Origin of the sequence: Desulfomonile tiedjei DSM 6799, from assembly GCF_000266945.1 — a bacterium.
In the GTDB taxonomy this organism is placed as follows: Bacteria; Desulfobacterota; Desulfomonilia; order Desulfomonilales; family Desulfomonilaceae; genus Desulfomonile; species Desulfomonile tiedjei.
Genome location: NC_018025.1, coordinates 1441787 through 1499457 on the forward strand (window position 1 = coordinate 1441787; position 57671 = coordinate 1499457).

54 protein-coding genes (2 of these 54 running past the window's edge) are annotated in these 57671 nt (G+C 50.1%); 20 read left to right on the forward strand and 34 right to left on the reverse strand.

Translation table 11 applies throughout. The features are described from left to right. The 6 genes from DESTI_RS06050 to DESTI_RS06075 form a co-directional block, all read right to left on the reverse strand. Window positions 1-53: the 5' portion of an ABC transporter substrate-binding protein gene (locus DESTI_RS06050; RefSeq protein WP_041286006.1), read on the reverse strand. 1318 nt of this gene lie to the left of the window's left edge; the window shows 53 of its 1371 coding nt (coding positions 1-53); the start codon lies at window positions 51-53; its stop codon lies off the left edge, out of view. Window positions 54-381: 328 nt separating this feature from the next. Further along, complete coding sequence (locus tag DESTI_RS06055) at window positions 382-705, reverse strand: hypothetical protein (protein ID WP_014809074.1); 324 nt, start codon at window positions 703-705, stop codon at window positions 382-384. 193 nt (window positions 706-898) lie between these two features. Then, entirely contained in the window at window positions 899-2179 is a 1281-nt protein-coding gene (locus DESTI_RS06060; RefSeq protein ID WP_014809075.1) for an ATP-dependent 6-phosphofructokinase, read from the reverse strand. Window positions 2180-2269: 90 nt separating this feature from the next. Next, the gene (locus DESTI_RS06065; protein WP_014809076.1) at window positions 2270-3343 is read right to left on the reverse strand and encodes a DUF933 domain-containing protein; all 1074 of its coding nucleotides are present in this window, start codon (window positions 3341-3343) and stop codon (window positions 2270-2272) included. A 269-nt stretch (window positions 3344-3612) separates the two neighbouring features. Continuing rightward, on the reverse strand, window positions 3613-4428 hold the full coding sequence (locus DESTI_RS06070; protein WP_014809077.1) for an anti-sigma factor family protein: 816 nt from the start codon (window positions 4426-4428) through the stop codon (window positions 3613-3615). After that, window positions 4425-5084 carry a sigma-70 family RNA polymerase sigma factor gene (locus DESTI_RS06075; protein WP_157212103.1) on the reverse strand — a complete coding sequence of 220 codons (660 nt, stop codon included), beginning with the start codon at window positions 5082-5084 and terminating at the stop codon, window positions 4425-4427. The genes DESTI_RS06070 and DESTI_RS06075 overlap by 4 nt, the downstream gene beginning before the upstream one ends. Before the next feature lie 787 nt (window positions 5085-5871). Between DESTI_RS06075 and DESTI_RS06080 the strand changes: the two genes are divergently transcribed. Beyond that, on the forward strand, window positions 5872-7050 hold the full coding sequence (locus DESTI_RS06080) for an LL-diaminopimelate aminotransferase (RefSeq protein WP_014809079.1): 1179 nt from the start codon (window positions 5872-5874) through the stop codon (window positions 7048-7050). 49 nt (window positions 7051-7099) lie between these two features. Continuing rightward, window positions 7100-8209 (forward strand): glutamine-hydrolyzing carbamoyl-phosphate synthase small subunit, encoded by a 1110-nt coding sequence (gene carA, locus DESTI_RS06085; RefSeq protein ID WP_014809080.1) that lies wholly within the window; start codon window positions 7100-7102, stop codon window positions 8207-8209. Window positions 8210-8660: 451 nt separating this feature from the next. Here carA and DESTI_RS06090 read toward each other — a convergent pair whose 3' ends face one another. From DESTI_RS06090 to queD, 3 genes are all read right to left on the reverse strand, one after another. Further along, on the reverse strand, window positions 8661-9848 hold the full coding sequence (locus tag DESTI_RS06090) for a D-alanyl-D-alanine carboxypeptidase family protein (protein WP_014809082.1): 1188 nt from the start codon (window positions 9846-9848) through the stop codon (window positions 8661-8663). A 423-nt stretch (window positions 9849-10271) separates the two neighbouring features. Then, entirely contained in the window at window positions 10272-11195 is a 924-nt protein-coding gene (folE2, locus tag DESTI_RS06095; RefSeq protein ID WP_014809083.1) for a GTP cyclohydrolase FolE2, read from the reverse strand. A gap of 9 nt (window positions 11196-11204) precedes the next feature. Continuing rightward, the gene (gene queD, locus DESTI_RS06100) at window positions 11205-11576 is read right to left on the reverse strand and encodes a 6-carboxytetrahydropterin synthase QueD (protein WP_014809084.1); all 372 of its coding nucleotides are present in this window, start codon (window positions 11574-11576) and stop codon (window positions 11205-11207) included. 184 nt (window positions 11577-11760) lie between these two features. On the opposite strand from queD, the gene DESTI_RS28500 reads away from it, so the two are divergent. Continuing rightward, window positions 11761-12771, forward strand: a complete 1011-nt coding sequence (locus DESTI_RS28500; RefSeq protein WP_014809085.1) for a S1C family serine protease — start codon at window positions 11761-11763, stop codon at window positions 12769-12771. A 103-nt stretch (window positions 12772-12874) separates the two neighbouring features. Further along, window positions 12875-14311, forward strand: coding sequence for an aminopeptidase (locus DESTI_RS06110; protein WP_014809086.1), 1437 nt, complete (start codon window positions 12875-12877; stop codon window positions 14309-14311). A gap of 404 nt (window positions 14312-14715) precedes the next feature. Here DESTI_RS06110 and DESTI_RS06115 read toward each other — a convergent pair whose 3' ends face one another. Beyond that, on the reverse strand, window positions 14716-15618 hold the full coding sequence (locus tag DESTI_RS06115) for a LysR family transcriptional regulator (protein WP_014809087.1): 903 nt from the start codon (window positions 15616-15618) through the stop codon (window positions 14716-14718). A 156-nt stretch (window positions 15619-15774) separates the two neighbouring features. Between DESTI_RS06115 and DESTI_RS28505 the strand changes: the two genes are divergently transcribed. After that, window positions 15775-16644, forward strand: a complete 870-nt coding sequence (locus DESTI_RS28505; RefSeq protein ID WP_014809088.1) for a MaoC/PaaZ C-terminal domain-containing protein — start codon at window positions 15775-15777, stop codon at window positions 16642-16644. A 189-nt stretch (window positions 16645-16833) separates the two neighbouring features. Further along, complete coding sequence (locus tag DESTI_RS06125) at window positions 16834-17748, forward strand: AEC family transporter (RefSeq protein WP_336884486.1); 915 nt, start codon at window positions 16834-16836, stop codon at window positions 17746-17748. Between the two features lie 33 nt (window positions 17749-17781). Here the strand turns inward: DESTI_RS06125 and DESTI_RS06130 are convergent, their stop codons facing one another. Next, a complete protein-coding gene (locus tag DESTI_RS06130) occupies window positions 17782-18195 on the reverse strand; it encodes an iron-sulfur cluster assembly scaffold protein (protein WP_014809090.1) in 414 nt (137 codons plus the stop codon). A 154-nt stretch (window positions 18196-18349) separates the two neighbouring features. Here DESTI_RS06130 and DESTI_RS06135 point away from each other — a divergent pair, with 154 nt between their 5' ends. After that, entirely contained in the window at window positions 18350-19327 is a 978-nt protein-coding gene (locus tag DESTI_RS06135) for an SDR family oxidoreductase (protein ID WP_014809091.1), read from the forward strand. 726 nt (window positions 19328-20053) lie between these two features. On the opposite strand, the gene DESTI_RS06145 is transcribed toward DESTI_RS06135, so the two are convergent. The 8 genes from DESTI_RS06145 to DESTI_RS06175 all read right to left on the reverse strand — a co-directional run bounded on the left by DESTI_RS06145 (window position 20054) and on the right by DESTI_RS06175 (window position 25839). Continuing rightward, window positions 20054-20482: an FKBP-type peptidyl-prolyl cis-trans isomerase gene (locus tag DESTI_RS06145; RefSeq protein WP_014809093.1), complete on the reverse strand. Its 429-nt coding sequence runs from the start codon at window positions 20480-20482 to the stop codon at window positions 20054-20056. Window positions 20483-20897: 415 nt separating this feature from the next. Continuing rightward, entirely contained in the window at window positions 20898-21311 is a 414-nt protein-coding gene (locus tag DESTI_RS06150; protein WP_014809094.1) for a hypothetical protein, read from the reverse strand. A gap of 107 nt (window positions 21312-21418) precedes the next feature. Then, window positions 21419-22924 carry a zinc ribbon domain-containing protein gene (locus tag DESTI_RS06155; protein WP_041286010.1) on the reverse strand — a complete coding sequence of 502 codons (1506 nt, stop codon included), beginning with the start codon at window positions 22922-22924 and terminating at the stop codon, window positions 21419-21421. 60 nt (window positions 22925-22984) lie between these two features. Next, a complete protein-coding gene (locus DESTI_RS30630; protein ID WP_157212104.1) occupies window positions 22985-23158 on the reverse strand; it encodes a hypothetical protein in 174 nt (57 codons plus the stop codon). A 173-nt stretch (window positions 23159-23331) separates the two neighbouring features. Then, window positions 23332-23526: a hypothetical protein gene (locus DESTI_RS06160; protein WP_014809096.1), complete on the reverse strand. Its 195-nt coding sequence runs from the start codon at window positions 23524-23526 to the stop codon at window positions 23332-23334. Window positions 23527-23659: 133 nt separating this feature from the next. Next, complete coding sequence (locus DESTI_RS06165; RefSeq protein ID WP_014809097.1) at window positions 23660-23977, reverse strand: putative quinol monooxygenase; 318 nt, start codon at window positions 23975-23977, stop codon at window positions 23660-23662. 385 nt (window positions 23978-24362) lie between these two features. Then, window positions 24363-24923 carry a hypothetical protein gene (locus DESTI_RS06170; RefSeq protein WP_014809098.1) on the reverse strand — a complete coding sequence of 187 codons (561 nt, stop codon included), beginning with the start codon at window positions 24921-24923 and terminating at the stop codon, window positions 24363-24365. 694 nt (window positions 24924-25617) lie between these two features. Continuing rightward, a complete protein-coding gene (locus DESTI_RS06175; protein ID WP_014809099.1) occupies window positions 25618-25839 on the reverse strand; it encodes a hypothetical protein in 222 nt (73 codons plus the stop codon). A 224-nt stretch (window positions 25840-26063) separates the two neighbouring features. Here DESTI_RS06175 and DESTI_RS06180 point away from each other — a divergent pair, with 224 nt between their 5' ends. Both DESTI_RS06180 and DESTI_RS06185 read left to right on the forward strand, forming a co-directional pair. After that, window positions 26064-26306, forward strand: coding sequence for a hypothetical protein (locus DESTI_RS06180; RefSeq protein ID WP_014809100.1), 243 nt, complete (start codon window positions 26064-26066; stop codon window positions 26304-26306). Window positions 26307-26358: 52 nt separating this feature from the next. Then, a complete protein-coding gene (locus tag DESTI_RS06185) occupies window positions 26359-26652 on the forward strand; it encodes a nucleotidyltransferase family protein (protein ID WP_014809101.1) in 294 nt (97 codons plus the stop codon). 30 nt (window positions 26653-26682) lie between these two features. On the opposite strand, the gene DESTI_RS06190 is transcribed toward DESTI_RS06185, so the two are convergent. The 4 genes from DESTI_RS06190 to DESTI_RS06205 all read right to left on the reverse strand — a co-directional run bounded on the left by DESTI_RS06190 (window position 26683) and on the right by DESTI_RS06205 (window position 32735). Next, complete coding sequence (locus tag DESTI_RS06190) at window positions 26683-27912, reverse strand: hypothetical protein (RefSeq protein ID WP_014809102.1); 1230 nt, start codon at window positions 27910-27912, stop codon at window positions 26683-26685. A gap of 249 nt (window positions 27913-28161) precedes the next feature. Beyond that, window positions 28162-30204 carry a tetratricopeptide repeat protein gene (locus DESTI_RS06195; RefSeq protein WP_014809103.1) on the reverse strand — a complete coding sequence of 681 codons (2043 nt, stop codon included), beginning with the start codon at window positions 30202-30204 and terminating at the stop codon, window positions 28162-28164. A gap of 408 nt (window positions 30205-30612) precedes the next feature. After that, window positions 30613-31326 carry a hypothetical protein gene (locus DESTI_RS06200; protein WP_014809104.1) on the reverse strand — a complete coding sequence of 238 codons (714 nt, stop codon included), beginning with the start codon at window positions 31324-31326 and terminating at the stop codon, window positions 30613-30615. Between the two features lie 56 nt (window positions 31327-31382). Next, window positions 31383-32735, reverse strand: coding sequence for a vitamin K epoxide reductase family protein (locus DESTI_RS06205; protein WP_014809105.1), 1353 nt, complete (start codon window positions 32733-32735; stop codon window positions 31383-31385). Window positions 32736-33039: 304 nt separating this feature from the next. Here DESTI_RS06205 and DESTI_RS31055 point away from each other — a divergent pair, with 304 nt between their 5' ends. Then, window positions 33040-33204 carry a hypothetical protein gene (locus DESTI_RS31055; RefSeq protein ID WP_014809106.1) on the forward strand — a complete coding sequence of 55 codons (165 nt, stop codon included), beginning with the start codon at window positions 33040-33042 and terminating at the stop codon, window positions 33202-33204. Between the two features lie 25 nt (window positions 33205-33229). Here DESTI_RS31055 and DESTI_RS06215 read toward each other — a convergent pair whose 3' ends face one another. The 5 genes from DESTI_RS06215 to DESTI_RS06235 all read right to left on the reverse strand — a co-directional run bounded on the left by DESTI_RS06215 (window position 33230) and on the right by DESTI_RS06235 (window position 40013). Beyond that, on the reverse strand, window positions 33230-34462 hold the full coding sequence (locus DESTI_RS06215) for an ABC transporter permease (RefSeq protein WP_041286012.1): 1233 nt from the start codon (window positions 34460-34462) through the stop codon (window positions 33230-33232). A 19-nt stretch (window positions 34463-34481) separates the two neighbouring features. Next, complete coding sequence (locus tag DESTI_RS06220; RefSeq protein WP_014809108.1) at window positions 34482-35099, reverse strand: class I SAM-dependent methyltransferase; 618 nt, start codon at window positions 35097-35099, stop codon at window positions 34482-34484. 415 nt (window positions 35100-35514) lie between these two features. Then, a complete protein-coding gene (locus DESTI_RS06225) occupies window positions 35515-36048 on the reverse strand; it encodes a ferritin family protein (RefSeq protein WP_014809109.1) in 534 nt (177 codons plus the stop codon). A gap of 80 nt (window positions 36049-36128) precedes the next feature. Beyond that, window positions 36129-36647: a ferritin gene (locus DESTI_RS06230; protein ID WP_014809110.1), complete on the reverse strand. Its 519-nt coding sequence runs from the start codon at window positions 36645-36647 to the stop codon at window positions 36129-36131. Window positions 36648-36776: 129 nt separating this feature from the next. Continuing rightward, window positions 36777-40013 carry an efflux RND transporter permease subunit gene (locus DESTI_RS06235; protein ID WP_014809111.1) on the reverse strand — a complete coding sequence of 1079 codons (3237 nt, stop codon included), beginning with the start codon at window positions 40011-40013 and terminating at the stop codon, window positions 36777-36779. A gap of 406 nt (window positions 40014-40419) precedes the next feature. Here DESTI_RS06235 and DESTI_RS06240 point away from each other — a divergent pair, with 406 nt between their 5' ends. The 10 genes from DESTI_RS06240 (at window position 40420) to dnaB (ending at window position 48158) form a co-directional block, all read left to right on the forward strand. Next, window positions 40420-41859 (forward strand): IS1182 family transposase, encoded by a 1440-nt coding sequence (locus DESTI_RS06240; RefSeq protein ID WP_014808019.1) that lies wholly within the window; start codon window positions 40420-40422, stop codon window positions 41857-41859. A gap of 579 nt (window positions 41860-42438) precedes the next feature. Next, window positions 42439-42675, forward strand: a complete 237-nt coding sequence (locus DESTI_RS06245; RefSeq protein WP_014809112.1) for an AtpZ/AtpI family protein — start codon at window positions 42439-42441, stop codon at window positions 42673-42675. Beyond that, window positions 42672-43055, forward strand: a complete 384-nt coding sequence (locus DESTI_RS06250; protein WP_014809113.1) for an ATP synthase subunit I — start codon at window positions 42672-42674, stop codon at window positions 43053-43055. Before DESTI_RS06245 ends, DESTI_RS06250 begins: the two co-directional genes overlap by 4 nt. Window positions 43056-43118: 63 nt before the next feature. Continuing rightward, window positions 43119-43778 (forward strand): F0F1 ATP synthase subunit A, encoded by a 660-nt coding sequence (gene atpB, locus DESTI_RS06255; protein ID WP_041286837.1) that lies wholly within the window; start codon window positions 43119-43121, stop codon window positions 43776-43778. 26 nt (window positions 43779-43804) lie between these two features. Then, window positions 43805-44131, forward strand: a complete 327-nt coding sequence (atpE, locus tag DESTI_RS06260; protein WP_014809115.1) for an ATP synthase F0 subunit C — start codon at window positions 43805-43807, stop codon at window positions 44129-44131. A gap of 174 nt (window positions 44132-44305) precedes the next feature. Further along, window positions 44306-44827, forward strand: a complete 522-nt coding sequence (locus tag DESTI_RS06265) for an Asp23/Gls24 family envelope stress response protein (protein ID WP_014809116.1) — start codon at window positions 44306-44308, stop codon at window positions 44825-44827. A gap of 739 nt (window positions 44828-45566) precedes the next feature. Beyond that, entirely contained in the window at window positions 45567-46061 is a 495-nt protein-coding gene (gene rpsF / locus DESTI_RS28510) for a 30S ribosomal protein S6 (RefSeq protein ID WP_014809118.1), read from the forward strand. Beyond that, complete coding sequence (gene rpsR / locus DESTI_RS06275) at window positions 46054-46296, forward strand: 30S ribosomal protein S18 (protein WP_014809119.1); 243 nt, start codon at window positions 46054-46056, stop codon at window positions 46294-46296. Before rpsF ends, rpsR begins: the two co-directional genes overlap by 8 nt. Before the next feature lie 19 nt (window positions 46297-46315). Beyond that, on the forward strand, window positions 46316-46789 hold the full coding sequence (gene rplI, locus DESTI_RS06280; RefSeq protein WP_014809120.1) for a 50S ribosomal protein L9: 474 nt from the start codon (window positions 46316-46318) through the stop codon (window positions 46787-46789). Continuing rightward, a complete protein-coding gene (dnaB, locus tag DESTI_RS06285; RefSeq protein WP_014809121.1) occupies window positions 46773-48158 on the forward strand; it encodes a replicative DNA helicase in 1386 nt (461 codons plus the stop codon). Before rplI ends, dnaB begins: the two co-directional genes overlap by 17 nt. 487 nt (window positions 48159-48645) lie before the next feature. On the opposite strand, the gene DESTI_RS06290 is transcribed toward dnaB, so the two are convergent. The 6 genes from DESTI_RS06290 to DESTI_RS06315 form a co-directional block, all read right to left on the reverse strand. Beyond that, window positions 48646-50535, reverse strand: a complete 1890-nt coding sequence (locus tag DESTI_RS06290; protein WP_014809122.1) for a triose-phosphate isomerase — start codon at window positions 50533-50535, stop codon at window positions 48646-48648. Window positions 50536-50553: 18 nt separating this feature from the next. After that, a complete protein-coding gene (gene aspS / locus DESTI_RS06295) occupies window positions 50554-52347 on the reverse strand; it encodes an aspartate--tRNA ligase (RefSeq protein WP_014809123.1) in 1794 nt (597 codons plus the stop codon). Next, on the reverse strand, window positions 52344-53597 hold the full coding sequence (gene hisS / locus DESTI_RS06300) for a histidine--tRNA ligase (protein WP_014809124.1): 1254 nt from the start codon (window positions 53595-53597) through the stop codon (window positions 52344-52346). The genes aspS and hisS overlap by 4 nt, the downstream gene beginning before the upstream one ends. Before the next feature lie 429 nt (window positions 53598-54026). Then, the gene (locus DESTI_RS06305; RefSeq protein WP_014809125.1) at window positions 54027-55397 is read right to left on the reverse strand and encodes a phosphohexomutase domain-containing protein; all 1371 of its coding nucleotides are present in this window, start codon (window positions 55395-55397) and stop codon (window positions 54027-54029) included. A gap of 308 nt (window positions 55398-55705) precedes the next feature. Then, window positions 55706-57283: an FAD-dependent oxidoreductase gene (locus DESTI_RS06310; RefSeq protein WP_014809126.1), complete on the reverse strand. Its 1578-nt coding sequence runs from the start codon at window positions 57281-57283 to the stop codon at window positions 55706-55708. A gap of 177 nt (window positions 57284-57460) precedes the next feature. Beyond that, window positions 57461-57671, reverse strand: partial view of a mannose-1-phosphate guanylyltransferase gene (locus tag DESTI_RS06315; protein ID WP_014809127.1) — the end only. The gene runs 863 nt beyond the window's last position; 211 of the gene's 1074 nt are visible here — the last part of the coding sequence; its start codon lies off the right edge, out of view; it ends in the stop codon at window positions 57461-57463.

Here is a 57671-nt window from a genome sequence, read left to right on the forward strand (position 1 = left end):
AACGAAAAAACCGAACCGTTATTGTACGAAATCCGATTGAGATTCACCGGCATCGGTCGCGTACCATCATACGTGCAATCGTTCAACATTTGTCAGCGGCTTGTGGGGCTCGCCGAATTACAAAAGAAATGCGACCAATGCCGCGGCATCCTACATGAAAGCCGAATGCGTGTAAAGAAAAGCAATTATGCTGACTGCCATGGCACGGACTGAACTCATCGGCTCCAAGTCGTCTCGAGCGTAAAAGAGAATTTCCCGACATTGCGTGGGCTTCCGCAAAACTGAATGCTGCACGGCAAATGAGAGACCGGTCATCGTACAAATCAAAAGCCCCTCATATCTAAGGGGCTTGATTGCATTCCACGGACCGAGGGGAGAATGTCACGGCATGGGGCGACCGTAAGATGCGGGATAGCCATGGCTCACTTTGGTTTTGTACGGTTTCTTCATAGGGGGCGCACAAACCGGGGGGGGACACTCGAGCCGGACTGAAACCACCTTACAGCTAGGCGGTACAAACGAGTCCTGAGAGCACTTCACTACCGCCATTTCGCTGGCATGACCAGGTGTGGGACCGAATCCCTGATATAACGCTCCCCTGAAGTTCTTGGCAGTCGCCACGAAAACTCCGCCGGCCTGGCAAGTTGCCGCAAACATGAACATCACTGCCAATCCGGCTATTACAACGATGAACTTCCTATTCATTTCATACCTCCGTGTGTAGAAAACATTAAACTAAAATTTGCGTTCAGTCCAACAAATTTGACTTACTGACCTCAAAAAAGTTCCTTCTAATCACGTTTATTTGACTTTGTCAGTCAAAAAAGTCGATATTTTAGCACTGAATACTTGATAGCTCGCTCTCATGTTAAGTCAGTCAACAATCATGCTGTGATTATTATGGTTTAAAGGATGGTTGACCTGTAGCCTCCAAGACACTGCTCCAGAGTTTCCCATCCAGCTCCACCTGTTTACGTCCTGTTATCACAAGATCCACAGGAATGTAAACATACTCGTCGCGCCAGTTACCTACTACCATGTTGGTTTTACCGGCCATTCCTGCGTGCACCGCGTTTTGAGCCAGAAACGTGCAGAAGATGGCGTCATCCGAAGTGGCTTCTACGGAACGAATCGTATAGCTCGGATCGATGTATTTAAGGTTCAGTTCGATGCCTTTTCCTTTGAAATATTCGTCTATCGCTTCTTTTAGGAAAATTCCGATATCGCCCAGGCGCGGATTTCCTGATTCATCCGTGCCTTCACCGTGAGCATACTGCTGTCCTGCACCTTCGGCTACGACTATAACGGCATGCTTGCGGTCGAGAATTCGTTTTTCCAGGACAGCCAGGAATCCGTGGGGCCCCTCCAGGTCGAAATCGGATTCCGGGATGAGAACAAAATTCGCGTCCCGCTTGGCCAAAGCGGCGTATGAGGCAATGAACCCCGCGCGCCGTCCCATGAGTTTTACCAGTCCGATACCATTTGGAGAACCGGTAGCTTCAACGTGTGCGGCGGTAATCACTTCAGCAGCTACTGTCACAGCAGTGTTGAAACCGAAGGAGCGAGACATGTAACTGATATCGTTATCTATCGTCTTGGGGATTCCTATGACGGATATCTTTGCATTGCGATTTCTTATCCCTTCGCAGATTTTGGAGACAGCCCGCATGGTGCCGTCTCCGCCAATGGCGAAGAGAATGCCGACATTCATCCGTTCCAGTGCATCCACCATGTCTTCGACGCTTTGAGGTCCTCGAGACGATCCGAGCACTGTTCCACCGAGTTCCGCAATGTCTCCCACAGACTTCGGGGTAAGCTCCAGTATGGGATGTCCGTACTGAGGAACAAGCCCCTGGAAACCATATCGTATTCCCAGGACATTTCGTACGCCGTACGAGTAATACAGTGTCAGGACGATAGCCCGGATAACGTTATTCAGGCCGGGACACAAGCCACCGGCCGTTACTACTGCGCATTTGAGCTTGCTCGGGTCGAAATACATAAAGTCTCTGGGACCGGCCTTCATGAAAGAGACTGGCGTTTGGCCTTCTCGAATTTGCTGCTCCACGTTTCTTGCAGAGGAATCGTAGAGAATGCATTCATCATCCGTTACATGCTGAACATGCTTTAATGGTGAGGGGATCCGAGCAACTCCCAGGCTTTCTATTGCGGTATCCATACGTTACTCTATATAAAACTGAGATGTTTCACTCTTCATAGCTTAAATTGTCAAAAAAATCAATGAGAAACCGTTTGCACGAATGCGACGTCAAACATTGAACCGGAAGAGAATGATATCGCCATCTTTTATAAGATAATCCCGGCCCTCCAAACGCACTTTCCCGACCTTGTGAGCGGCAGCGAGAGAACCTGCAGCTTTGAAATCGTCGTATGACACGACTTCGGCGCGAATGAATCCCCGTTCCATGTCCGAATGAACTGTTCCGGCAGCTTTCACCGCAGACATGCCATTCTGAAGCTGCCATGCTCTCACTTCCGGTTCGCCCGCAGTGAAGAACACTATATAATTGAGCAGCTCGAATGATTTCTTTATGATGCGCTCCTTTGCACCTTCTTCCAGTTCGAGTTCATCCAGGAATTCCCGTGCATCTTCCTCACTGAGTCTGGCAATTTCGGCTTCAGCATCGGCATTCAGTGAATCGATCGTTATGTTGGGCTGATCCGCCGTAATCTCACGTAGTTCGGTCCGAAGTCGATCGATTTCCGCCTTTGTCTTGTTCTCGCCCGAATTGATCAACAAGAGCTGCGGTTTTGCCGAAAGAAACGCGAATCCTTTCAGTTTGTCCGATTCGACGGCCGGAGGAAAGATTCTCAGTGGTTTGCCCTGCTCTAAAATCTCATAGGCCTCTTTCAGAAGAGAAAGTTCTTCCGCGAGATCCTTCCTGCCTTTTTGCGCGTCTTTCGACACTCTTTCCAGACGTTTTTCCACGATGGCAAAATCCGAAAGGATCATCTCGTCTTCAACAGCTTTGTAATCGCTTATGGGATTTGCTGCGCCGGACATTGCCGAGTCATAAAAACGGATGCAGTGGACAAGCGCCTCAGCAGTGCGCGTATGAGCAAGTATCTTGTCGCTGATGGAATGCTGTGCCTTGCCCTCGCTTCCGACACCCGGAATATCCATGTATTCCACATGAACAGGTGTGATCTTTTTCGGCTTGTAGTGATCGGCAAGCCAATCCAATCGAGGGTCCGAGACTTTTACCACACCCAATGCAGGTTCAAGATGACCCTTGCGATCCGTAATCTCTATCCCACCGGTGAGAGCCCTGAAAACTGTTGTCTTTCCACTCCCGGGGAGCCCTATTATCCCAAGTTTCAATGGAGAATCCCTCCTGATCGACTGGTCCGTTCACCATGGAATGGTGAATGAACGGGGATCATGCCAGATCGTTTGCCGCATGTGCAAGCGGCTCATGATTTTTTTTATGCAGAAACGGAAGGGGATGCAATGTGACGATATATGAGATTCATCCGAGCGCTTGTTCATTTCGTGCAAGGGGCAGGCAGATTCAGGAGCTCACACGATCGGGCAAATAAGAACGCGACGGAAGACTTTTCCATCGCGTGGTTGATCGGAACGTTCGCAGACTATCGTCTATGTACGAATCGGATGTAGAGGAGTACGTTGTTTCCGTCCTTTTGGGTAGGAGAGTAGCGTTTTTCCTCAGATCCTACTCCTACTGCCAATGCTCCGTGGTCTACAAGTTCTTTAGTGAGCCGACTGTACGATTCCGAAGGGATAAGAACTGCCAGGACGACATCCCCTGCATTATGAAATCCTTTTTCGTCCCCTACTATCTTGCCCTGGATGTTTGGGAGAATTTTTTTCTTGAGGGATTCTATGGCAGTGTCGATGCTGTTACTTTCGAGGGTGAGATTGTCTGCGCCTATGCTCTCTGCGATGGTTGGGGGGAAGTTTTTGAGGAGGGGGGCTGGCGAAGTGCTGATTGGCGTCGTCTTTGAAGTTGAAACGCGTGACGCCAACCCTCCGACCTTCTCTCCCGAATGGTAGGATATTGCTTCCGGCTTCGCTGTGGGCATAAACGACAGAGAACTCTTGTAAACGACAAGCCCGATGCACGCAACGAGCGCAAGTGCCACAACGCCCGCGGGCAAGGGCATGTAAGGCACCGATGTGAAGATGTTCCGAAAAAACTCTATAAAGCTGAAAGAGTGGTTGGGTTCAGAGGAGATCCTGGCATTCAGTTTAGCTAAAAAGTCCGGCGGTGGGGCTACAGTTTCCAAGCTGCCAAGGGCCTGAACGGTTAACGCGTACCATTTGTATTCTTCACGACATCCAGGGCAATTGTACAAATGGTCTTGGACCATAATTTTAGTCTTGCCATCTACTTCATCGCCGTGAAGTTCTCCAAACAGGTCAACGATTCGTTCGCATTGCTTCATGACAGGGCCTTCTTCAATTTCTCTTTTACGACCATTCTGGCTCGGTGCAGACGTGACTTGGTCGTTCCTTCCGGAAGATTAAGGATTTGCGCAATTTCATCATATGAAAACCCTTCGATATCGCGCAAAATCACGATTTCTTTGTGGTCCGGATCCAAATCCGAAATTGCGTCCTGGACAATTTTCTGAATCTGTTTACTGGCTAACATCGCCTCCGGATTGGTTGAATAATCTGGTACGGCCTTTTGAGCCGATTCGCGCTCGTCATCGGGTTCCTGCTGGCTTCTGCTCGCAAAGTACCCCCTGCGTTTCAAGTATTTGAATCGATTTTTGCCTCGATTTGTAGCAATCTGAAAAAGCCATGTCGAAAATTTTGCATCTCCTCTAAACTTTTTCAGATTCTGATACGCGGCCGTAAATATCTCTTGCGCCAGATCGTTGGCTTCCTCAGGGTCTCCAACGAATCTGTAGGCGAGGTTATAGATCTTCTTGTAGTACTTTTCCACAAGAATGTCGAAGGACTCTCTGCTTCCTTTGACAGACTGAAGAACGAGGTCCTTATCATCGTCGTTCTCGTGGCCTAATACCGACAGTATGATCAAACCTACGCTATTCAGACAAAGCCATTGCAGAATTGTTTCAGGAAAGGCAACCACGATTTGAAATTTTTCCTGTTCAAGAATATCTGAGAAAAATAAGGGCAAAGTGCTTCTAAAGTCAAGGAGTATACAAATGCCGGACAGTTGAAATACTCAGCATTCAATTCCCTGTTGTCCCATCGACATTGTTCGTATCTCTTCCCCCAGGTACCGAGACAAAATAACCGGATAATTACAATCAGTGCCAAAAACTTCTGCCGTTTATCCTGCGTGTGAATTACAGGATATTGGTGGGGATCGGTGTCCCTGCCGATCCATTTTATCGATATCATTGATCATATTGAAGACGTGCCGGCACGGAGACACGGCACCTCCCAATACCCTGTCCTCAATCGGACATTAGTTTCGGCAATTCTATAATACCGAAGAATCAATGATATCGGCCTATTGTTAGTTTTTCTTCCCGAATACAAGAGAGATAGATCTCATTCTTTTCCCCCATTGCACCTGCTCTCTCAATTTGCCAAGTCGGAGTCTCACATCGTAAATATTCTGACACTGAAGCATCTAAGTTGTTAGCGCGAGAAGCATGTAAAATGTTTTTTCTTCGATCTCGAACCAGACTGCGAAGCTCCGAAATACACTTTATGAAGCAGGATTCTTTGCCTCTACGAGAAGCGCTACGCGCTTGATCTTCTTGAATTTGATTGCTTTCCGGTGTAAATGATAACGGTTGTCTTGCACCTGCTGGAACGATCCTGCGCGACCGTCTTATCCCCGGAGTTCAAGGCGTAGTGCGTTGTACGCGTGCTCAGGACAGCATTCCATTTCCCGGAGGGTTTACATGACGTTCTCAAGGCGAGTAATCGATACTCCTCCTTATTTATTTCATCTCATTGACGAAAAGCGCAAAGCTGCCGCGCAGAGAGGCGTGGACGTCATTTCGCTCGCGATTGGAGATCCCGATCGTCCTACACCGGACTTTATCCTGGACCTCATGCAAGAGGAAATTCACGATCCGAGAAATCATGTGTATCCCAGCTACAAAGGCGAACCGGATTTTTGCGAATCCGTTGCAGCATGGTTCGAAAAACGCTTTTCCGTGCAACTCGATCCCAAGACAGACATAATGGCCATAATTGGCTCCAAAGATGCCGTTTCACATCTACCGTTCGCGTTTCTGGATCCAGGAGATTCGGGACTCGTTACCGATCCCGGTTATCCGGTTTATAATGCCGCAATAGGATATGCCGGGGGTCGTGTCGTACGCGTGCCGCTCAGAGAAGAATGCGGTTTTTTGCCTGATCTTTCCGCGATCGATCCCGTTGAAGCGGACCGGGCAAAGATCATGTTTGTGAACTACCCGAATAATCCGACGTCAGCAGTTGCGGACGAAAGCTTCTTTCAAGAGCTGGTGGAGTTTGCAGCAAAGCACGATCTGGTCATTTTATCGGACAATGCTTATTCTGAGGTATATTTTGAGGAAGCGGACCGACCGATCAGCATAATGAAGATTCCCGGCGCAAAGAACCGCGCCATCGAGATCCATTCATTTTCTAAAACCTTCAACATGACAGGTTGGAGAATTGGATTCGTTGTAGGTGGGAAAGAGCTCATAAACGCATTCCTCACGCTGAAATCGAATTTCGATTCCGGCGTGTTCATGGCTATCCAGAGAGTGGCTGCGCGTGCACTCGGACACCCGCAGGTCGAGCCCTTCTTTCGTGAGCGAACAGCTCTTTTCAAAAGCCGCCGAGATCGCATAGCTGCGGCATTGACCGAACTCGGGTACCGTTTCCAGTTACCGCGTGCAAGTTACTATTTCTGGGTGAGAATTCCGGAATCGTACGCGTCGTCGGTTGAATTTTGCGCGGACCTGCTGGAAAAGAAAGGGCTCGTGGTAACTCCCGGAGTAGGATACGGTCCCGCGGGCGAAGCGTTTTTCAGGATTTCCATGACCGCACCGGACCAACGCATTGATGAAGGACTGAAAAGGCTGCGGGAATTTCACCGATCCCGATGATAATGTCGATATACTTGAGAAGCCTCTCGAACTATTGAAAGGATACGGAATGAGAGCAACACTCGTGCTTGCCGACGGAACTGTCTTTCGGGGCAAATCCATGGGAGCTACAGGAGAAATAGTAGGTGAAGTAGTCTTTAACACCGCGATCACCGGTTATCAGGAGATACTGACCGATCCATCGTACCGCGGTCAGATTGTGACCATGACGTATCCTCATATCGGAAACACAGGGGTGAATTTCGAGGACAATGAAGCGGTCGAGCCTTACCTTGCCGGATTTGTGATCAAAGAGTATTGCCCGCATCCCAGCAACTGGCGCAAGAACCAGGATCTGGAGGAGTTTCTCAAGAAACACGGTATCATAGGGATTCATGGAATAGACACGCGCAAGCTCACCCGAAACATTCGTGAAACGGGCGCAAAAAAAGGCATCATTTCGACGGAAGACCACGACGAGCATCACCTCTTGAAGAGAGTGCGGGATTATCCGGACATCGAAGGGTTGGATCTCGTCAGAGAAGTCAGTTGCAAGGAGCCGTATGATTGGGACGAAGGAACCTGGCAATGGAACGCTGTTCCCGAAAAGCGTGAGGGAACTTTTCGCGTGGCTGCTTACGATTCAGGCATAAAACAGAACATTCTTCGCCTTCTGGTGGACGCGGGCGCAAAGGTTCGGGTTTTTCCGGCATTCGCATCGAGTGATGAAGTGCTTGCATACAATCCCGATGGAATATTCCTTTCCAACGGCCCTGGAGACCCGGAAGCGGTGCCGTACCTCATCGAGAATGTAAGGAATCTTATCGGAAAGAAACCGATTTTCGGGATTTGTCTCGGACACCAGATTCTCGGATTGGCGCTTCACGGAAGAACGTACAAACTGACATTCGGGCACCACGGAGCCAACCATCCGGTACGCAGAATCGAAACCGGACATGTGGAAATAACATCGCAGAATCACAACTTCGCGGTGGATCCGGAATCCGTCCGGAGCGAATGCGAGATTACCCACACAAATTTGAACGATGGAACCGTGGAAGGCATGGTGCACAAAAAATACCCCTTGTTTTCAATCCAATACCATCCCGAGGCATCGCCCGGCCCCCACGATTCACGGTACCTGTTCGAAAAATTCCGCGCGCTGATCGAAAATTCTTAATTCCGGCTCTTGCGAGAAATTTGTCTGGATGCTCATTTCCAAATCGACAGTGAGCATCCGACTTGACTCCCATAGGCGTTATGAGAATTGCCAAAATCAATTTCCGATTGAGGATTAGGAATATTGGTGGGTACCGGCCTCCGTGCCGGCACGTCTTTAATATGATCAATGATATCAATATAATGACCCGACAGAGAGAAAGTGTCTTAAAATCAAAACTTTATCCTGGATCGTGGCACGAATTCCTTATCGTCCTGCTGGCCTGACTATAGGGACGGGCCTAGTTGTCCGCCCAAATAAGGGTAGGCACTAGGCCTACCCCTACAAAGATGGCGAATCGTGGCACGATTTGTATGTTTTGGATAATTTTGAGACGACCTCGGTTCGCTTCGCTCACCGGCATCCTACACGCCGATTGTGCCGTTTGAACCGTTTCTCAGTAGATTGAAAATTACAGCGGCTTGTTCGCCCAGCGGTATACTTTTTCGGCAGCCTTGAAATGATGGGGCGTGTTGAGGACAACGACCATGTGCTCTTTGTCCTTATCCTTAAAGAGAACAACTATGCATCTTCCTGCCTGATTTGTGTACCCGGTTTTCGCACCGATGACCGGAAGATTACGACTCAAAAGCTTGTCGTTTGACACGAGAGGATAATCACGCGGGGTGGAATTGCGTGTCCGCATTGTATAGCTCTTGGTGCTGGATATTCTGGAAATGAGCTTGTTCTTGAAAGCTTCCCGTGCTATCAAGGCCACTTCTTCCGCGGAGGCCGTATTCGCTTTTCGAGCTTCCAGGTACATTCCTTCTTTCCTGCCCAGAGTAACTTTCATGTCCAAACCGCTGGGAGTAAAGAAGGTCATGGTAGATGCTCCCAAAGCAGCGGCTTTCCTGTTCATGGCAGCGATAAATCCGTCTCTGCCGCTCTTCGGATAAGCGCGAGCGAGAACTTCCGCACAATCGTTTCCCGATTCTATGAGCATCCCGTGAAGCAGGTCGTTGACAGTCAGCAGATCCCCGGGTTTCAACCCCACGACGTGCCGTTCTACGAGTGCAATGTCCTGAGGGACTTCCAGAATTTTTTCCAGCTCCATTTCCTCAAGGACTATCATGGCAGTGACGAGCTTGGTGATACTCGCGATGGGAAGAGGTTCCGAGGTGTTCTCAGCAAACAGAATCTTGTTCGAGGAACAATCGAGGCAGTAGAGCGCCTTTGCTTTTACGGCAGGTCGAAAACCGACGGCAGATGATTTAACCGGGACAGGGCTCAATTTCGGAACGGGAATCCTTGTCCCATGGGCATCACCCTGAGGGACTGCAGTATTGTGCCGTGCCTTAAGTCCCGGAGTAATTCCCCTTTCACGTAGTGCCGGTGTGAGAGGAACGGCCGAAGCACGGTGAATCGATGGCTGACTGTGACGTATACTGTGGGGTGCAACGTTCTTTGACATGTTGGACCGATTAGGAGTTACTGCAGAAGCTCCCCTTTCGATCCGCATCTGAGGAGTCGTGATCTGTCCCGAATGCATGTTCTTGAGCATGGCGTTCACAGCCGCGCCGGAAGTGACTGGTTCCAGAGCCCATGCCACACCTGCATAATAGGAGAACAGCCCAAGAAAACAAAGAATTCTCAGAAACAAAAGCCCTCCTGAAGAGAAACTCGACCTTGCAGCGATCACAACCGAATGAACATTGAGATTTTCGGGAATTGTTCCCATATCCTCGAAGACATACAATCGAGCGTTACAGAAAATTATAAATAAAACTGATAATTGTCAAGAGAATACGTATGATACCTTTTCGCAGTTGTGCACATCAGATAGCTAAGGCTGGAGTGTCCTGAGCGCAGTCATTAGACGGCTTTGCGTCGTCCGCGGCGAATGATAGCTCCAACCATCCAGATAATGAACAGAAAGGCTAATCGCTACGAGCGGTTGGCGCGGGTTTTTTTGCGCGGTATGCGAGACTTCACTCCGATGAAAGACCGAAATCATCCACATGGAGAGGATTGCATGTGATCTTTCACGGTTATCTGCCTTGTATTTAGGGATATTCGGATCGTTCTATAAAGCACCATTGTATCTGATGGACGATCCGCCGGTGAAGCAATCCGGCTCGGGAGAGAAATCCTTTTCTATGGAAGCATAAGCGCTGTGATTATGGATGGACTCAAAATTTTCCGCCTCGATCTTATACCAGGGGAAATTGTTCTTCTCTCGCAAACGGGAAAGTGCCAGTCTGACAACATCTTCGACGAACATCGGATTTTCGTAAGCCTTTTCCGTTACGAATTTCTCATCGGGTCGTTTCAGGAGCGAATAGATTTCGGAACTCACCGAAGATTCAACAACTTCAATGATTTCCTCTATCCAGAAAAGTTTTCGAAAGCGTAATTGAACTCTGACGATTCCTCTTTGATTGTGGGCGCCGTACTCGGAAATTTCTTTGGAACAAGGACATACAGTCGTGACGGGGACTTCGACCCCCACAATCAGGTCGAATCGGTCGGCCAGGGCGCCTCTCATGAAGCAGGTGTACGACATGAGTCCCGGAGTGCCCGTAATCGGTGCATTCTTTTCTATAAAATAGGGAAACTCCACGTTCATATGGGCGCTTTTGGCGTTCAACTTCGATTTTATCTTCTCCAGGATTTCGCGAAACTTCTCCATAGAGATTTCGCCTCGAAACTCATTGAGCACTTCGATAAAGCGGCTCATATGGGCGCCTTTGAAATCGTGGGGAAGGTTCACGAACAGATCGAACAGCCCGACCGTATGCTGCAATCCCTTCTGGCGATCCTTCACGGAAATGGGATATCTCAGGCCTTTCACACCCACTTTATCAATGGGAATCTTTCGTTCGTCGGGCAGACTTTGGATATCGGGTAGGGTTGCATAATTCGCGAATACTCTCCCGGAATCCACAGCTCCATCGCCATTTGCGGGGAGAGTGCCCGGAACGTGCTGTTCTCTTTTGTGATCTGCCATTTTGTGTACCTAATCTTTGAGGTAAGTAGCTTTCGAAGTGTCGGATTCCCAAACGGAAACACTGTGGAGCATTGCTCCCTGGTCCCCCAGGTTTTGAGACACTTCACGAAAAATATGCGCAGCGATATTTTCGGCCGAGGGTTCTATTTCGTCAAATGGTTTGATATCATTGAGATACCTGTGGTCCAATGTGTCAAGTACTTGGTTTGCGGCTTTTTTCAGGTCTCCAAAGTCAATTACCATTCCGCCCTTTCCTGGGGATGACGAGCGGGCGGCTATCTGTATTTTGTAATTGTGTCCGTGTAGCTGCTCACACTTGCCGTTGTAGTCTCTGAGACGGTGTGCGGCTGAAAAATTTACGGTAATTTCCACTTCGTACATGAACATCTCCGGCGAGCACAGGGAATTAATAAATCACATGAGCAAATGTGAAAAACATCTGGATAGATCGAGATAAAGGATAGAAAAAGCGTTGACACAATCGTATTTCCAGGATTATACCGAATCCACTTCCCGGATAGCCGGATTTCGGCTGCCTTCCGGAAACCGTTTAAAGGAGTTTTGTATGACGGTTTTCCGATTCGGATTCATCGTTATCATAGCATGTCTGTTCGTTTTTTGCTTGTCATCTTTCCGGCTTGCCACCGCTGACGAGCCGATCGTTCGAAAAGCCGCCACACCTTCCGGCGCGGGACTCAATCATGGCAACATCCAATCCAACGAGCTCGGCCCCGCGAAGAGAGCTCGCATCGGACTAAACCCAGTTCCGTTCAGACCCGAATTACCGGAACAGAAGCAAGAGCAGGAGCCGGCTCTCCCGCGGATCGCGTCGTTTCCGGACCTCAGAGAGTTGGTGAAGAAGGTCAACCGCTCTGTGGTATCTATCCGTATGCTGGATTCCGGCTCGTCTTTTTCACTGGGACCCCTGGGATTTACCGGCGATCCGTCCAGCAAAGCTTTGGGGTACGGTTCGGGATTCATCATCTCCAGCAACGGTCATATTATTACGAATGAACACGTTTTACGCAATGGTACGCAGACCGAAGTCGAATTACTGGGAGGCAAAAAATTCGTTGCCAAAACATTATTCAAAGATGCGAAAAATGATATCGCTCTCTTGAAAATCGATGCAACGAACCTCCAACCGGTGTCCCTCGGCAATTCGGATGCCGTGGAACTCGGAGAATGGGTAGTGGGAATCGGCAATCCATATGGTATCGGTCAATCGCTTATGATCGGGATTGTCAGTGCTCAGAAAAGGATGGTTCCGGGTTCGGGATATCCGCCTTTGATCCAAATCGATGCAGCCATGAATTTGGGAAACTCGGGTGGGCCCCTGTTCAATATGGAAGGACAGGTTATCGGAATCAACACGATTCTCCTTTGGAAGAGCCAGGGCATCGGTTTTGCCACGCCCATCAATGTCGCCAAGGAATTCCTGGAAAAGCGGAGCTATCCTCCCGTGAAAGCGGCAGCCGCAGCTCATGGACCCATGGGACCGGCCGCGGATGAGCCTCGATCTATGTCAGAACAGTTTAATCCTCTGGATCCCCCCTGGAAGTTCGGAAAGCAGTAGACTAGAATAGCTTTCCGCGAACACTTCGGAAAAGAAGCGGGGGACAGGGATTCCCTGCGTACAGACGTAAGAGAGAATAATTCAGTTGTAAGTGAGGACTCGAATGCCCAGAAAGAAGATTGAGAAGAAAAGCGTCGCCAACGCCAAAGAATTGAAAGAAAAGCTCTACAAAGAGCCCGTCCGCGTCTGGGATAAATTATCGGATGACGAGAAAAAGCAAGCCCTTCAATATGGTGACGAGTTTCGCTCTTTCTTGAATGATGCAAGAACCGAACGAGAAGCAATCAAGCAGTTCGCCGAAAAAGCAGGTGCACAGAAATTCAAAGAGTTGAATCAAGGAGCAAAAGGGGCAAAGGGAGCGAAATTTTTCAAGACTTTGCGAGGGAAAGGTCTTGTTATGGCAGTGCTGGGAAAGAAACCTCTGACCGAGGGATTTCGCCTGGTGTGCGCGCATGTGGACTGTCCCAGGCTGGATCTGAAACCTAATCCCTTGTACGAAGACACCGGCGTGGCGTTTCTCAAAACCCAGTATTACGGCGGAATAAAAAAATACCAGTGGCTCGCTCGGCCTCTTGCTCTCTGCGGAACGATCATTCTCGGGGACGGGTCGGTAATGGACGTGAAAGTCGGCATCAGCCCCGAAGATCCGGTCTTCACGATCACCGATTTGCTGCCGCACCTTGCCCGGAAGCAGATGGAACAGAAAGCAAACGAATTTGTGCCGGGAGAAAACCTGAATGTGCTTATGGGCACTCTTCCCTACGGAGAGAAAGACGCAGACGAAAGAGTGAAGCTTGCAGTGCTCGAGCTTCTCAACCGGAAATATGGCATTACAGAAGAGGACTTCACCAGCGCGGAACTGCAGTTTGTTCCCGCAGACCCGGCCAGAGATGCCGGAATCGACAGAAGCCTGATCGCAGGGTACGGGCAGGACGACCGTGCATGCGCGTACACCTGTTTTACTGCCATCATGAATACGACAAATCCCGAACACACCGCGATTGCAGTTTTCTACGACAAAGAAGAGATCGGCAGCGAAGGCAATACAAGTGCCCGCTCTCCATTCCTGGAAACATTCGTCATGGACCTGATGCAGCTCACTGGAGTGGAGCCTTCGGCAAGAAACGTGTATCAGGTATTCATGAACAGCAAGGTCATCTCCGCAGATGTTGCCGCAGCGTTTGACCCTACGTATTCGGATGTGTACGAACGCCGAAATAGTGCACGAATCGGATACGGAGTGACCATTCACAAGTACACCGGACACGGCGGCAAGTATAACGCGTCGGACGCCAACGCGGAATTCGCAGCATGGATTCGTAAGCTCTTCAATGACAACGGCGTCGTATGGCAAGCTGCAGGAATGGGGAAAATCGATGAAGGCGGGGGCGGCACGGTGGCAAAATTTCTCGCAATGACCGGTGCAGACGTTATCGACTGCGGTCCCCCTGTCCTCAGCATGCATTCTCCCCTGGAAGTGAGCGCAAAAGAAGACGTATGGATGTGCCGCAAGGCATTCACCGCGTTTCTGGAAAGCTGAATTGCCGGACGCTAGCGAAGACAGACAAGGCCATGCCTTAGCTCAATTCAGACCACTGAAAGACGTCAGCAGGCAACGATCACCGGGCGAACAATCATGACCGATTATGGTGCACGATTTCCTCTGGTCGGCCGTTTTGGGTCACGATCGTTCATGGTTCTGTGAATTTCCCGAGTTATAGCAGATGATGTGATTTCTGACCTTTTGAACACATTCTGCCTTAAATGAACGGTAGAGGCCGGCGTCCCTGCCGGCCCGAACTGGTTGATTTGTATTTGAAAAATGTGCCGACACGGAGGCACGGCACCTACCAATTGACGAGAAGTGCTTTTCGCAACTGGACACTGTTTTATACACTTGCTCTAACTGAGTTTGACTGCACTTTCTCACGTGTCGGCGATATATCATTGTTGCAGTAAGGTCGCAAGCGGATCGTCGGCGACCAGTCTCAAAAATTCTTGCTGATACACTGGAAATTTCTTTGATTTAAGGTAAACAGCCCGCCATTCCAGCCGCACTCCACCTTGCCCCAGCGAAGACGCGCAGAGTTCGCCGCTTTTCAGAAACTTTTTCACAGACCAGCGAGGAAACAAGGCGATCCCGAAACCTGAACGAACCAGATCGATGATCGCTTGGGGTTGCTCAATGGTCATGAACTGGCGAATTTTGATTCCGGCAGGTGCAAGATAGTATTGATAAAGTAAATCTTTGGACTTCTCAACGAGAGAAATCATGGTCACACCCTCGAAATCGGATTCGTGTACCGTTTTCTTGGTGCTCATGGGATGAGAATGTGACGAAACCGCCACAATTTCATCTTCAAAGAGTCTCACATGCGTCATTTGAGGATGATCGATCGGAAATGCGGTGATCACCAGGTCAAAGGCATCGGATTTCAGGTCGCGAATAAAAGTGTGAGAGTTGTTGAGCACAAGTTCCACGTGAGGATACATATTGTTAAATTTGCGCATAACACCGGGGAGCCACTGAAAACTTAACACGCAATGAACCCCGACGCGTATCGTGCCGGTTTCGCCATGCACGGCCTTCGCAATATCGCGCTCCACTCGGTCAAGCTCTGTTAAGACTTTTTCAGCAGCTTGCCGCACCAGTTTGCCCATTCGGGTGACGATCATCTTTTTCCCGGTGCGTTCAAAAAGTACAGCCCCGAGACGATCTTCCAGTTCCCTCAACTGCTGGCTCAGAGCGGGTTGGGATACGTGGAACTTCTTAGCTGCACGCGTAAGATTTTCAGTCTCCGTAAGGGCTTTAATTAACCGGAGATGCCGTATCTCGAGAATACCCATCTTTCTCCACCATAAGAACAACTTATCGTTTTGATAAGATCAATATATTTTACTTATTTATTAGAGCAGCCTACGATACGTGTCAATTAGAGAAAGACTGGAAGTCAGGCGTCTATTATTTGAGTTGAAAACTTGACACGATAAAGGAAGAGAATAATGCCCACATCCACCATGCAGTTATTCATATCTGTGATACGCAACGCTCGCTCACATGGGATGAACCGTGCCATGATCGGGCATACCGTGGACCAGAAATTCCCACCAGTGCCCCGCGAAGCTATAGCAGAGTTCGCTCGGGCTACTCGCGACGAAAACCCGATCTACAATTCATTGCTGCCCCCGGTACCCCCTTTCTTCATAGGTAAGCTGGTCATTCCACTAGTAAAAGATATCTGGGCTCATCCGTCCCTCAAGATGAATCTCTTGAGGACAGTCCAAATCTTCCAATCAGTGACGTGGTTCGCGCCTATCCGGGAAGGGGACGAAGTGTCTGTCCAGGGATGCATAGAGAACATTTGCGCTGCACCAAAGGGTGAAATCATCGAAATATCCGGAACAGGCCGCGTTAAAGGTCAGATTGTCGTGCAAGGTAATATAGGATTTCTGGTTAAATCGAAGGTTCGGACTGAGGTTCACGGGAAATCAGATGAAAAAACAAGACCTGAAGCGTTTCGCCTCTTGCTTCCGACTGCAGAGGGCCAGCAACTCTTGTATGCTAAGGCCAGCGGGGACAACAATTTCATCCATACCAGTGGAGTCCTTGCCCGAATGGCCGGATTCCCGCGTACGATTATGCATGGAAACTGCACCCTGGCCATGATCTGTAACGCGCTCTCCAAACGAATGGTTGACAATGACATCGCACAATTGGCCTCATTAGCTTGTCATCTGGGAAAGCCAGTTTTTCCGGGGGAAACGCTTACTATTGTCGGTTACCGGCCGGAAAACGAGAATACGCTTCCCTTCGCGGTGTTCAACGCCAGGGGGAAGGCGGTAATTCATGACGGGATTTTCACTGTCAGATAGATGGAACTGGATCTCTTGTATAATACCACTTTATCGGCCACATCGAGTTCAACACCATGGAATGCGCGTTTGACATCACAACTTACGCAGCAGCGCAAGAAATTGTGATGATTCTCTTCTGCGCATTTCTAGTCTAGAATGACAAGACTGTTCGCCCTATACAGCGTGTGAGGTCTTCCCCTGATTCACATTCTCAACAGTGTCGTTCCGATATTTGCGCTCATTGCCCTGGGATGTCTCCTGAAGAGACTCTCAATGATAGATGACGCGTTTCTGCAGGTCTCGGACAGACTCGTCTATTTCATATTCTTCCCTGCGCTGCTTTTCTGGAAAATCGGAAAGCCTGCTCCTTCACTGGGTCTGGATGCAAATCTTGTGACTGTGACAACTGGCGCGGTGATTATCGTGTTCGTGCTGTCGCTAGTTTTCGTGTACGCAGCACGAGTGCCGGATCGGGATGTGGGAGCATTTTGTCAGGGGTGTTTTCGTTTCAACACGTATATAGGGATCGCAGTCATTCTGGCGGTTCTGGGGGAAAGCGCGGTGCGCGTTTTCGGCGTGCTCGTGGGCATTCTCATTCCACTTATCAACGTGATGGCAGTGTCGACGCTGATCTGGTTTTCCGGAGAATCATACTCATGGAGCGAGCGGCTGCGTATGCTGGTGATATCCATAATTTCCAATCCTCTGATCATAGCGTGCGCCCTGGGGATGGCGTACTCACAGTTACGTATGCCTTTTCCGGTCTTCATAGATAATACCCTGGCGTTCATGTCAATGCTGGCTTTGCCCATGGCTCTAATCTCAATCGGCGGATCGCTGACTCTGGCGAAACTCGGCGGGCACCTGCGTCTGGCGCTGGTTGCCACGGTATTCAAGTTCGTTGTGATGCCGGTTACCGGTTACCTGCTCATCAAATTGTTTAACGTCCCAGGAACTGCGGCGTGCATTGCCATGATCTATTTCGCCCTTCCAACTTCTCCGGCCAATTATATCCTCTCGCAGCAACTCCATAGCAACCCGGATCTGGCGGGTTCGGCGATAATTTTGTCGACAATACTCTCGATCGTCTCAATTTCAGTAGTCTTGCTGCTTTTTTGCTGAGGAAAAGTCTGGTGCCTCGCGATCCAGGTTAATTCAACCGATCTTTTCCAAAACGGTCTGGAGAGCTCTCACTGCCACCTCCGCACAATCGCGTTTATCTTCGGGGAGACCTCCGAGATAGTCTATCAGATCGCCTGCTTTGATTTCCGCGGCTTCTGAAATGGGAAGCCCCTCTGCCATACAGGTGATCGCGCTGACACAGGCCATGGTGGGACCACAACCGTCAGTTACGAAACCTACGCGGTTCACTTTCCCTTCGTAAACCAAGATGTATATGACAACGGTTTCCCCGCAGGAGCCCTCAATTGCGGCATAATAGTTGAACTCCTGCAGTTGCCCGTAGTTCCTGGGATGCAAGAAGAATTCTATCAATCTGGGGGAAAAGACTTTTGCAGCGTCCTGGAGTATCATGTCCTGGACTTCGTCGAATGCGTCGTCTGATGACATATTAGTTGATCCGATGCCGAGGTTTATGGAAAATATGTCCCTTGCGCTTTGTTATCCAACCCTATTCGGGCGCGCAAGCGACACGCTTTTCGAAGAATAACCATATCGCGCACGTAAATCAAAGCGGATACGATTCTGGAGGGAAGAACTTTCTATGACAATGAACAGGAGCCGACGGCTCATACTTGTGACGGGAGGTGCGGGATTTATCGGAAGCCACCTCGTTGAAGGCCTTTTGGAGAGGGGCGAAGCGGTCCGGGTGCTGGATAACCTGAGCACCGGGAAGCAGGAAAATCTCATGGGACTTGGGAACGGTCGATGGAATGCGCACCGTGATTTCGAGTTTATCCTTGGGGATATTCGAGACAGGAAGATCGTGCAGACTGCAATGAACGGTGTGGACGCAGTTTTCCACCAGGCCGCGCTCGGAAGCGTTCCCAGATCTGTTACCGATCCTGTGACCACCCAGGAAGTAAATGCCGATGGTACCTTGAATATTCTTCAGTCAGCCCGGGATGCTGGAGTCTCCCGAGTAGTGTATGCGTCCTCGTCTTCCGTGTATGGAAATAGTGAATTGCTGCCAAAAAGGGAAGGGGAGGAAGGCTTGACCCTGTCCCCCTACGCGCTCACAAAAAGGGTCAACGAAGAATACGGGCGATTATTCATGGGGCTTTATGCCTTCGAGACGATCGGTCTACGTTATTTTAACGTGTACGGACCCAGACAAGATCCCGAGTCTGAATACGCTGCAGTTATTCCCCGCTTTGTCACTGCATTACTCAAGAAAAGTGAGCCGATCATATATGGAACCGGGCTTCAGAGCAGAGATTTTACCTTTGTGAAGGACGTGGTACGTGCCAATATTCTGGCATTGGAAGCGCCTCCCTTCGCATGCGGGAGATCCTTCAACATAGGGTGTGGAACTCAGGCGACTCTCCTTGAACTACTTTCGGCACTGCAGGATCTTTTAGGAACAAACATTGAACCTCGTTTCGAGTCTCCAAGAGCAGGCGATGTAATGCATTCTTCTGCGGATACAGGCCTTTCAGAAAAAATGTTGGGATTCAAAGCGGAGTTCGACTTGCGTCTCGGACTGGCCCAAAGTATTGCATGGTATAGAGAAAATCTGTAAAAGAAAGGCTGCACAAAAAATGAAAACCCGGAGCGGGGTCAGGTAGGAGCGCCGGGTTCTCTGCCATGCGCAGCCTCGAAAGCTGGTTGGTAACTTTAGTGTACCAATATAGGCGCATTATGTCAACTACTACTTGAATAAGAGTGCTGTGCATGAGCGCATTGCTTATGATTTGCGGAATTCTATCGTTTGCGGAAGATTGAGAAGAACGAAAAAACAGCTCTGTTCCTGTGCTGGAGAGTACAGAAATAGCCAGAAGGTAGCTCCTTATCTGCCGAATCTTGGATGTATGCTCTTGGGGGGATGGTGAATAGAAAGAGTCCGACCCTAACCCCTCTACCCTCGTCGGACTCAATGGCAAACCGGACAAAAACCGGCAAATAAAGATGTAAAAAACGTTCCTCAACATACACATCTGATCTCCGGTTGTCAATTTAGAATCCACTTTAATAAAAGATTACAACTCTTAGCTTCTACATAGTCCAGTAGTCTTATTGTATGTCTTGGTTTCTAGTCTAACCTATGATGATTAAGGGATTTGATTATGCATTATTCGAAAAATACGGATGATTCCACAGGGCATGAATTCTTCTCGTCCCTCGACGCGCATCGAATTTGAGAGACCGGATCGAAAGGACAGGTGGGGGGCTCATGAAAAACGAAATCGGCCTCCGTGAGATTCACTCAGCGAAGGCCGCTGAACCGATCGAACCGTATATTCATCCGCTAAAGTATATTTACAAGCTCTATATCGAAATTCAGGTTTTTTCCTGCAAGCGGATGATTTGCGTCGAGTGTAACCGTACTATCCGTCAGGTCAGTGACAATCGCGATAAAGACGTATCCATCCGGACGATGCACTTCAACTTGTTGACCGAGCTCTGGGTTCATGTCTTCAGGCAACCGCTTTCGATCGACGACAATAATCATCTCGTCGTGTCGTTCCCCGTACGCATTCTGAGGGGCAATTTGCGCGGATTTGATTTCTCCGGGATTCATCCCGATGACTGCTTCCTCGAAACCGGGAATAACCTGGCCCTCACCGATGGTGAACTCAAGGGGATCGCGACCGGAGGAACTGTCAAATACGGATCCGTCGTCCAGTTTGGCAGTGTAGTGCACTGAAACCTTATCCCCTGATTTTGCTTCTTTCATCCTTTTCTCCTCTCCCGTAAATCCGGAGCCGTACCGGTCCCAAGTGTGCAATCGTGATTACCGGTTCGATGACTCCTCAGATAGATAGTCTTAAAAGTAATTGCTTATGTTCCGTTTGCGAAGAAAAGGCAGCTCTCATCCCGCTGATAGCAGAGGACAATCCTCGTGCACAATGCTTGCATTCACCTGCCCGACCTTCGCATCTGTCCGGGTGCTTTGCCTTTGGCGGGGTGCAGCGCATCTTATACGTTTCATAGTAGAAAAGCAAAACCGGAAGGAGCTACTGAGAAGAAAGTGCTCCAACTATGACTCTGTGATTGCTCCATGGATGAAAGAAACAGCACTCTGATCGAGAGTACTGTCCCTGTGGCACATGGCAACTTGCGTGTCTGATCTTTTGTCCTGAAGGCAGGGGTTATTTCTTTTTGCGGAGACTGTACGAACGGGGATAATAGTTGAAAGGAATATACCTTCCATACTTGCCATAACCATAAGGAAAGTACCCGAATCGTCCGTACCCGTACGGTGAATAGTATCCATATCGATAGGCTCTTCCATCTTTCCGGTGAGCCCGGTACTCAGGATTGCCCGGGGTAATTTCCCGACCATACTGATCCAGAGGGTAAGTACGCTGGCTGGGTAATTGAGGAGTCCCGCTAGGAAGCTGAGGAGGATTAACGGCCCACTGCCGAGTGTCAATGGGCTGTTGCTGTACAAACAGCGTGTAATCCGATATGGCCGAGTTCGAAAATGGAGATACCACAGAATCCGCGGAAGCAGAGTTTCCAAAACAGAGCAGCAATAGGAGAAGCGTAACAGAAGCTTTCATGATCGTCGATCCTGTGTATCGTCAATTTCACTACATAAATTAATCACTGGACCTGCCCGGACAAACCCCGGTTGACCTGTCACAAAGGTTTTCATGGCATTACTTCCTCACGGCGAATCGGATGAGCACACTTTGGTGCCGCACATCGGACAGAACTTCGAAGTCTCCAGCAGCGGATGGTGGCACGCCGTACATCTCCCCGGTGGTGTGCCATGAGATGCAGGAACAGGTTCGGGGACAACCTCTTCTTCGCTGGGTTCCGCAGGCGGAATCTCGATCATCTCCTCGGAAAGATCGTTCACCTGACGTGAAGCTGCCCCCCGATATTTGGAGACAATGATGCCACATTGGGGACATTCATCGAATTGGAAAAACTGGGGAAGGTTGCAAGCGGGACACCACCACATCTTCGCAGGTTTCGGTTTGACGGCTGGAGGTGTTTCCGAGATTGTCGGACGAGTCCTTGGGGATGATCGGTCAGGTTCGGGTCGGGCCTTCACAGGGTTTGAATCGGAAGCGATCTGCAGCGAGCCGGTAGCCGGAGCAATTTCTGAAACCGGTCTTTCCTGCACATCTGGTATCTGAAGCATACGTCCATTGCGTTGGGAGCCCGGAGCCGACAGGGATGCACTCAGAAGTTTTCCGGCATGCTTTCCGGATTCAGTGAGCCTTTCCCCAAGAGCAGGCGATCCTTGCTTTATTAATCGAATTGCCTCCGTGCCTATTTCGGAATATCTGGAGCGTGAAATTCCAAGCCATGTAGCTGCTTGCACCAGGAGTTTCTTCTCCAGGCTCTTTACCCGGCCGTCCGAAGCGGTAAGAAGCATGCCTGCCATGAGAAGCTTTTCCTTGAAAACTGCCGATTGATGTTCGAATACGCCGAGTATCTGTTCCATGGATTCCGTGGATGCTTCGGATACCATGCGATCCATTTGGGATCGGGAAAGAGCTTCTCCAAGCTTGTCCGTTGCAGAAGAGATGAATCGCTGCTCTGCATCGTGGAGATCTCCTTCTGCCAGAGAAAGCCTGATGAGAAACTTCACGATTCCGGAATGAACCGGATTGACGTCAATCTCGTCTTCCAGATCGAAGGGATTCTCCGAAAGATCGAGGTCGAATGGAGTAGGTTCCTCAAACCCGGGCAATTGGCGTGAATCGTCACCGAGGATCATGTCCCGAGTAAGATTCAAGATATCAGCAAGAGGGTTGAAGAAAATGTCCGCCCGACGCTGGAGATCTTCCGTGAATCGCGTAGCTTGATAGAGTTTTCCGAACGATTTGCTTTCCACCACAATGCTGATCGGAGCAAGTTTAGGCGCTAGAGAGGGAACCATGCGACTCAATGATTTCAAAGAACATTCAAGCTGTAGTCCGGATGGGAATTCCGGGTCTCGTTCGAGAAATTCAAGGATTTCGTTCACGATCACTTTGCCGAAAGCCACGGAACTTCCGCCGCAGACTCGTGTTTCGCTGATAAGCGCACCAATTGCCGTCAACACGTCCGAATCCGTCAGATGCCGCCGTCTGAACCGATCGAAAAATGCTTCTTCAAAAAGGCCAGCTACCCTGGAGCTCATGAGAGTTAGTTCCAGGTGCGCTTCAGGCGTAGACATTCGCGTCGATCTTCCGTTCATATGTTGTCCCGAGCAAGTGATGATATGAAAACAAGCTTTTCAGTCTTCATTCCACGGCTGTTCCCAGTTTCGATGCAGCTCGAGGATCTCACGACAGGCTCGTCTGTCCCGCTCTTTCTTGCGGTTCACGTGAGCCCCCGGTTTCGTGTGCAGTCTCATGGAACGGACCAGCCAAGCTCGAGGCTTAATGCGTTTTTTTCGTATCCTGGACATTTTCTTGTCTCTTGGTCACATACCGATTCGTTTTTCTTTTCATAATCCGGGAGGCTAGAGGTATCCTTCGCTCCAGACTACGCAAAGCCGTCCAATCACTCCGCTCAGGGCACTTTAGCCTTCGCTATCTTATAGCATGACTGCGAAATCATTCGGAATCCGATCCGAACCCATCACTTGAGAGGGCCTGATAATTCGGGAGAATCTGCCCTCAGATCTTGTCCGCAACTTGGACAGCGGTCCAACGGCTGCTTGTACGTGCTGCTTTCAGGGTCGCCATCGTACCAGACCACCAGAGCCATCGTGTGAACCGATCTCGGCAGAACACGAATAAGAGGATAATTGCAGTCGTGCTTGTGGTGAACCATGATGATTCTCGATTATGGGGAACTATTGAGAATTCCGCTCCAGCCTCAGTGCCGATTCTTCTTCGGAGAGAATAGCACGAACCAATTCAGAATCGAAATATGCTTTTCTTTGAGTGATTCACAGAGTTCGGGTTTATGCCAGATCTGCTCCTTCGGATTCCTTTTGCCCCACAGTATAGATTTCCACGTGTTCGGGAGTCTCCAACAACAGCGCTATTTTCTTCGCAAAAGCTTGTCTTTGTTCACTTGCCAGCCAGGCTTGCCATCCCCTGATATCCGTCCATGTACTTATCACCATGAGCTTATTGGGTTCTTCCACAGAAATGAGAGTTTGCCCGGTTACGTAACCTGCTCGAAGCGTGCCAACGGATCTCATCTGCGCCAGGAGTCGGTAGCCTTCATCTGCCTTGTCTTTCTTGAATTTACGAGTAGTTAACACTTTGACAGCCATGATAGCTACCCCCTCTAAGGTTTCGGAACCGTATTAGAGCATTCTCAATCTAGTATATAGCCATCCGAAACAAAGAGAAGGAATTATTTCCAATGATCTTCGGTTTTCCTCTCGGGCGGGACATAGGCGTCAACTGAGGATGGGGCGGACAATTGGGGTGAAAAAGTGCTTCTCGCAAATTGGTGGGTGCCGGCTCATATAACCTGACTGAGGGGTCGCAGTTGCTCAGAATGAGGACTTCCAAGTGTCAAAGGGCTATCGACGTTCCACTTTTCTAAGGGATTTCAGTGGCTTGGATCAAAATCCCCCCTCGGCCCCCATAGGAAAAGGGGGGTAAAAAGTAACACTTATGCCTATGAACAATAGCCTGACAGGCCTGTCGTCCTTACAGCATGGTGACGTAATAGGTGCATGTATCTGCACCGTTTCTTCGGCAAGGCTTTTGCTCGTCGTGCCTCACAAGAATCTCTGTTGTACCGGTAGGCCCGAAACGCTTGGCGAAGCTTTCCAGATATCCTCTCGTGAGCGAACACGGAAACGGAGTTGAAGCCGTGACCCGGAACCGTTGAAGCCCCCCGGGTGCCTCGTCCTCCTGAACGTCGTATCCCCCTGCGCTCCCCCCGCGATGAATTTTCTGGAGCGTGGCATTCATATTGATGAGACATTCTTTGAACGTTTTGACTTCCGGGGGTACGGGTGCTCTTAAAGCAGCTTGTTCACCGACTTGAGATAGAAGATGATGGCCGAAGGTTGTCTCAAGTTCCTTCAGAGCATCCAGAACCGGCTGAAGCAAATACCATTTATCGGGTTGAATATCTGCAACACCGTGCTTGACCAGGACGTTCTTGATTGCTCCCTGGAAATTTTCCGGAAATGCCGCCCAAAGAGACGCAATCATACCTCCAATGAGCTCGCAATTTGGAGAGGAAGCTTTGTATTCTGCCATATTGTGGTTCCCCCACGATCGTGAGTAATCAACGTTTATGAGTCGTTTAAGATCACAAACTGAAAGACAGCCCAGCGTTTTCCCATCTTCTATATTTTGGGATTCTATAGGTGCCGGAAGAGAAGATAGCGTCCGGTCAACTCGCATGTCAACAACAATGAAAAACCTGTTAAGAAAAAGATAATCGAATTTTTGCGTTCAACTGCCGGGAGAGAGAGAACTTCTGCTTTAGAAGCGCTCTTTTTGAAGGACATTCCGAATTGACTCACTTGAGCCATCTTCTTGTCGCTGTAATTAATGCCAAAGTGCTTTCATAGTTAAGGAATATTGAGAAACCTGTTATTTGCCGGTCCCGGCAAATCTCCTTCGCTTCGGAGACATGCCGGGACCGGATTTGCTAGACGTTACTTCTTTGAACGCTCATTTGTATAAGGTTGACCGTATGACTGTTTATACAAACGGACGCCATCAATTGCCTTACTGTTTACGCCATCAAGATCACCTTAGGCCCATAATTTAACTGTATTTTAGGATGTATCTTGGGTTGCGAATGTCATGATGGCGTCGTAAGGAGGAACAAATGTCCTGTGCGAGAGATTTTCAGAGACAAGGGGGTGCGGAATAAGAAAAGGAATTCCCGGCCTCCTCTCGGGGAAGCCGGAGAAAAACCGATATATCACAGTGACGAAAGGAGTTATTCTTCCTGATCGTCAGGATTAGCTTTCTTCCTGGAAACTTCATCGATAATTTGATCGAGCTCGGTAAGTCTTGCTTCAGCCATTCGTATATTCAACTTTAGTTCGTCTATTTGCCTGGGGTTCAACTGAGATCCTGAACTTTCGTCCAGGTCCTGCATTTGCTGCAACTGAATCCTCAGCACCTTTTTTTCTTCAAGCATAAGATCCAAGTCGTTCATGAGCAGACCTTTCTCTTTTTACGTACATATACAACGGTGTAAAGGCAAAGTTCCGTGCAGCTCTCTCTTTGAGAATCACCGTACGGCAGAATCCTGTATTCGAAACTGTCTCAACAAAAAGATCCCACACTATCGTGTTTGGATTGCCGAATGATCGAAACCGGACTAAGATCTGTTCGACTCGAGCAGTCCATGATGTAATTGTGGGTGAAGGGGGAGAGGTCATGGATACGAAGCGCACTATAAAAGCAAAGGAACTTGTCAGGGATATTAAATCCGGGAAAACGGATTTCGAGTTGACAACGAAATACGGTCTTACCGCGCAGGAATTCGACACTGTGTTAGGTTACCTGATGAATGCCGGACTCATCACCAAGGGACAGCTCGAGGAGCGCCAACAACTCTCGGAGAGCCAGATTATACGAGCATTCGTGGAATCGTGTGAAGATATACAGGTTGTGGATTGAGCGCACTCAAGGCTGTTAGATCCCCGGCAGACAAGAGGACGGTACGGCGGCAATGAATCGCGATGAAATTCTCAGGAAATTGGAGGAAAACCGAGAGATCATTCGGAGTTTCGGTGTGCTCCGCCTCGGAATTTTCGGCTCGTATGCCCGGGGGGAACAGCGGGAAACTAGCGATATGGATTTTCTTGTGGAATTTGAGAGCGCCACCTTTGACAACTATTTCGATCTAAAATTCTTACTGGAGCGTTTGTTTGAGCACCCAGTCGATCTCGTAATATCAGACACCATTAAACCACGAATCCGTTCGTCGATTCTCAATGAGACTGTCTATGCCCCGGGACTTTAGACTTTGCCTCTTCGGCTAGTCTTATGTCAGTCAGAATGTTAGATTCACGGCAATCCCGCCGGCCAGATTATATCTTCTGTAAACAACATCTCGATCTTCAAGTATTCCGAAAATCAAATTCGGATGGGTTGTGCTGTAACCGCTCTCGAGACGTCCTCCTCCGCTTGCGGCCATCCAGCCGCCTTTACCCCAGAGACTCAGATGCGTGCTTGCTGCTATGGATATGCGGTACTCGGCGCCGGCCTCGAAAAAATAAGCCATACTGTTCATGGTAATGATGTTTTGCGCCAGGAAGTCGTACGAGGGCGCGATGTCAGCTCTGAATCGGGTGCCTACCTTTACCTTGGCGGATCCGAGGATATTTCCGATTAGCCTCAGTTTCAGAGCCTCCCCCGCGTATTCCATACCCAAATACGGCAATACGAGATCGCTCATAACGTCACTGGCAAGGAGACTCACATTCTTGTAAGATCCCACATCCACGCGACTCAGCACACCGGGTTCTTTGACGGTCATGTCAAAATGGTCCCACTTCAATCCTGCCACAAGGCCGATAGGGGGGCGGAAATAGTAGACAAAGCCTCCTTCCACTTCCAGCCAATCCAGGGGGTACTTTCTTCGCAAACGAGTCTCGGGTTCGCTGTCCACATATCCCGCGAAAGAAGTGGCGAGATTCTGAACAAGATTCCCCGAACCGCTCATGAACAGTTTGAGAGAGGGCGTAATGCGTGCCTCAATTCCGGCTTCAATAATCCAGAGGTTCACGTCAGGAAGGCCGAGATTTACGGAATCCCCTTTGTAACTCTCCGTTCCCGGAACAGAGACCTCGAATGGGACGGGAACGCTTACGTGCATTCCCATTCTTCGATATCCCGATTTGAGCGACGGGATGTACTTGATTTCGCTCAAATCTATTCTAGGCAAGTCAGCTATCCTGGGAATCGCAAGAATGTTCGATGAGATAAACCCGCGGGCACTGGTGGGAACCGAATCGGAAGTGCCGAGTTCATGCGCCTGCAGCGGTGATGGATGGAACAGAAATGCAACTATTAGAGGAATTGCCAAAATTAAGGCCGATTTAGGATTGGCAGTATTGGTAGGTGCCGGCTTCCTTGCCGGAACATCGTCAATATAATCAATGATATCGATAGAATGGACCGGCAGGGAAGCCGGTCTCCACTGGTATCTTGTATACGAGCGGAGGACAAGCGTCAGAATTCTTAGCAATCGCTCTACAAGAAGTCTACAGGTGCGGTTCATCGTTTCCTGCGGCCTTTGCAAGGGGTCTTTACCATCAGTGCGTTGAACAATTTCAGAATACTAGTGTTATTGATACTATTGCGCCATTAAATTCATGAAATCGGGAGGTCCGGCAGGGACGCGGACCCCACCATGAGACAGTAGCGGCCGGCCTTCGTGCCGGCCAAATTCGATCGACAAAGGTGAATTCCTGTAAGTCCCCCTTCGTTCTAGATCATAGTCTGGCTGTTCACAAATTGTAATCGCTATTCATTTTTTTTCAGACCGGGCAGCCTTCAACCGCTCGATAACATCTTTGGAGCACGGTTTGCCTGATTTCTCAGCTTCGTCGCAGAGTTCTTCGACTGCTTCGATTTGCCCGAGATCCAGCAGCAATTGGGCCATGTTCTCGCGCAATCCGGGAAGATCGGGCTGAACTGTGTAGGCTTTCATAAATTCTTCCAGACTGGTTCGGGAATCTCCCTTACGAGCGTATGCAATGCCGAGCAACCGGTGTGCCTCAGGGCTCGAAGTAAGGGTCAAAGCCTTTGTGAGGAAACTGATAGCAGTATCGGTGTCTTCCTTTCCTTCCAGGAGAATTGCAGCTCGGTGAATATAGGGATTGGCGAAAAAACCATCCAATTCGGTAGCCTTATCAAATGCTGCAAGGGCCTGATCCGTCTCTCCGGCTCTGAATAGAGAAATCCCTAAATCGTTCCAGAGCACCGGGTCTGCTGGAGAAGCGTTCACCGATTCCCGCGAGAATTCCAAAGCTTCCTGGTACCTGCCTTCTTCCCTGAGCATCGCAGCCAACATGGTCCGGGCCCCCGGATGTTTGGGACTTACCTCAACGGTCCTCCTAAACATAAGACGGGCATTTTCTCGATCTCCCAGGGCATAGTAGGATCGAGCCATGTTCACGTACGCCACATCGAGCGACGGTGCAAGGTCGGCGGCCCGGCCGAAGTACTCCAGTGCTCGCGTGTAATCGCCTCGTTTCATCAACTCAGAGCCGTAATTGCAGTACGCGGCAGCAGAGGTCTTCGTGATCTTCAGAGTGGCCTCCCAGAGGGCAGCAGGGTCACGCCACAGGAATCCCTGCTTGAAGGACAAAAGAGCAAGCACGCACACCAGGGCGTAGAGCACTGCTGTAAGTCCCTCATTGAGCCACCTGCGATTCGCGAGGCGATTGAAAAGCTCCCGGGCACTCTGAGAGACCACGATGGCAAGCCCCACCATAGGCAGATACATGAAATGATCCGCAACAAAAGAATGCCCCATGTGGCCGAACGCGACCAGTCCCGACACGGGAAGGAGATTGATCAAAAAGAAGAACAGTCCGAAGAGAATGGTGGATTCAAATCTCCGTCGATAGTACACAACAGCCCCGGCGATCAAGACGAGCGCCACGAGCAAAGCGGAGAATTCCAGGACATGGTCGGCAACATTCCAACGGGGATAAACGAGCACCAGATCTACAGGGTAGAAAAATTTTGAAAGGTAAAACCAGATAGAGGCTGCAGCCAGCAACGGACGGTGTTCGAGATTCGGAACAACTCCGGGATAGGACACCTCAGTGGATATTACATAAATTCCCCACCCCACCGCACACGCGACCAGCAGTGCGAGAAGGTAATATCCTTTCCACGATCTTTGATTGGTGGTAACCATCCATGCGGCCATTACCACAGGAAGAGTCACTGCAGCCGGTTTTGAAAGGAGCCCCGCCAGAAAACAGACAATTACAGCCACCAGATATCGGTTCTTCTCGGAGGAGAGATATTTGATGAAACCGAGCAGCCCGCCGAGATAGAACATTGTGCAAAGCAGGTTCTTTCGTTCCGCAATCCATGCAACAGTACCCACCTGAATGGGATGCACGGCGAAAACAAGAGCACCAAAGAGCGCAGCTTTTCTTTTTGCTCCAAGCGTGATGAGGAGAAGAAAAACCAGGAGTGAATTCACCGCGTGGTACAGCACATTCATCAATTTGGATATCCAGGCCTGTGGTTGCGAGCTGTTTACCACAAGTGTCTGGTCGATCATGAGACTCAGAAAGTGCAGAGGAGAATAATAAGCAACGTTGGTGTACTTCAAATCGAAGTCCGTAATAATACACCAGGCTCTGTCAAACGCGGGTTTCCAAACTGCCTTTATGTGCTTGGGATCGTCCCAATTGGTGAAATCCTGATTGACGATCGGTAAGTAGACCGCAACGGCAATGATGACAATGAGAATCCCGGCTATAAGATATTCTTTGTCGATCCGGGATGGATCGGGAGCGACCGAACTGGGTTGATCCGACAGGTTCATACGAATGCGCTTTCAAAGCAGTAATATCCGGGGAACCTTTTTGTCAATGGATTATGCCCTTAGCCAGTTCCGAATTGAAAGCATCGGGCTTTATCGATTGTCATTACACGGTCTTGGTATTTCGGAGCGCAGTCCGCTGTAGGGGCAGGTCTCGTGCCTGCCCGTCTCGGTTGACCTGCACGGAGGCCGTTCGCTAACGGGCACCCACAAGGGATGCCCCTACCCGATCCGCATTGTCCCTAATCCACCGGTCCCGGAAAACTTGATTTCTAACAGACTCTCAGACTGAACTCAGGACACAATCCACTTGTAAAAACGGTTCAGGAAACACTTCTTGGAGAAGGGGTTCTCCTCCTCTTAATCCCGATTAAGAACCGGAACGTTAATACTCCATTTCTCTCGGCCTGCCTACTGAGCTTTGGGCTTGGATTCCGGAGCTTCCGGGGATTTCTGAGCATCTATAGGTTCAGTCGGTAAAACAGGATTCACTTTTTGTGCGTCCTTGGTTTCCTGGAGAATCGATTCTTTCACCACATCCGCTGGAGTAGCTTTTTTTTCTTCGTTTGGCTTTGTCGCTTTTGAGGGTCTGTCTTCTGCGCTGATGGAGCGGTTGAACAACTCGAATCCGCGTTCTCCGGTTTTCCTGTTCACGAAATCGAAAAAACAATCAGGGCCGGATTCTTTTATGTACAGAAACACGTCATTGTCTTTGACCCTCATCCTCATGGGGTCTTCCCACAGGAATTTTTGCGAATCGAAAAAGGATTTCTTGAGCGCTTGAATCTGTTCCTTTTCTGCAGGCTTGAGGTTGAAATGAATGAGAAAAAGCCTGTTCTTTTCCGTGAAATGGAATGCCAAATCGGAATAGTACGGATTCTCCGGGAGTGACCAGGTTATTTTTGTTCTGTCCTCCTGACCCAATTTTTCGCTGGAATGCGAACCGGAACCGGAAATTTTTTTGAGGAGGTCTTCCGAAGAAGATCCCATGTTCAACCCGACAATCTCTTTGGGCAGCGGCTCCACTTGAGCGAAACCGTGAGAGTTCACCACAATCGAGAGCACCACTGCGATGAATGCCAGGCAACAGATGCTCGTCAGGCTTTGAGAATGATTCCGAGACATTTTCCACTCCAACGAATTTAGGCTAAAATCCCACTCGACATGTACACTTCATGGGATCAGGGTCGTTTCAGTCGAAAATCCTTGTCGTCAGGATTTTCTGCTTTGGCCAATTCTTCCAGGGCTTCCACGAGATAAGGGCCCCGGAAATTCTCAGGAATTCGCTTTCCTTTGAAGAAAAGCTGTGGTGTGGAGTTGAGCTTGAGCTTTATGCCGAGCGCCACGTCCTCTTCAATCTTCTTTGCAGCCTGCGATTGAGGTTCCAGCAGTCTTTCGAATCGCGACGTATCGAATCCGAGTGTTTGTGCGAACTGGAGCCAGGGATTCTTGTTCAGCAACTTTTGACTCTCGAACAGCTTGTCTCCATAACTCCAGAAGCCTTTCGAGCCTGCCAAGAGAAACGCTGCATAGGCCGCGCGAGCCGCGGGGCAAGCCATAGGATGCAGATTGCCGAGAACGGAAGAATTGCACTCCGTGGACAAAGGAAAATTCTTGTATACGAGATTTATGACCCCCTGGTTCACGCTTACGATCTTTTTGAGATAACCTTCTGTACGGGCACAGATGGGGCACTGAAAATCGCTGAAAAAAATGAGATTGTGCGGGGCGGAGGGGGACCCGTACACTGGGTCGTTCGGCGAAACAGGAATTTCATATGACGGCGAACTTTTGAGCACTGCCGCTATAACCGCCGGATCGTTTGCAAGCTCCTCGTACTTTACATGCATGTCTTCTACGACCAGCATTTTCTCGAGGGCAGTGGCTACAGCGAATGAGAGCAGCGCCAACGCTATCCCCAAAGTGACGAAGTAAAAGCGCTCACCAGGAGTGGAGATTTCTTTGAGCAAGAAATTGTCTTTGTTCTTGATCGCCACGACCAGTACTACGGCCAAAGATGAAAAGTTGACAGCGTGAACTACAATGCACCACGTGCAAATGTAATCGACAACAAACATCATGATGTAAATGTAGTACCAACTGAAACCGATAGCCGCAAAGAAATAGATAGCCAGGAACGTCCATGCAATCTTTCTCATGCGTTCGTTCCACAGTCCGTTTAGGACAATCCATAGAACAAAGACGAATCCCATGAGCCCGAGTGCGGACGATGAAACGAAACCGAGTATGGTCGCGTAATCGTTCATCAAGATCGCATCGCAGTTGATGTTTCCCTGCGCTCGGCACAAAGCCGATTCAGGAACTCCTCCGGTATTGCTTACCAGGATGAGATGCCTGTACGTGAGAAAACCGGCTGCGAACGTGCCGATAAGAGCAAGAACCAACAAAATCAGGAATGGTCGGCGACCCGTAAAATACGGTCCGGCTGCGGGATTGTAATCGACAAGCATACTGGAGCGACGGCGAAACCATTCTGAAAGCCCGTTTCGCTGGGATGAGCTTATGTTTTCCATGTGATATCAACCTGGAATCTTTGTCTCGTCCGGCTACTGTAGTCAAAAACCCTTTCCCGGTCAAGAATAGCCTACGTAAGTGAGATCGGACGACTTTTCATCAGCAGTTTTATAAATGGAACCTGTCATACCATTTGGCAGCTATGCACATAAGATAGCGAAGGCTGGGGTGTTCCGAGCTGAGTGATTAGACGGCTTTGCGTCGTCTAGAGCGAAGGATACCTCCAGCCTCCCGGATTGTGAAAAGAAAAGCAAATCAGTATTAATATTACATGAGATGGACGAGAAGGAGGCTCAAGCCAGGATGAATGACAAACGAAACGAGAAGAAGCATGTCTGGGTGACGGATAAGGCAGGAAACGAGTATCTCTGCCCTATTGACGCTCTAAAAGATCCCAAGGATGCGACTCAGGATGAACTTGACAATTGTATTGATGTGGAGTCGCTCAAGCAGTACATAGACGTCTAGGGGGGCGGGTGTGCCCGGAAGACGGCTATTCGTAGCGCAATGCGTCTATAGGATGGAGTCGGGAAGCCTTGTAAGCCGGGTAAAAGCCGAAGAATACGCCGACTGCTCCGGAGAAGACCAGGGCCACAGTTATCGCCGGAGCGCTAATGAGCGCAGGCCAGCCCGTGGTTTTGGCGAAAACGAATGCCCCGCCTACGCCAAGCATTATTCCAATGAAGCCGCCTGCCATAGAGAGCACCACAGCTTCCACGAGAAACTGGGACAAAATGTCCCCGGATCTGGCTCCTACGGCCATGCGGATTCCTATTTCTCTCGTTCGTTCCGTGACGGAGACGAGCATTATGTTCATGATGCCGATTCCGCCTACGAGCAGAGAAATAGCCGCAATCGCTCCGAGAAGCGTTGTCATGATGTTCAAGCTCTTCTTTGCTGTATCCAGTATTTCTGTCAGATTACGGACGGTAAAATCCTTTTCCTGATTGCGGCCGATCTTGTGACGGCGCGTGAGCAGCTCGTCAATTTGTTTTTCCGCGTCCGGAATGAATGCTATCTCTTTCGCTTGAACCAGGATTGCCGTTACTTCGTCCGGAAAAGGGGTGCCGAAAAGCCTGTACTGCGCTGTGCGCAGGGGAACGAATATGGCATCGTCCTGATCGTCCCCACGAGGAGACTGCCCCTTTTTCTCCAGCACTCCGACAACCGTGAAAGGAACATTTTTGATGCGTACTACTTTTCCCAGAGGGTAAGTGTCGGTTCCCATGAGGTTTTCCACTACGGTTTTGCCCAGAACTGCAACCTTTGCGGCCCGGGCTTCCTCTTCTTGCGAGAACAAGCGGCCGTAGTCGATCTTCCACTCACGAACGGGAAAGTAATCTTTTGTGGTACCCGTAACGCGGGTTCGCCAGTTCCGATTTCCGTACACGACTTGAGTCACTTCACCCCACACGGGAGCAGCATACCTGACTGCGGATAGCTCTTTTACTATAGCGTCAGCATCCGATGACTTGAGCGTATGAACAGACCCCGATCCGAGTCTGGCGCCTCCAGACACCGATGCCCCCGGAACAACAAGAATGAGATTGCTCCCGATGGATCGGATTTGTTCTCCGATCATCTCACGGGCACCCGCGCCGACGGCAACCATGACGATAACTGCGGCAACTCCGATCACGATGCCTAGCATAGTGAGCAGAGACCGCATGAGGTTCACGCGCAGTGCGCCCACAGCAATTTGTAGTCCGTCAAAAGGGCTTATCATGGGGAACTGATCGAACAGATCAACGAGATTCCTTTCTGGCGAGCACTCGGGAGATGTTCCGATTCTCTCCCGCATCCGGCTCGTGAACCAGTATATCAAATCCTGAAAAATATTGAACAAGCTCGTCAGGCTGAATCAGGTAATCCTTGTTGAATCCGGGTCGTACGCTCACATGCCTGGTGTTGTACGTTGCATAGAATAATAGTCCGTTATCTTTGAGCGCCGCAACAATACTCGGCATGAGATCGCGGGAGAAGAAGTAGAACACAATGATGAGATCGTAATTTTGAAGAGGTAAGGAAAAGTAATCGAGATCGGCAACTATGGGTTGAATCGCAAGATTGCGTAAGACTGCTTCTCTGTGAAGCTTCAAAAGCGCCTGATGACTGATGTCAACAGCGTGCACTGTGTAGCTGCATTCGGCCAGGAATATCGAATTTCCCCCCAACCCGCAGGCAAGATCCAGAGCCAACCCGGTTCTTAGAATCGATGCATGGGTGACAAGAAATTCGTCGGGAGCATTAATGTGATGCTCCCGTTCGTACCGACGGTTCCATTTTTCCTGATCGGATTTCAAAGCAAACATCACCGTTTCGAGAGGCGTCTGACATCTATTCGCTTTTATAATCAGTGCCAAGAATTCTGTCGTTTATCCCGCGTTTGAATGACAGGATATTGGTAGGGACCGGCGTTCCTGCCGGTCCATTCTATCGATATCATTGATCATATTGAAGATGTGCCGGCACGGAGGCCGGCACCTACCAACACACCCATCCTCAATCGGACATTAATTTTGGCAATGACTTAATGAACCAATCTTGGCCGGCACGGAGGCACGGCCACTACCGGCTGATGGCAGGGTCCGGCGTCCGGCCGGACCTCTGGGGTCTATCAAATTTAGTGGCGAAATGGTACGAGATGCTCTTTCGCTCATTCGAGGTTAAACATGCTTGATGATATTAGCATCCATCGGTGAAGTGCCACCAACCTGAATATAGGTCAGTGGCCCCCTTATTCGACAAGATTGACGCTTCTTCCACGTGAAGCGGCAATCAGGCTCCATCGAGCGACGGCTTTTCCTTTTCTATGTACCACGATTTCGGGTCTGTAAGAAACAGCTTCAGATCTTCCAGAGATGCGAAATGCGTGTGCTCTTCCGCAATCATCTTCTTTATGAACTCGATTTCAAGGGGGTCGGATGCTTTCTTGAGTTCATCCTCATAAAATAGAATCGAACCCTGCTCCATCTGAATTCCGATTTCGACTACATCGAGATCCCCTTTGGCAGCTCGAGCTTCGGGTCCAAGCAATCGAATGCGGTCCTGCATAAGATTTCTAAGATTTTCGTTGGTTCCCTTCAATGCTTTCCAGTCTTCAGTCCAGGGATTGCCGGCTTGAAGAGATTCGCTGATTTGGCGTATGCGCTTGATATGTATTTCTTCTTCGATGACCAGAGTACTGAATAATTCTTTCCCCGGTGCCACGGAACACTTTTCCGCAGCTTCCCTGTAAAAATTCCGGCCCTGTTCTTCCTTTTCCAGAGCAGCAGCCAACATTCGCTCAGGCCGTCCCGCCTCTCCTGCCATGCGGATCCTCCTTTGGTCCTTTATTGCTCGACAATTGCCGAGGGGCATACAGAGATACAATCAATTGCTCAGAAAAACTGCTATTCAGCGCCTTGAGTCGTAGGCATAGTGAATACACGAGTGCCGAGCTCGCGATCTATCATAAACAATCCGCTACCCTGGCCGCCGGCAAGCTTGAGCTGATTCACCACAGCATCGGCAGATGCTTCCTCCTCGACCTGCTCGTTGACAAACCACTGGAGAAAAGCATTGGAAGCGTGATCCTTTTCCTGGATCGCCATGTCCACCAGACCGTTTATTAACGCGGTAACCTTCTGTTCGTGCTTGTAAGCTTCTTCAAAAGCCGCCTGAGGAGAGTCCCAGGTAGTTGGCGGTCCGTCGATTCCGGCCAGTTGTACCCGGCCTCCACGCTCGTTCACGAAAGTAAAGAACTTCATTGCGTGGACTACTTCTTCCTGGGCCTGACACTCCATCCAGTTGGAAAATCCGTTGAGATTAAGAGATTTGAAATACGCCGCCATGGACAGATAGAGATAGGAAGAATACAATTCCGCGTTGATCTGCTTATTAAACGCCTCCTCGATTTTGCCGTTGATCATTGTGTTTGCCTCCTGACTGTATTTTATCGACTCGAGACCATAATTGCGAGCCGCGCACTTCTCTCATGCGAGTAATTGTACAACTAAACATCAAGTGACATCTCGGCAAGTGCGTTCGGTAAACAATCTTCAGGACGCGTTTTGTTGCCGATTTCTATAAATCATATAATAAATCATCGGAACTACAATAAGCGTAAAAATTGTGGAAGCAAAAACACCGAAAATAAACGACCACGCGAGTCCGGAGAATACCGGATCGAGCGTTATTATCCACGATCCGAAAATTGCCGCACCTGCAGTCAAAAGAATAGGAGTGAACCGTACGGACCCGGATTCCACAATCGCCTGTTTCAGATCTTCACCTGCAGCAACACGCATATGGATGAAATCAATAAGAATAATGGAATTCCTTACCACTATTCCGGCGAGCGCAATCATCCCTATCATTCCTGTTGCAGTGAAGAAGATCGCGTCCCGGTACTGTCCGATATCGTGAGCCATAAGCATGTTCAGGAGCGCAAAACCCGGCATGATGCCGATCATGGTCAGGGGAATGGCAACCATAATAACCAGAGGAACCGTGAACGATTCCGTCTGCTGGACCAGTAGTATGTAAATCAGAATCAACGCTCCGAGAAACGCAAGCCCCAAATCCCGGAACACCTCCAGAGTGATTTTCCATTCGCCTTCACCTGCCCAGTTCAGCCGAAATCCCGACGAAAGCGGTTTCTCTTCACTGGCGGAGGTAAGCTGAAGTATCGCATCCACAGGGCTGCGACCGGCGGTTTCTCCAGTGACAAAAACCACTCGCTCCATGTTCTTTCGGTAAATGGTTTTGTCCGCAATTGTGGATTTCAGCTCGCCCAATTCATGGAACGGCACCATGCTTCCATCCGGAGCCTTTACTCTGATAGGGCCCATATCTTCAGGACGCGAACGGAGGGATCTGGGAAGCCTCAGGTTTACTTCCAGAGGGGTACGTTCCGTGTCGGTGTGCAGAATTGTGGGGGAGTCACCTCCCAGGAATACCTTTGCAGACCGGGCCACATCCTCTACGGTAATGCCATGCAGACCGGCTTTTACTCGATCCACAACGAAATTGTACTGGACCTGATCGGCTTCAACCGAATCGTCCACATCCACCACCTGTGGGGTGGATTCCATCAATTTACGCACCCTTGCAGCTTCTTTGATCAAATCCTGGTATGAGGCGGTCGGGGGGCCATAGACTTCCGCCACAATGGTAGAGAATACCGGGGGGCCGGGAGGCACTTCGACGATCTTGATGTTTGCGCCGTTCTGTTGCGCTATCTTCTCAATATCCGGCCGAATGCGCAATACGATTGCATGGCTTTGTTCCTGGCGCTCGTGTTTGTCCAGGAGATTGACTCGCACATCCGCGACGTTGCTGCCCTGCCTGAAGTAGTATTGTCTGACCATGCCATTGAAATCGATGGGCGATCCGGTCCCCACGTACGAAGCAACATCCCGGACCTCATTTACGGTTGTGAGGTAACGCTCCACATCCCGGGCGACCTTGTCAGTATCTTCGAGAGTTGTCCCTTCGGGCATATCGATGAGAATAAGGAATTCGTTTTTATTATCAAAGGGCAGCATTTTCACAGGAACCAGCTTCACTACAACGAGCAGCATGGAAAAAACGAGAGCTGCTACAACTCCGCCCAGAAACAGAAGGCTTTTTTTCCGATTCTCCAATAATGGTACAAGCATGCGGCTGTACGTCCGGTAGATCCACCCTGTCTTGAAATCATACGGCTTATCCGGCTTGTCGTATTCATGTTTCAGGGCATGGTACGTAGTCCAGGGAGTAACGGTAAACGCTATTACCAGAGACATGATCATAGCAATGGGCACATTCAGCGCCATGGGCCGCATATACGGGCCCATCATGCCGGTAATGAAGAAGAGCGGTATGAATGAAGCTATGACCGCGAGTGTGGCCAGGATGGTAGGCGGCCTTACCTCGTCTACGGCAAGTAGGGTCGCGTCCAGCGGTGGATGGGTTTTCAATTTGAAATGACGATGAATGTTCTCGACATCCACAATCGGGTCGTCCACCAGGAGCCCCAGGGACAAGATAAGCGCAAACAAGGTGACACGGTTGATGGAGTACCCGACCAGGAGATTCGCCAGGAGCGTCACCGCGAGCGTCATGGGAACCGCAAGGGCCACAATCATGGACTCTCTCCAGCCGAGCATGACCGTCAGCAACGCTATTATGCTGATTACCGCAATTCCCAGATGCTTCACGAGCTCGTCTACTTTTTCGTCAGCAGTCTTTCCATAATCACGGGTGATGAGCACCTGCATGTCCGAAGGAATCACGGTTGCTTTTAACTCTTGAATTTTCCTGATGAGCCCTTCCGAGATCTGTACGGCATTGGTTCCCTTCCGTTTTGAAACCGCAATGGTGACCTGGTTATAGGGGCCGGCCTGCCGACCTGCCGCGGTACCTGCCGTTTCACGGTCCCGTTCGGCACCGGGGCCGAAGGCGAGACGTGTATAGCCTTGTACCTCTTGCGGGCCGTCCACAACGGTTGCCACATCTCGCAGGTACACAGCCTTGCCTTCATTGACCGTAAGAACCACATCCATCACATCGTCGGCACTCTTCAGGAAAGGCCCGGCATCCACCAGTATTTCCCGGTTGAGCACATCCATGGAACCCGCTCGGAGATTCACGTTTGCAGCTTTTAGCGCACGCTCCATTTCCAGGACGGAAACCTGACGGGTAGCCATTTTTTCAGGGTCAAGCAGCACTTTCACCTGTCGTTTGCGCCCTCCGAGCACATACGCGCGACCGGTATCAGGGATATTTTGCAGCCGATGCACCAGCTCGTCCGCCACCCTGCGCAGTTCATAATCGGAATATACCTTGCTGTACAGGGCAAATGTCACAATAGGAACGTCATCGATCTCGATCGGGCGGACCACCCAACCGGTAACCCCCGGAGGAACCTGATCCACGTACGACATGATTTTGCTGTGAGTCTTGAGAATGCTGTTTTCTCTATTCTCGCCCACATAGAAGCGTACCGTCACCACCGCAGATCCCGGCATGGATCGCGAATATACGTATTCCACTCCGTCGATTTCCCAGAGCTTGCGTTCCAGATTAATCGTCACCAGATTTTCTATTTCCGCGGGTGAAGCGCCGGGGAAGTTGATCATAATGTCAATGACCGGCACTACGATCTGGGGCTCTTCTTCCCTGGGGGTGAGAATCAGCGCCGCAACTCCGGCGAGAATCGATGCAATAATGAATATGATTGGGAGCTTGGAGGTGAGAAACGCCTCGACTATCCGCCCTGTGAACCCGAGATGATACTTGTCGGAAAGACTCATTATTCCGTCTCTCGAATGAATATTCCCTCATAGAACGGAAGAATTGACGGACACACTAGCACCGGGTTTGACCGCGGTCAACCGAACTTAGCGCCATTGGGGTATTCATTTAGTTGTAAGTAGAGGAGGTTTCTGCAGCCCCATAGGGGCTACACAACAGTAGCCGTGGGTGCAAACCCACGGAAGCGATACAGGAAGTCCTTTGTCTTGAAACCCTGGAGGGGGTCGACCAACGACATTTGAGCATTGTCGTCTATTGGTCGACCCTTTCAGGGTCGCTCAATTAGGACTGGGGGCGTGCCGCTGTCCACGGGTTGACGAAACTGTCTCAAAACTCCATTTTGGGCTCGCGATTTGCCAAGAGATGTACTAGAAAGGAGAGGAATTCAACAACCACGAGGCTGTCATGGGCAAACAGATCCGGGCCGATTACGAACAGATCTTGATGTTTCCGCCGTCAGTGGAAGACTGGGTGGCTAAGGATCACCCGGCGCGCTTTATCCGAGATTTCGTGGATTCCTTGGATCTGTCCGAGTTGGGAATCGAGGTTCCCGACAGCGATACAGGACGTCCTCCGTATGCGCCAGATCTTCTGTTGAAGGTGTGGCTTTTCGGATACTTCAATCGGATCAGGAGTACCCGTAAGCTTGAGAAGGGTTGCCTTGAGAATATGGGGCTGATTTGGCTGACGGGGATGAATGCTCCGGATCATAATTCCTTATGGCGATTCTTCAAGGCGAACAAGAAATCATTGAGGCATCTGTTCAGACAGTCGATTCGTGTTGCTCTGAAGGCCGATCTGATCGGTCTAGCTCTTCATGCCGTGGACGGGACCAAGATCCAAGCCGTCTCATCCAACGACAAGGCTCGGGGTCGTGAGCACCTGGAGAGGTTTCTGGAAAGTGTTTCGGAGAGATTGGACCGCACGATTGCCGATGCGATGACTGAGATAGAGAGAGCCGAGCGGGAAGAGACCGGTGAGTATCGCCTTCCGCAGTCCATGCAAGACGGATTGAAACGGAAACAGCGGATACAAGAGGCTCTGAAGGAGTTGGATGAATCGGACAAGAAGTCAGTTCACCCTTCGGAACCGGAAGCTCGCTTTATGAAGAATCGCCGGACCAAAGACTTGTCGTACAACGCTCAGGCGGTTGCCGACCAAAAGAGCGGCCTTATCGTGGCCGCAGATGTGGTCACGGATGGGGCCGACAACGGGCAATTGGTCCCCATGCTCGACAAGGTGAAAGAGAATCTGGGCGCTGTGGCAGAGGAAAATGTGGCGGACGGGGGATATTTTTCCTCAGGGCAGATAGGTCTGGCCCATGAGCGAGAATACGGCATTCTTATCGGGAAATCGTCAGGGGAAATTGTTTCCGAGAGAGGTGCGGATGAGGATCTCTATCACCGATCCCGGTTCGTCTTTGATCAGGAGCGTGATTGCTTCATATGCCCTGAAGGGCGCTTGTTGCCTTTTCATCAGCGGAAAATTAACGGCAAGAACCACAATGAGGTTCGCAGGTATCACTGCAAGGATTTTCTAACGTGTCCCAATCGCTGGAAATGCTCCAAGAGCAAGAACGGACGCCTCATAGACCTCAGCGTTTACGAGGCGGCCCTAGAACGACACCGCAGCAAGAGGGAAAAACCAGAGAACAAAGAGCGCCTGAAGACTCGAAAGAAGATTATCGAGCCACCGTTTGCCTGGATCAAGAGCGCATTAAGCTTTCGGCGATGGACCGTGGCCGGAATCGACAACGTAAAGGCCCAGTGGGACCTTATTTGCACGACCATAAATCTCAGGAAGCTCTACCACCATTGGGTATCCGGCGAGGTGGCATTCACGTAAGCAGCCGGAGGGAGACCATGACCTTATAACGGACAGTACACTCGGATCGAACCTCGCCTGATCTTCACTTGACGGGACTGCTTTTTTCCCAGAAGCAGGTCCTCCCGTCCGGCTTGCGTGATTCGCCGCAGTGCGCAGGTTTTGAGACGCTTTCTGACACCCATGGCTATTATCGGGCCGCCCTTGCAGGGCCGTGCCCGCTCATTAGTGAAAGGTTGCCCCGTTAAGTATGCACTCAGTCTTGCGGGGAAGACAACTCTTATGGACTGGCATTTGCGAGGAGCAGAACGACAAAGCAATCTCCATGAATATGAGATTACCACGCTTTTCCCTCAATGACATATCTTTCACCGGCCCCTCTCCGCGCGTGATTGAAGAGATACACCATCGATTCGTACCAGTCTTTCGATCCATCGTATCAATAACACAGTCTTCGTTTGTGTGGAAAAAATGGCTCGACAGGAAGAGGCTTTTGGGATTATGTTAATGAGGATACAGGGTTGGGGGCGCTTTTTTTCCAGCCCGAAATAACATCGGACTTGACATTAAACCAGTTTTTCTGGTAACGAGAATATCTTCGTGAAGAAGGTCGGCACAACCTGGAAGCTCGTCGGTGACTCGCTCCAGCTCGGTGCGTCGATTGTCTTCGCGATCTTTATCGGAGCCGGCCTGGGTTATTGGCTGGACGGTAAATTCGGAACATTTCCATATTTGAGTATAATCTTCTTTTGTTTCGGAATTGCGGCTGCCGCCCGCAATGTCTGGATTGAAGTGCGAAAGCAGCTTCGGTCCGACAGAGATACAGATCGTACATGAACCTTGAAAGAATCCCTGGAATCTGGTTTTTGCTTTCCGGTGCGGTGTACGTCGTGGGGCTCCCCTTATGTTTTGCATTTGCCCCTCGAGAATTCGCCATCGGATTTGCCGCAGGTGGAGCGCTTGTGCTGCTGAATGCCTGGGTTTCTGCAAGAAGAATCAAGAAAGCCGATTTCCCTAACAGAGGCCGTGTCACAGCATCGTTATTGGGTGGCTTTTACGTGCGGCTCATCATGCTCGGAATTTGTTTGTACGCGTTTATTGCTTACGTTCACGTCGATCCCGTAGGTCTGGTGACCGGCTTGTCGGTAGTGCCTGCCGGCCTGTTGTTTATGCTGGTCCTTATCTACGTAGCGAATAGAAGACCAGAGGAGGTCTAATCCATGGCAGATATCCATCCACCCGTGTTGACGGACGTCATCTCCAATCCTGCGTACCATTCCATGGAGCCGTTCTGGCACCAGTGGGGCGTAACTCACGCGGATTTGAATAATGTCCTCAATACCTGGCTCGTCATGGGAATTCTCATTGTCGCAGCCCTCATGGTGAAGAACAAACTGGAGACTGTCCCGAGGGGATCGCAGAACTTCTGGGAGGTGGTGATCTCAACCCTTGAGGACGTTGTGACCCAGACCATGGGACCCCATGGCCGGGCATATTTTCCGCTGATTGCGTCATTGGCATTGTTCATTCTTTCCTGCAACCTCATTGGTATCCTGCCCTGGTTCCAGTCAGCCACCAATAACCTGAATACGACACTGGCGCTCGCGTTGGTGGCATTCGTGACTACCCATGCAGTGGGGATAAAAGAACATGGAGCCAAGTATTACCATCACTTTCTCGGGCCGGTACCATGGTTGATTCCTCTGATGCTGCCGATCGAGTTGATCGGGCACTTCAGCCGCATACTCTCTCTCAGCTTTCGTCTTTTCGGAAACATAATGGGAGAGGATTTGGCCATTATCATTCTTACACTTCTGGTGCCGTACCTGGTACCGCTGCCCATGATGTTCCTGCAAGTGTTTACCTCTTTTATTCAGACATTGGTATTCATCATGCTGACCATGATGTATATCGTCGGTTCGTTGGAAGAGGCTCACTGATATCAGACACAAGGAGGTTTTGATCTATGAAGAGAACTGTTGTTACCGCATTGATGATTCTGGGAATTATGCTGATCGCCAGCGTTGCCTTTGCACAGGATGCAGGCAAAGCCGCAATCATTCAGTACACCGTATTGGCAGCAGGTCTGGCCATCGGACTTGGCGCAATCGGAAGTGGTATCGGTATGGGAACCGCAATCGGTGGAGCCTGCGAGGGAACCTCACGGAATCCGGAAGCCGGCGGCCGCATTCTGACCACCATGATCATCGGTCTGGCCATGATCGAGTCTCTGACCATTTACGCATTGGTCATAGCACTCATTCTTATGTTCGGTAATCCTTACGTGAAATAACTTGCTTCTTAGAGGAGCCTCTTTCGGGGCTCCTCTCCCCATTCAATTCCCTCTCCTAATTCGTTGACATTGAATTCGTTTCTGATACCATCCCGCTCGGCGATCTAGAGGTAATGGTTCCATTAGAGGCTTGGAAACACGGAGCCGGGAAAATCCATGTACAAAGGATGACTCGTGAAGTTTTCGGATATAATTCGTGAAAATACCCCCAAGATATTGGATGAACCACAGGAAAAAGACACGTCCCGGAGAACAGCGGCCATGGAATACGGTTCCTCTGGCACAGCGCGTAAATACGAAAGCAATTATGGATACGCCAAATCTGCTGTGACCGACGCCCAGGACGAGGTGTCGTATTATGCTGGTGCGTCGGATGATTCTGAATTTTCGCGTTTCCAGGATCGCTTGAGGCGAGGCAAAGTGAAAATATGCGACGGGTGCGGCGGATTGATGAATAAGACCTCCAGGAGTATTCTTTCGCCTCTGGCAGGATTCGTGCTCGTCTTGTTGGGAGTGGGACTGATGACATTCTACGGCATCACTACAAACTTTCTTCAGCCGCCGTGGTTCATAAAATTTGCACTCCCTGCCAGCTACTACGTGGGATCCATATTCATCGGAGTCGGAATTCTCTTCTTTTTCATCAGAGAAAAAGTGTGGGTCTGCCACAGGTGCAAAGAAATCCGGAAGAGATAAGACTGAAATAGGCGCTAAGACCAGGGCATCCACGTTCAACCTTCTTGTCGGGCGGTGTCCCCGTCCTCCCGCGTTGATGGAAATGTGCACGTACAGCATAGATCAAACATTGAGCGATCAGATCAATGGCAACATTTGACGGAATTGCTGAATGGGCGGTTCCGATGCTATTCGTGAAGGCAGGATCACACCTGCGCTTGCGGCCAAATTTGGGCAATCACGCCTCCTCAATTTCAAGAATGCCGGATCGGCATTCTGAGACAGTCTCCACAGGTGCGCCCCTACCCAATTAATAGGAATGAAAAAATGAGGTTCGCTGCGCTCACCACTTCTACGCGGGTTATCAACCGGTAATGAATCAGCGATCCATTGACTTCTGTTTCTGCGCCCTGGAAGGGCGGCCCAATAGTAGCCACGGGTGTAACCCGTGGACAGCGCCATGTCCATGAACATGGTTCAACGACCCTGAAAGGGTCGACCAACAGGCAATGATTCCCAAATGTCATTGGTGGACCCTTTCAGGGTCCTGAAGACAAAGGATTTGCCGTATCGCTTCCGTGGGTTTGCACCCACGGCTACTGTTGGGTAGCCCCTTCGGGGCTGAAGAAACCTCCCCCATGCGTAACTGGGTATTTTTTTCGTCATCCCGTACTTGAAATTCCGTACAAAAGCAGGTAAGGTATTTTTTTTCACCACTCCTTGCCCCCCGAGTGGGGCTTGATACCCGAAAGGAGCGCCGATGAGACGCTACGAAACTATCGCCGTCCTGGACCCTGATCTCCACGACGACGACGTCAAAACATTCACCGAAAAGTACTCGCAGCTCATTATGACTCAGGGCGGGGAAGTCATCAAAGTCGAGGATTGGGGCACCAAGAAACTTGCGTACCTGGTGCGCAAGAGAGACAAAGGGCACTACATTCTCTTCGATTACGTCGGAAATCCTGCACTCATTTTCGAGATGGAACGGCAGTTGAAGATTGCAGAAGACGTCATGAAATACCTCAGCGTTAAACTGGACGATGAGGTCGATCTTGAAGCCTTCAAGCAGCAGGCAAAGCCTGAAGAAGCCGCTCCTGAAGAAGCTCCTGCCGCAGAAACCGCTGCGCCTGTTGAAGCCGTTGCAGCCCCCGCAGCTGAGGCGCCAGTGGAAGCAGCCCCCGCAGAAGAAACCGAAGAGCCGAAAGCCGTAGAAGAAGCGGCAACAGAAAGAAAGGAGAGCGAAAATGAGTAAGCCTCCTAAAAGAAGAAGCTTTCCCCGTAGCAAAGTCTGTCGGTTCTGCGCGGATTCTTCTTTGAAGATGGACTACAAGGAACCGAATATTTTACGTGTATTCATCACCGAGCGCGGGAAGATCATTCCCCGGAGGATCTCCGGAAATTGTGCAAAACACCAGAGACAGCTTACGACAGCCATCAAAAGGGCTCGTAATATAGCCTTGCTGCCTTTTACAGTGCCCAGGCGATAACTGAATTACGGAGGACACTATGGAAGTCATACTTCTTGAACATCTGGATGATTTGGGGACTGTCGGGCAGACGGTTAAAGTAAAAGACGGATATGCTCGCAATTATCTGCTCCCGAGAAAGCTTGCATGTCTCGCAACGCCGCAAAATCTGAATCTCTATCGGACGATCATCGAGGCGAAACAGAAGAAACTCGCTAAAGCGAAATCTGCGGCGGATGCCCAGGCCGAGCAGATTTCCATTATCGTGCTCGAATTCGTGCGAAAATCCCGGGGACAGGATGGCCGGCTCTTTGGATCGGTCACCAATGCGGATGTTGCTGCAGAACTTCAGAAACTCGGCTATGAACTGGACAAGAAACGGATATCCCTGTCCGAACCCGTAAAGAAAACCGGCGAATATAAAGCTTCCATACGACTGCACCCGGAGGTGACTGCTCAGGTGACGATAATCGTCAAGTCAGAGGAAGAATCGGAGAATGTCGCCGGAAAATAACAATACGATCAGAGTCCCCCCACAATTCCTTGAAGGCGAACGGGCTATTCTGGGGGGATTGCTGATTGATAACGACGCGATCCCGAAAGTACTTACGGTGCTTTCCCCGGATGATTTCTATCGCGAAGCTCACCGCATCGTCTTCAAAGCCATTACCGAACTTTTCAATAGAAGCGAACCTGTCGACTGGCTTACCCTGACTGCCGTGCTCAAGGAAACCGGACAGATGGAGACCGTTGGTGGTCCCGAGTTTCTGACAGAGCTCATCGATGCGGTTCCCAGTGCCGCGAACATTCTCCATTACACGAGAGTTGTCAAAGACAAGTCCATCCTGAGACAGTTGATTTCCGCATCCACCGAAGTAGTGACCCGCTGTTTCGAAGAGCATGCGAGTATCGACGAGTTCTTGGACGAAGCGGAACAGACTATCTTCAAGGTAGGTGAAAGCAGGATTCAAGCAGGTTTTGTCCACATTCAGGATCTCATGAAGGGGAGCTTCGAGACCATCGAACGACTCTACGAACGCAAAGAGAACATTACGGGAGTCGGTTCGGGATTCAAGGATTTGGACGCGCTTACTGCGGGCTTTCAACCCTCCGACCTGGTTATCATCGCCGGCAGACCATCCATGGGGAAGACGTCTTTTGCGCTGAACGTCGGCATGCATGCCGCGATGGAACTGGGTGTTCCTACAGCAGTTTTTTCTCTGGAAATGAGCAAGGAGCAGATCGCTCTTCGTATTCTCTGTGCAAGGGCCAAAGTTAACCTGAAAACCCTGAGGACAGGGTTCCTGACGTCCGATGACTGGGGAAGGCTGACTCTCGCTGTCGGGAATATTTCGGAAGCACCTTTTTACGTCGATGACACTCCGGCAATTAACACTCTGGAAATCCGAGCCAAAGCACGTCGTTTGAAAAAGGAACGCGGCCTCGGACTGGTCATTGTGGATTACTTGCAGCTCATGCGGAGTGCAGTGCGGTCGGATTCACGAGAAAAAGAGATTTCCGATATTTCCAGGTCTTTGAAGGCGTTGGCGAAAGAAATTTCCGTGCCGGTCATAGCATTGTCTCAGTTGAACAGGAAAGTCGAAGATCGCCCTAACAAACGACCGCAACTCGCGGATCTCCGTGAATCCGGCGCCATAGAGCAGGATGCGGACGTAATCGTGTTCATCTATCGCGATGAAGTGTACAACAAGAGTCCTGAGAATCCGAAAAAAGGCGAAGCTGAGATTATCATAGGGAAACAGCGAAACGGCCCCATTGGCACGGTAACAGCGTACTTCGACGCAAAGTTCTCTACCTTCCGGCCCTACACGTCCAGGGACGATATGCCCACTGACGATTCCGCTGTGCTCTCCAATATTTAGCTACAGAGCGATTGCCAAAAATTCTGACGTTTATCCCACGCTCCGACACACGATAGTGTCTCAAAATTCATGAATCTATCAAATCGTGCTACGATTCGATATCTTTGTAGAGGCAGGTCTTGTGCCTGCCCTTGCTTAGGGCGGACACTAGGCCCTCTCCTGCAATCAAGCCGGTAAGACGATACGAAATTCGTGCCACGATCTGGGATATTTTTTAAGACAACCTCTCTCTGCTGCTCCATCATATTGATATCATGTGTTATATTGAAGATGTGTCGGCACGGAGGCACGGCACCCACCGCTTTTCGAGAAACGCTTTTCGCAATCGGACAAGAATTCTGATATTTGCTATATGAGCCGGTAGCGGGTCCAATTCTCGCGCGTCCCCTGACTCGGGGCACGGACCTGTAATGACAGGTCCGTGGGGTTTTACGTATGATCTGGGGCGTTAGTGCTTGTTTATGGCGGGAGAAGGGTTTTCTATTTTCTACTCGTTCCGGTACTTTCTTGTCAGTTCGCGGATATCCTTTTCCGTGAACTCCATTCCGTGTTCCTCCATAAGCTCGTTTTCGACTTTGATCAGTTCTTCCAATCTGATGTCTGCACCGAAGACTCCGATCATCTTTTCTTTTTTGTCACGGATGAGGGCGGACACAGTGATACACAATGCTCCGGTGATTCGTGAAGTAAACGGCCCGACAACATGAATTTTCCCATCCTTGACCGGTTTGATAAACCAGGGGCGATCGGAAAAATCTTCTTTGTCTTTGAATTCCATGTACTTCGCACGTTCTGTTATGTCGGTGATATTTTCCGTGATCTTCTTTCCTTCCATATCCGCGACATAGCAGTACTGGATGAAGGGATAGCGCTTCAGGAAGTGCATCATTGCAGTTTCCATAGTCTTGGATACTCCCGACTGCATCTCCGCAGTCTCGACGAAGCGCTCCACGATTTTGAAGGCCATTTCCCTCCCGATCAGTTTCATGCGATCCCAATCGGAGATAAATAGTTCAGGCAAGTACCGCTTGACCAGAGCCATCATCTCCTTATCGGACATTGCTGTCACCCGGCCCTTGTCGTACTGCTCGATAATAATGTCATAAATTTTCGAGATTGCGGGATGGCTCTTGTCAACCCTCTCCTCACTCTCTATCTTGCTGTTCACCCAATGGGCTATTCCAGCGAGCCCTGATTTGTCGGTAATGTTTACGACAGGCGGTCTGCCCAAAATCTTGGTCGTGTCGAATATGTTGTAAATCTCCTCATTCTTGAGCACGCCATCGGCATGCACACCGGCACTGGTCGCATTGAACGCTTTTCCGAGGAGCGGGTAATTATCGGGTATCGGATGACCCAGTTCCTTTTGGAAGTACTCTGCCATTTCCGTAATGGCGAGAGTGTCCAATCCATCGGACATGCCTCTTAACGACATGTACTCGATCATCAGTGCCTCGAGAGGGGTGTTGCCCGTTCGCTCGCCAATACCGAGAAGAGTGCCGTTTACGGACGAGCATCCATAGAGCCACGCGAACACCGCGTTGACGAGCCCTTTGTGGAAATCGTTGTGTCCGTGCCATTCCAGAAGGTCTTCCGGGACGTTGGCATCATCGATAAAAGCGCGAATCAACTTGGGCACGCTCCGCGGCAGAGCGGCTCCGGGATACGTCACCCCGAATCCCATGGTGTCGCACAAACGAATTCTTATGTCAGTCCCTGACTGCTCTCTGATTTCCATGAGCTTCTGGGCCAACGGGACACAGAACCCGTAAATGTCGGCCCTGGTGACATCCTCGAAATGGCATCGCGGCACGATCCCTTTTTCCAGAGTAGCCCGGACCATGTCCGTGTACTTGTCGAAAGCCTTTTTCCGGTCAAGCCCCATCTTGAGAAAGATGTGATAGTCGGAAACAGAAGTAAGAATGCCAGTCTCCGTCAATCCCACGGCACGCACGTTGGTCAAGTCTTTTTTCTGAGCCCGAATCCAACCGGTGATCATAGGGTACTGATAGTTCTTTGCCTGGCATCGCTCCACCGCTTCTCTGTCCTTCTTGGTATAAAGAAAGAACTCCGATTGACGGATAATTCCTCTTGGACCGGACATCCTGTGCAGAAAATCGAATAACCTGGAAATTTGCTCCACGGAAAACGGAGGTCTCGCCTGTTGACCGTCCCTGAAGGTCGTGTCGGTCATCAAGAAATTTCGAGCAGGATTGATGGGGTTCATTGCGAAATCGAAGTCTACCTTCGGAACCTCACTGTACGGAAAAATGTTCCGCAAAAGGTTCGGCTTATCAACCTCCCGCAGGGACCTCTCCTTATTGAACTTGTTGAACTCGTGATATAAGACTCCTTTTTTTGGGTCCCAAGTGGCCATAGCGGGTCTCCTTCTACACTATTTTTTTGCCGGTACTTTTATGCCCAATTCTTTGAGCTGTTCCGGAGCCACAGGAGCCGGTGCTCCTGTAAGCGGACAGGTTGCTCGTTGTGTTTTCGGAAATGCGATTACCTCTCGAATTGACTCCGCTCCCGTAAGAATTGCAATAATCCGATCCACACCAAAAGCTATCCCACCATGGGGAGGCGCTCCGTAACGCAAGGCTTCGAGAAAGAAGCCGAATTTCTCCTGAGCTTCTTCGGGATCAATGCCCAATGCCGAGAAAACCCTTTCCTGAACATCGCTTCGATAGATTCTCATGCTCCCGCCGCCGATCTCGGAGCCGTTGAGAACGAGATCGTACGCCCGTGCCCGAACCTTTCCCGGGTCGGATTCCAGGAGATCGAGATCCTCTTCCCATGGAGAAGTGAACGGGTGATGCATTGCTTGATATCGGCCAGCCTCTTCATCATACTCGAACATGGGAAATTCCGTTACCCAGAGAAACTTATGCTCGTTTGCCGGAATTTCGCCCAATTTGGCAGCCAGATGATTCCGCAGATTCCCAAGCACGTCATTGACCACTTTGAAGGAGTCTGCCCCAAACAGTATGACGTCACCGGGAACCGCCTCAACCCGCTGGTTTATCAAATCGCGTTCGCTTGAAGATAAGAATTTGGCAATGGGAGACTGCCATTCCCCACCTTCTTTGATTCGCGCGTACGCGACGCCCTTTCCACCGTACACTGCAGCAAAATCGCGCAGGTCGTCCAGATCCTTTCGGGAAAGGCGCTCGCCTCGGTCCACTTTCAAAGCTTTTACTATGCCGCCGTTTTGGAGCGCTGTTTTAAACACTCCGAATTCGGTTGAAGTGACTATGTCGCCAATATCAGTGAGTTCCATACCAAAACGAATATCAGGCTTATCCGAACCGAACCGACTCATTGCCTGTTCATACGTTAAAGCAGGGAAGGGCAAGGTGAGAGGTATTCCGAGCACCTCACGAAAGATTTTTTCCATCATGCGTTCCATGATGTCGAAGAGACGCTCCTCTTCAATAAAGGAAGTTTCAATGTCCAGTTGCGTGAACTCCGGCTGGCGATCTGCACGGAGATCTTCATCCCGGAAACACCTGACTATTTGATAGTATCGTTCAAATCCTCCTACCATGAGGATCTGCTTAAAAATCTGCGGAGACTGCGGCAATGCATAGAAGCTCCCCGGAGAAATCCTGCTTGGCACGAGATAATCCCGCGCTCCTTCCGGTGTGCTGACCGTAAGAAAAGGAGTCTCTATTTCGATAAAATCTTCGCTGTTCAAGAAACTGCGCAAAAGCGAGACGACTCGATGCCGTACCAGCAGATTATCCCTCACTCCGCCGAGTCTCCTCATATCGAGGTAGCGATACTTGTAACGGACCGCATCCGTCGGGGGAATATCGTCATCCAGGGGGAAAGGAGGCGGTTCCGACTTGTTCAATATCTTTAATTCTTGCACAAAGACTTCCAGCTTGCCCGTGGGAAGATCGGGATTGATCGACTCCTCGGGACGAATCCGAACGATTCCCCTGGCCGCGATCACCCACTCAGGTCTCACTGCATGAGCCGCAGCATGCGATTCCTCTGAAAATTCAGGATTGAACACCAGTTGCAGAAGTCCCTTGCGATCCCGCAGGTCCACAAATATGACACCGCCATGATCCCGACGCCTCAGGATCCAGCCCATGACCATGATTTCAGAATCAACATCATTTTCTGAAACATCGGTCGAAAGATGCGTACGTTCCCATCCATCAAGGGTGTCAGGTTTCACAGTTTCCCTCCTTGCACATACGATGTTATTGCATTGATGGGAACCGTCGCCTGTTCTTTCGTGTTCATATCTCTTACCGTCACTTCCTGACGTGTCAGTTCGTCGTCCCCAATCATGATTACCTTCTTGGCGTTTAACTTATCCGCAACCTTCATCTGCGATTTGAGGCTCATACCGCTGTAGCGCATTTCCACCGTATAGCCCTTATTTCGCAGCTCGTTCGTAATACGGGCTCCTAATTCGCGGGTATTGTCTCCCAATGCTGCTACATACAGATCGACGGAACGCGAAAAACGCGGATCCTCGTCGGAAATGCCCATTGCCAGTCTTTCGAGGCCTATGGCAAACCCTATTCCCGAAGCATCCGGTCCGCCCAGTTCTTTTACCAGTGTGTCATAACGCCCGCCGCCACCGACGGCTTTTGTGCGGCCGAGTTCCTCATGGACAATCTCAAAGGCCGTGCGCGTGTAGTAATCGAGTCCTCGAACCATCCTTGGTTCCACGCGATGGGGTATGGCGAGTTCTTTCAGGATGTCCTGAACCTTGAGGAAATGCAACCTGCACGAGTCATCGAGGCTGTCAACGATCAGCGGCGCGTCCTTGACTATTTCCGTGCATCGCTGGACCTTGCAGTCCAGGATTCTCATCGGGTTTACATGATAACGTCGCGCACAATCCGGACAAAGCTCTTCCAGGTGCGGGCTAAGAAAGCTCCGAAGCTTTTCGCGGAAAGCACTTCTGCATTCTCTGCATCCAACGGAGTTGACTTCTATTATGAGCCCGGAAGCCCCAATGTCAGCCATGATTGCATAAGCTGCGGAGATCGCTTCCGCATCCGTGAATGGCGTGTCATCTCCGAGGATTTCCGCGTTTATCTGATAGAACTGACGAAATCTTCCCTTTGACGGTCGTTCCCTCCGAAACATCGGCCCTATGGTATAGACTTTCAGAACCGGGTCCTTTTTCAGGAGAGAATGTTCCACCACTGCCCTGAGCATACCAGCGGTGGCCTCAGGTCTCAAACTAAGGGAATCTCCGCCGCGGTCCTCGAAAGTGTACATCTCTTTTTCGACAATGTCTGTGACCTCACCTATTCCGCGCACGAACAGCTCGGTCTTTTCCATAATCGGAGTGATCATCTCGCGAAACCCGAACCGTTCCAGAACGGCTTGGGCAGTGCGGATAATGAATGCCCACTTGGGGGTTTCATCCGGCAGTATATCGTGAAATCCTTTGATAAGCCTGATCATGAATGCTTCCTCATCGAGAGCCGGTTTAGTAAAGCCGACAGCAAGCAAATTCTTTATATTAGAGATAATGGATTTCCCGGTCAAGCTCGAATCACGCAGAATGACGATGTCGGCTACCCACGCCAAGTTTCGATTGGTTCACGCGAGTTCGTGTAGCCCGCGTAGGGATGCGGTAAATGAAAATGAACCACATCTGTTACGAAACCGACCGCTGACTCGACCGATGCGGTTCGCTTCCGCTCACCAGCATCCTACGCGGGACTCTTATTTCGCGCCTATGGAGTAGGGGGAGGGGGCATTGGCGTCAAAGAAGGGATGACTCCAACTTCCTGGTAGGGGGCGGCGTCCCTGCCGCCCCATGCTTAATGGAACACTGCACAAATAGCTCGCGTGGGATTGCGCTGATGGCGGAGAATCCAGACTGTTGTATCAACCCGCCTTTTCAATGAGACCGAGGATTTCGTTTGTTTTTTCCTTGAGCAGTTCCGGGTTGTGTCTCGTTTCCACATTGAGACGTATGACAGGCTCGGTATTGGATGCACGCAGATTAAAGCGCCAGTCCTTGAATTCCATGCTCACGCCGTCAACATACTCCACATTGAACTCTTTGCCTTTGTAAGAGTCTTCGATTTGCCTGAGCACTCCCGGAGGGTCTGCCACTTTCCGGTTGATTTCTCCACTTACCGGGTACTTGTCCATACGGTCGGCCATGAGTTCGGACAGAGGTTTGTTCTCTGCGGAGATGGTCTCGACCATGAGCAGCCAAGGGATCATGCCGCTGTCTGCATATGCGAAATCGCGGAAATAATGATGCGCTGACATTTCACCGCCATAAATGGCATCTTCCATGCGCATTCTTTCTTTTATGAACGCATGGCCCGCTTTGGTCATGATAGGAATTCCACCTGCTTCCCGCACCATTTCAGCCGTATTCCATACCAGCCTGGGATCGTGCACAATCTTAGCGCCGGGGTGCCGTTTCACGAAAGCCGCTCCCAGAAAACCCACGATGTAGTAGCCTTCCAGGAACTCTCCCTTTTCATCGAAAAAGAAGCACCGATCGCAGTCGCCGTCCCAGGCTATTCCTAAATCCGCTTTGTGGGTCTTTATGGCATCTATGGTGACTCCTCTGGTTTCCGGAAGAATCGGATTCGGAATGCCGTTGGGGAATGTTCCGTCAGGCTCGGGAAAGAGCTTGATGAACTCCAGCATGGGAAGCCTTTTTTCCAGTTCATCGAGAATAGGGCTTGCACATCCGTTGCCGCAGTTCATGACAATACGGAATTTCTTCAGCTTTTCGGGATGGATGTAGCTCATGAGATGGTCAATATAAGCGGCTCTGACACTTACCGATTGGGCTTCACCCTTCCTGGTTGCAGGAGAGAACCTCTCATCGATCACCAGGCGCTCGATGTCTTTCAATCCGCTGTCTGCGCTTATAGGTTTTGCCTGTTCCCTGACCAGCTTCATGCCGTTGTAATCCATAGGATTGTGGCTGGCCGTCACCATGATGCCACCGTCGAGTTTCAGATGAAATGTCGCGAAATACACTTCTTCCGTGGGACACAGTCCGATATCGATGACATCGCACCCTTGATCAGTCAATCCGCGTGTCACTGAAGCACTAAAATCTTCACTGGAGAGTCGCACGTCACGGCCGATGCATACTTTTTTCGGAGAAAGCAGAGAAGCGTAGCCTCTGCCGATCTTATAAGCCATGTCGGCATTGAGTTCGTCCGGAATTCGTCCCCTGATATCGTATGCTTTGAAACTGGTGAGGTGCTTTTGTGTGGAAGTCATAATCGGTTCCTTTCCGCTCCCTCGGCCAAAGGACCCGTGGAGCATCCTCTTGTGGTGTCATACCAATGCGCTTTCATGCAAGTAACATCGAGAAGCTTGTTCATCGCCGGCCCTGGGAAATCTCCTCCGCTACGAACGGCGCGGCCTGACTTCGCTTCGGAGACCTGCCAGGGCTGGATTCATCCAATGTCACTTCTCTGGACGCGCATTGGTATCACGCGTCTGTTTCGATGCTCTGCCAGTATACGTAATACTGTTGACACAGAGAAGACTAATTCGCGACTGAATGCAAATCCGCGCAATGCATTTCATCCAATGGATAAGATATCCGATTTGGTTCGCAAAACATCAGGTGCAGGCATTTTGTTCGACCGCATTAACTCTTCAATGGTAGCCATCTCTTTTTCCGTATCATTACCGGCAGCGGCGAGGACGCGATTGCCCTTTACGTAGTACGCGACAAATTTCTTGGAAGAGATACTGCCGTGAACGATAATGTCGTCCCAATCCGTTGCATGACCGACGTACCGAAAGTAAAGCCCCACCTGAGTCGTCCAGAAGAACGGAATGCTCATGAACGGGATCGCTTTCCCTGTCATCTTATGGCCTGCTATGCGGCCTTGCTGCTCGGCAGTACGCCAGTGCTCGATCCGGAGCCGTTCGCCGGAATACCAGTATGGAAATGTCGCAATGTCTCCCGCAGCATAGACATGCTCCCCGGCCTGGAAGTACTCATTTACTGCCACGCTGCCGTCGGCCAACAGGTCCATCCCGTGAATGAAATCCGTCGCAGGTTTTACGCCGACACCCAGAATCACCACATCCGCGGGAATCCGTTCCCCACTCTTGAGCAGTACTGTCTCAACTCTTCGCGATCCTTCAAATTTCGAAACAGTTGTGTTGAGCTTAAAGGTAACGCCGTTGGCTTCATGGAGTTGCTGAAAGAGAATCCCTATTTCTTTCCCGAAGGGTTTTTCGAAAGGAACTGCATCCGGACCGACAACAGTTACCGCGAGTTGTCGCTGGCTCAAACTGTATGCGCTTTCTATTCCGATAAAGCTCGACCCCACGATGACTACGTTCCTTATTCCCTGGCAGGCACGTATAATTGCGGAGGAGTCGTCCCAACTGCGCAACGTGAATATCCCTTCCAACCCTGAACCCGGCACGTCGAGTGTACGTGGGACTCCGCCTGTTGCCACCAGGACCGAATCATACTTGAGAGTCCGACCGTCATTAAACGTGATAGTCCTGTCTGCAACTGCAAGGCTTTTTACCGTGCTATCAAGACTGAGCTCAATGTCGCGATCGTTATAAAACTCTTCGGGACGAAGCGGGAGAGCCGAATCGTCCGATTGCCCTTCAAGGTAGTCTTTGCTGAGTTGCGGACGGTCGTACGGTCGATGGCTTTCCGACGTTATCATGACGATCCGACCTTTGAACCCGTCTTCTCTGAGGGTTTGAGCAGCCGCATTCCCGGCAGCACCTGCTCCGATTATGGCAAAGACTCGCTCATCCGCTTTGGAGTCGCGTGCACCTATTTGGGGCGGCCTGCTATCCGGAATTTCTTCGGGAACTTTTACGATCACATTTTCGCCTTCAATTCTCACATCGAAAGTGAACAGCGAATCCAAGGACGGCGGTTCTTCGAGATCTCCAGTCCGGGAATCATAGCAGGCATGATGCCATGGGCAGACAATTCGTGAGCCGTGGAGAATTCCCTCTTCGAGAGGAGCCCCATAATGCGGGCAGGTCTCTCCCAAAGCGTGGATTTTTCCTTCGACTTTGGTGAGTAGGACTTTCTTGTCTTCACTAATGGAAAAGGCCTTCATCTGGCCTTCTTGGAAATCGTTCACGTTTGCGACAACAATTTCTTTGAAATTCATAATAATTCTCCTTGTTATATAATAATTTCCAGTAAGTTCAGAGTGTTTATTGAAATTTCGACGTAATTCAATATCTGTAAAATAGTATTAGCCTTTATAGTTTATGCAATGAAATCATTGAGTTTAATTTATAGTACACTACAAAGTGCATGAAGCAATGTTTGGGAACACCATTTGCTAAAGCAAATCGCCATACCCGCGTGCAACAAGCAAATCCTGTAGCTTCTTAACATCTTGGGCTTTGTCTTTGCGACATACAAGCAGTGCGTCGGGAGTGTCCACAATAATGAGATCGTCTACTCCCAACAGGACAGTAAGTTTGTGGGGAGAAGATACGACGCATTTCAACGATTCGACGCACAAGGCCGAACCATTCACCGTGTTGCCG

Coding starts and splice junctions, on each gene's coding strand:
- DESTI_RS06190 (WP_014809102.1), bottom strand. CDS start 27,912: ATGAACCGCACCTGTAGACTTCTTGTAGAGCGATTGCTAAGAATTCTG.
- DESTI_RS06145 (WP_014809093.1), bottom strand. CDS start 20,482: ATGAAAGAAGCAAAATCAGGGGATAAGGTTTCAGTGCACTACACTGCC.
- DESTI_RS06175 (WP_014809099.1), bottom strand. CDS start 25,839: ATGAACGACTTGGATCTTATGCTTGAAGAAAAAAAGGTGCTGAGGATT.
- atpB (WP_041286837.1), top strand. CDS start 43,119: ATGGAGCCGTTCTGGCACCAGTGGGGCGTAACTCACGCGGATTTGAAT.
- DESTI_RS06110 (WP_014809086.1), top strand. CDS start 12,875: ATGCCCAGAAAGAAGATTGAGAAGAAAAGCGTCGCCAACGCCAAAGAA.
- DESTI_RS28500 (WP_014809085.1), top strand. CDS start 11,761: ATGACGGTTTTCCGATTCGGATTCATCGTTATCATAGCATGTCTGTTC.
- DESTI_RS06130 (WP_014809090.1), bottom strand. CDS start 18,195: ATGTCATCAGACGACGCATTCGACGAAGTCCAGGACATGATACTCCAG.
- DESTI_RS06240 (WP_014808019.1), top strand. CDS start 40,420: ATGGGCAAACAGATCCGGGCCGATTACGAACAGATCTTGATGTTTCCG.
- rplI (WP_014809120.1), top strand. CDS start 46,316: ATGGAAGTCATACTTCTTGAACATCTGGATGATTTGGGGACTGTCGGG.
- DESTI_RS06155 (WP_041286010.1), bottom strand. CDS start 22,924: ATGTCTACGCCTGAAGCGCACCTGGAACTAACTCTCATGAGCTCCAGG.
- DESTI_RS06185 (WP_014809101.1), top strand. CDS start 26,359: ATGAATCGCGATGAAATTCTCAGGAAATTGGAGGAAAACCGAGAGATC.
- DESTI_RS06215 (WP_041286012.1), bottom strand. CDS start 34,462: ATGATAAGCCCTTTTGACGGACTACAAATTGCTGTGGGCGCACTGCGC.
- DESTI_RS06180 (WP_014809100.1), top strand. CDS start 26,064: ATGGATACGAAGCGCACTATAAAAGCAAAGGAACTTGTCAGGGATATT.
- DESTI_RS06200 (WP_014809104.1), bottom strand. CDS start 31,326: ATGTCTCGGAATCATTCTCAAAGCCTGACGAGCATCTGTTGCCTGGCA.
- DESTI_RS06235 (WP_014809111.1), bottom strand. CDS start 40,013: ATGAGTCTTTCCGACAAGTATCATCTCGGGTTCACAGGGCGGATAGTC.
- DESTI_RS06060 (WP_014809075.1), bottom strand. CDS start 2,179: ATGGATACCGCAATAGAAAGCCTGGGAGTTGCTCGGATCCCCTCACCA.
- DESTI_RS06115 (WP_014809087.1), bottom strand. CDS start 15,618: ATGGGTATTCTCGAGATACGGCATCTCCGGTTAATTAAAGCCCTTACG.
- DESTI_RS28505 (WP_014809088.1), top strand. CDS start 15,775: ATGCCCACATCCACCATGCAGTTATTCATATCTGTGATACGCAACGCT.
- DESTI_RS06055 (WP_014809074.1), bottom strand. CDS start 705: ATGAATAGGAAGTTCATCGTTGTAATAGCCGGATTGGCAGTGATGTTC.
- DESTI_RS31055 (WP_014809106.1), top strand. CDS start 33,040: ATGAATGACAAACGAAACGAGAAGAAGCATGTCTGGGTGACGGATAAG.
- DESTI_RS06165 (WP_014809097.1), bottom strand. CDS start 23,977: ATGGCTGTCAAAGTGTTAACTACTCGTAAATTCAAGAAAGACAAGGCA.
- dnaB (WP_014809121.1), top strand. CDS start 46,773: ATGTCGCCGGAAAATAACAATACGATCAGAGTCCCCCCACAATTCCTT.
- atpE (WP_014809115.1), top strand. CDS start 43,805: ATGAAGAGAACTGTTGTTACCGCATTGATGATTCTGGGAATTATGCTG.
- DESTI_RS06205 (WP_014809105.1), bottom strand. CDS start 32,735: ATGGAAAACATAAGCTCATCCCAGCGAAACGGGCTTTCAGAATGGTTT.
- DESTI_RS06150 (WP_014809094.1), bottom strand. CDS start 21,311: ATGAAAGCTTCTGTTACGCTTCTCCTATTGCTGCTCTGTTTTGGAAAC.
- DESTI_RS30630 (WP_157212104.1), bottom strand. CDS start 23,158: ATGTCCAGGATACGAAAAAAACGCATTAAGCCTCGAGCTTGGCTGGTC.
- rpsR (WP_014809119.1), top strand. CDS start 46,054: ATGAGTAAGCCTCCTAAAAGAAGAAGCTTTCCCCGTAGCAAAGTCTGT.
- DESTI_RS06195 (WP_014809103.1), bottom strand. CDS start 30,204: ATGAACCTGTCGGATCAACCCAGTTCGGTCGCTCCCGATCCATCCCGG.
- folE2 (WP_014809083.1), bottom strand. CDS start 11,195: ATGGCAGATCACAAAAGAGAACAGCACGTTCCGGGCACTCTCCCCGCA.
- queD (WP_014809084.1), bottom strand. CDS start 11,576: ATGTACGAAGTGGAAATTACCGTAAATTTTTCAGCCGCACACCGTCTC.
- DESTI_RS06225 (WP_014809109.1), bottom strand. CDS start 36,048: ATGGCAGGAGAGGCGGGACGGCCTGAGCGAATGTTGGCTGCTGCTCTG.
- DESTI_RS06170 (WP_014809098.1), bottom strand. CDS start 24,923: ATGGCAGAATACAAAGCTTCCTCTCCAAATTGCGAGCTCATTGGAGGT.
- DESTI_RS06305 (WP_014809125.1), bottom strand. CDS start 55,397: ATGACTTCCACACAAAAGCACCTCACCAGTTTCAAAGCATACGATATC.
- carA (WP_014809080.1), top strand. CDS start 7,100: ATGAGAGCAACACTCGTGCTTGCCGACGGAACTGTCTTTCGGGGCAAA.
- DESTI_RS06290 (WP_014809122.1), bottom strand. CDS start 50,535: ATGGCCACTTGGGACCCAAAAAAAGGAGTCTTATATCACGAGTTCAAC.
- rpsF (WP_014809118.1), top strand. CDS start 45,567: ATGAGACGCTACGAAACTATCGCCGTCCTGGACCCTGATCTCCACGAC.
- DESTI_RS06230 (WP_014809110.1), bottom strand. CDS start 36,647: ATGATCAACGGCAAAATCGAGGAGGCGTTTAATAAGCAGATCAACGCG.
- DESTI_RS06080 (WP_014809079.1), top strand. CDS start 5,872: ATGACGTTCTCAAGGCGAGTAATCGATACTCCTCCTTATTTATTTCAT.
- DESTI_RS06135 (WP_014809091.1), top strand. CDS start 18,350: ATGACAATGAACAGGAGCCGACGGCTCATACTTGTGACGGGAGGTGCG.
- hisS (WP_014809124.1), bottom strand. CDS start 53,597: ATGATCAGGCTTATCAAAGGATTTCACGATATACTGCCGGATGAAACC.
- DESTI_RS06160 (WP_014809096.1), bottom strand. CDS start 23,526: ATGGTTCACCACAAGCACGACTGCAATTATCCTCTTATTCGTGTTCTG.
- DESTI_RS06070 (WP_014809077.1), bottom strand. CDS start 4,428: ATGAAGCAATGCGAACGAATCGTTGACCTGTTTGGAGAACTTCACGGC.
- DESTI_RS06310 (WP_014809126.1), bottom strand. CDS start 57,283: ATGAATTTCAAAGAAATTGTTGTCGCAAACGTGAACGATTTCCAAGAA.
- DESTI_RS06250 (WP_014809113.1), top strand. CDS start 42,672: ATGAACCTTGAAAGAATCCCTGGAATCTGGTTTTTGCTTTCCGGTGCG.